At 54.8% G+C, this 57,671-nt stretch carries 53 protein-coding genes, 1 pseudogene and 1 other annotated feature (2 of these 55 running past the window's edge); of the genes and pseudogenes, 26 read left to right on the top strand and 28 right to left on the bottom strand.

Translation table 11 applies throughout. From position 1 onward, the window contains the following. Both M8Q36_RS24480 and acrA read right to left on the bottom strand, forming a co-directional pair. Positions 1-2,102 carry part of the coding region annotated (locus M8Q36_RS24480; protein WP_249882693.1) for an efflux RND transporter permease subunit on the bottom strand (this coding region is incomplete at its 3' end). The annotated region extends 526 nt beyond the left edge of the window, so 2,102 of the 2,628 annotated nt are shown. A 22-nt stretch (positions 2,103-2,124) separates the two neighbouring features. Continuing rightward, a complete protein-coding gene (gene acrA, locus M8Q36_RS24475; RefSeq protein ID WP_045509162.1) occupies positions 2,125-3,318 on the bottom strand; it encodes a multidrug efflux RND transporter periplasmic adaptor subunit AcrA in 1,194 nt (397 codons plus the stop codon). A 142-nt stretch (positions 3,319-3,460) separates the two neighbouring features. Between acrA and acrR the strand changes: the two genes are divergently transcribed. Both acrR and mscK read left to right on the top strand, forming a co-directional pair. Continuing rightward, a complete protein-coding gene (gene acrR, locus M8Q36_RS24470; RefSeq protein ID WP_200552945.1) occupies positions 3,461-4,114 on the top strand; it encodes a multidrug efflux transporter transcriptional repressor AcrR in 654 nt (217 codons plus the stop codon). A gap of 127 nt (positions 4,115-4,241) precedes the next feature. After that, positions 4,242-7,598: a mechanosensitive channel MscK gene (gene mscK, locus M8Q36_RS24465; protein ID WP_249879622.1), complete on the top strand. Its 3,357-nt coding sequence runs from the start codon at positions 4,242-4,244 to the stop codon at positions 7,596-7,598. Positions 7,599-7,615: 17 nt separating this feature from the next. Here mscK and rsmS read toward each other — a convergent pair whose 3' ends face one another. Together rsmS and priC are read right to left on the bottom strand one after the other, a co-directional pair. Then, entirely contained in the window at positions 7,616-7,771 is a 156-nt protein-coding gene (gene rsmS, locus M8Q36_RS24460) for a pleiotropic regulatory protein RsmS (RefSeq protein ID WP_249879621.1), read from the bottom strand. A gap of 13 nt (positions 7,772-7,784) precedes the next feature. Then, entirely contained in the window at positions 7,785-8,312 is a 528-nt protein-coding gene (priC, locus tag M8Q36_RS24455; protein WP_249879620.1) for a primosomal replication protein N'', read from the bottom strand. Positions 8,313-8,380: 68 nt separating this feature from the next. Between priC and M8Q36_RS24450 the strand changes: the two genes are divergently transcribed. The 9 genes from M8Q36_RS24450 (at position 8,381) to M8Q36_RS24410 (ending at position 17,852) form a co-directional block, all read left to right on the top strand. Next, on the top strand, positions 8,381-8,758 hold the full coding sequence (locus M8Q36_RS24450) for a DUF454 family protein (protein ID WP_249879619.1): 378 nt from the start codon (positions 8,381-8,383) through the stop codon (positions 8,756-8,758). Positions 8,759-8,911: 153 nt separating this feature from the next. After that, positions 8,912-9,463, top strand: a complete 552-nt coding sequence (apt, locus tag M8Q36_RS24445) for an adenine phosphoribosyltransferase (protein WP_249879618.1) — start codon at positions 8,912-8,914, stop codon at positions 9,461-9,463. 121 nt (positions 9,464-9,584) lie between these two features. Beyond that, positions 9,585-11,522 (top strand): DNA polymerase III subunit gamma/tau, encoded by a 1,938-nt coding sequence (gene dnaX, locus M8Q36_RS24440; RefSeq protein WP_249879617.1) that lies wholly within the window; start codon positions 9,585-9,587, stop codon positions 11,520-11,522. After that, positions 10,855-10,919: a sequence feature (DnaX frameshifting element), on the top strand. (Overlaps the previous gene by 65 nt.) Positions 11,523-11,603: 81 nt before the next feature. Beyond that, the gene (locus M8Q36_RS24435; RefSeq protein ID WP_007373594.1) at positions 11,604-11,933 is read left to right on the top strand and encodes a YbaB/EbfC family nucleoid-associated protein; all 330 of its coding nucleotides are present in this window, start codon (positions 11,604-11,606) and stop codon (positions 11,931-11,933) included. Beyond that, positions 11,933-12,538, top strand: coding sequence for a recombination mediator RecR (recR, locus tag M8Q36_RS24430; protein WP_017460002.1), 606 nt, complete (start codon positions 11,933-11,935; stop codon positions 12,536-12,538). The genes M8Q36_RS24435 and recR overlap by 1 nt, the downstream gene beginning before the upstream one ends. A 108-nt stretch (positions 12,539-12,646) precedes the next feature. Then, positions 12,647-14,521 carry a molecular chaperone HtpG gene (htpG, locus tag M8Q36_RS24425; protein WP_249879616.1) on the top strand — a complete coding sequence of 625 codons (1,875 nt, stop codon included), beginning with the start codon at positions 12,647-12,649 and terminating at the stop codon, positions 14,519-14,521. Positions 14,522-14,752: 231 nt separating this feature from the next. Further along, complete coding sequence (gene adk / locus M8Q36_RS24420) at positions 14,753-15,397, top strand: adenylate kinase (protein WP_200552939.1); 645 nt, start codon at positions 14,753-14,755, stop codon at positions 15,395-15,397. A 124-nt stretch (positions 15,398-15,521) separates the two neighbouring features. Further along, positions 15,522-16,484, top strand: coding sequence for a ferrochelatase (gene hemH / locus M8Q36_RS24415; RefSeq protein ID WP_249882692.1), 963 nt, complete (start codon positions 15,522-15,524; stop codon positions 16,482-16,484). A gap of 63 nt (positions 16,485-16,547) precedes the next feature. Beyond that, a complete protein-coding gene (locus M8Q36_RS24410) occupies positions 16,548-17,852 on the top strand; it encodes an inosine/guanosine kinase (protein ID WP_249882691.1) in 1,305 nt (434 codons plus the stop codon). 77 nt (positions 17,853-17,929) lie between these two features. Here the strand turns inward: M8Q36_RS24410 and ybaL are convergent, their stop codons facing one another. Next, positions 17,930-19,606 (bottom strand): YbaL family putative K(+) efflux transporter, encoded by a 1,677-nt coding sequence (gene ybaL / locus M8Q36_RS24405; RefSeq protein ID WP_200552936.1) that lies wholly within the window; start codon positions 19,604-19,606, stop codon positions 17,930-17,932. Positions 19,607-19,835: 229 nt separating this feature from the next. Then, positions 19,836-21,035 (bottom strand): MFS transporter, encoded by a 1,200-nt coding sequence (locus M8Q36_RS24400; protein ID WP_249882690.1) that lies wholly within the window; start codon positions 21,033-21,035, stop codon positions 19,836-19,838. A 170-nt stretch (positions 21,036-21,205) separates the two neighbouring features. Between M8Q36_RS24400 and ushA the strand changes: the two genes are divergently transcribed. Next, positions 21,206-22,858 carry a bifunctional UDP-sugar hydrolase/5'-nucleotidase UshA gene (ushA, locus tag M8Q36_RS24395; RefSeq protein ID WP_249882689.1) on the top strand — a complete coding sequence of 551 codons (1,653 nt, stop codon included), beginning with the start codon at positions 21,206-21,208 and terminating at the stop codon, positions 22,856-22,858. Positions 22,859-22,873: 15 nt separating this feature from the next. Here ushA and ybaK read toward each other — a convergent pair whose 3' ends face one another. From ybaK to M8Q36_RS24375, 4 genes are all read right to left on the bottom strand, one after another. Further along, complete coding sequence (gene ybaK, locus M8Q36_RS24390) at positions 22,874-23,353, bottom strand: Cys-tRNA(Pro)/Cys-tRNA(Cys) deacylase YbaK (RefSeq protein ID WP_017455688.1); 480 nt, start codon at positions 23,351-23,353, stop codon at positions 22,874-22,876. A 79-nt stretch (positions 23,354-23,432) separates the two neighbouring features. Then, the gene (locus M8Q36_RS24385; RefSeq protein WP_249882688.1) at positions 23,433-24,242 is read right to left on the bottom strand and encodes a TraB/GumN family protein; all 810 of its coding nucleotides are present in this window, start codon (positions 24,240-24,242) and stop codon (positions 23,433-23,435) included. 86 nt (positions 24,243-24,328) lie between these two features. Beyond that, positions 24,329-26,827, bottom strand: coding sequence for a copper-exporting P-type ATPase CopA (gene copA, locus M8Q36_RS24380; protein WP_249882687.1), 2,499 nt, complete (start codon positions 26,825-26,827; stop codon positions 24,329-24,331). Between the two features lie 164 nt (positions 26,828-26,991). After that, entirely contained in the window at positions 26,992-27,288 is a 297-nt protein-coding gene (locus M8Q36_RS24375) for a TM2 domain-containing protein (RefSeq protein WP_017455691.1), read from the bottom strand. Between the two features lie 173 nt (positions 27,289-27,461). Between M8Q36_RS24375 and cueR the strand changes: the two genes are divergently transcribed. Continuing rightward, entirely contained in the window at positions 27,462-27,869 is a 408-nt protein-coding gene (cueR, locus tag M8Q36_RS24370) for a Cu(I)-responsive transcriptional regulator (RefSeq protein WP_017455692.1), read from the top strand. On the opposite strand, the pseudogene M8Q36_RS24365 reads toward cueR, so the two are convergent. The 6 genes and pseudogenes from M8Q36_RS24365 to tesA all read right to left on the bottom strand — a co-directional run. After that, positions 27,826-28,128 (bottom strand): annotated as a pseudogene (locus tag M8Q36_RS24365) (DUF3142 domain-containing protein); the annotation flags it as partial. The gene cueR and the pseudogene M8Q36_RS24365 sit on opposite strands and share 44 nt — an antisense overlap. 36 nt (positions 28,129-28,164) lie before the next feature. Continuing rightward, on the bottom strand, positions 28,165-28,626 hold the full coding sequence (locus tag M8Q36_RS24360; protein WP_065369131.1) for an NfeD family protein: 462 nt from the start codon (positions 28,624-28,626) through the stop codon (positions 28,165-28,167). Next, a complete protein-coding gene (locus M8Q36_RS24355) occupies positions 28,623-29,537 on the bottom strand; it encodes an SPFH domain-containing protein (RefSeq protein WP_017455696.1) in 915 nt (304 codons plus the stop codon). The genes M8Q36_RS24360 and M8Q36_RS24355 overlap by 4 nt, the downstream gene beginning before the upstream one ends. Positions 29,538-29,621: 84 nt before the next feature. Continuing rightward, positions 29,622-30,476, bottom strand: coding sequence for a co-chaperone YbbN (locus M8Q36_RS24350; RefSeq protein WP_200552928.1), 855 nt, complete (start codon positions 30,474-30,476; stop codon positions 29,622-29,624). Positions 30,477-30,537: 61 nt separating this feature from the next. Further along, positions 30,538-31,308: an SDR family oxidoreductase gene (locus tag M8Q36_RS24345; RefSeq protein ID WP_249882686.1), complete on the bottom strand. Its 771-nt coding sequence runs from the start codon at positions 31,306-31,308 to the stop codon at positions 30,538-30,540. Between the two features lie 28 nt (positions 31,309-31,336). Further along, positions 31,337-31,960 (bottom strand): multifunctional acyl-CoA thioesterase I/protease I/lysophospholipase L1, encoded by a 624-nt coding sequence (tesA, locus tag M8Q36_RS24340; RefSeq protein ID WP_249882850.1) that lies wholly within the window; start codon positions 31,958-31,960, stop codon positions 31,337-31,339. On the opposite strand from tesA, the gene ybbA reads away from it, so the two are divergent. From ybbA to M8Q36_RS24310, 6 genes are all read left to right on the top strand, one after another. Then, positions 31,931-32,617 (top strand): putative ABC transporter ATP-binding protein YbbA, encoded by a 687-nt coding sequence (ybbA, locus tag M8Q36_RS24335; RefSeq protein ID WP_249882685.1) that lies wholly within the window; start codon positions 31,931-31,933, stop codon positions 32,615-32,617. The genes tesA and ybbA overlap by 30 nt on opposite strands. After that, a complete protein-coding gene (ybbP, locus tag M8Q36_RS24330; protein ID WP_249882684.1) occupies positions 32,614-35,028 on the top strand; it encodes a putative ABC transporter permease subunit YbbP in 2,415 nt (804 codons plus the stop codon). Before ybbA ends, ybbP begins: the two co-directional genes overlap by 4 nt. A 198-nt stretch (positions 35,029-35,226) precedes the next feature. Further along, a complete protein-coding gene (locus tag M8Q36_RS24325; RefSeq protein ID WP_249882683.1) occupies positions 35,227-36,372 on the top strand; it encodes a porin in 1,146 nt (381 codons plus the stop codon). A gap of 301 nt (positions 36,373-36,673) precedes the next feature. Further along, the gene (locus tag M8Q36_RS24320) at positions 36,674-37,510 is read left to right on the top strand and encodes a MetQ/NlpA family ABC transporter substrate-binding protein (RefSeq protein WP_249882682.1); all 837 of its coding nucleotides are present in this window, start codon (positions 36,674-36,676) and stop codon (positions 37,508-37,510) included. Positions 37,511-37,567: 57 nt separating this feature from the next. Continuing rightward, positions 37,568-38,590, top strand: a complete 1,023-nt coding sequence (sfbB, locus tag M8Q36_RS24315; RefSeq protein WP_249882681.1) for a virulence-associated ABC transporter ATP-binding protein SfbB — start codon at positions 37,568-37,570, stop codon at positions 38,588-38,590. Continuing rightward, positions 38,583-39,242, top strand: a complete 660-nt coding sequence (locus M8Q36_RS24310) for a methionine ABC transporter permease (protein WP_249882680.1) — start codon at positions 38,583-38,585, stop codon at positions 39,240-39,242. The genes sfbB and M8Q36_RS24310 overlap by 8 nt, the downstream gene beginning before the upstream one ends. Here M8Q36_RS24310 and mnmH read toward each other — a convergent pair. The 5 genes from mnmH to ppiB all read right to left on the bottom strand — a co-directional run bounded on the left by mnmH (position 39,239) and on the right by ppiB (position 43,331). Beyond that, positions 39,239-40,318 (bottom strand): tRNA 2-selenouridine(34) synthase MnmH, encoded by a 1,080-nt coding sequence (gene mnmH / locus M8Q36_RS24305; protein WP_249882679.1) that lies wholly within the window; start codon positions 40,316-40,318, stop codon positions 39,239-39,241. The two genes, M8Q36_RS24310 and mnmH, sit on opposite strands and share 4 nt — an antisense overlap. A gap of 90 nt (positions 40,319-40,408) precedes the next feature. Further along, a complete protein-coding gene (gene purK / locus M8Q36_RS24300; protein WP_249882678.1) occupies positions 40,409-41,476 on the bottom strand; it encodes a 5-(carboxyamino)imidazole ribonucleotide synthase in 1,068 nt (355 codons plus the stop codon). After that, positions 41,473-41,982, bottom strand: a complete 510-nt coding sequence (purE, locus tag M8Q36_RS24295; protein ID WP_249882677.1) for a 5-(carboxyamino)imidazole ribonucleotide mutase — start codon at positions 41,980-41,982, stop codon at positions 41,473-41,475. The genes purK and purE overlap by 4 nt, the downstream gene beginning before the upstream one ends. Positions 41,983-42,110: 128 nt before the next feature. Continuing rightward, on the bottom strand, positions 42,111-42,833 hold the full coding sequence (lpxH, locus tag M8Q36_RS24290; RefSeq protein ID WP_249882676.1) for a UDP-2,3-diacylglucosamine diphosphatase: 723 nt from the start codon (positions 42,831-42,833) through the stop codon (positions 42,111-42,113). Positions 42,834-42,836: 3 nt separating this feature from the next. Further along, positions 42,837-43,331: a peptidylprolyl isomerase B gene (gene ppiB / locus M8Q36_RS24285; RefSeq protein WP_020456843.1), complete on the bottom strand. Its 495-nt coding sequence runs from the start codon at positions 43,329-43,331 to the stop codon at positions 42,837-42,839. A gap of 173 nt (positions 43,332-43,504) precedes the next feature. Between ppiB and cysS the strand changes: the two genes are divergently transcribed. Further along, positions 43,505-44,905 carry a cysteine--tRNA ligase gene (gene cysS / locus M8Q36_RS24280; RefSeq protein WP_249882675.1) on the top strand — a complete coding sequence of 467 codons (1,401 nt, stop codon included), beginning with the start codon at positions 43,505-43,507 and terminating at the stop codon, positions 44,903-44,905. Positions 44,906-44,965: 60 nt separating this feature from the next. Here the strand turns inward: cysS and M8Q36_RS24275 are convergent, their stop codons facing one another. The 5 genes from M8Q36_RS24275 to folD form a co-directional block, all read right to left on the bottom strand. Next, positions 44,966-45,490, bottom strand: coding sequence for a metal-dependent hydrolase (locus tag M8Q36_RS24275; protein WP_249882674.1), 525 nt, complete (start codon positions 45,488-45,490; stop codon positions 44,966-44,968). A gap of 162 nt (positions 45,491-45,652) precedes the next feature. After that, complete coding sequence (gene malI / locus M8Q36_RS24270) at positions 45,653-46,669, bottom strand: Mal regulon transcriptional regulator MalI (protein ID WP_249882673.1); 1,017 nt, start codon at positions 46,667-46,669, stop codon at positions 45,653-45,655. A gap of 70 nt (positions 46,670-46,739) precedes the next feature. Beyond that, positions 46,740-48,239 carry a PTS transporter subunit EIIC gene (locus tag M8Q36_RS24265; protein WP_044489584.1) on the bottom strand — a complete coding sequence of 500 codons (1,500 nt, stop codon included), beginning with the start codon at positions 48,237-48,239 and terminating at the stop codon, positions 46,740-46,742. A 237-nt stretch (positions 48,240-48,476) separates the two neighbouring features. Next, positions 48,477-48,689, bottom strand: coding sequence for a ribosome-associated protein YbcJ (gene ybcJ, locus M8Q36_RS24260; RefSeq protein ID WP_249882672.1), 213 nt, complete (start codon positions 48,687-48,689; stop codon positions 48,477-48,479). Position 48,690: 1 nt separating this feature from the next. Then, the gene (gene folD / locus M8Q36_RS24255) at positions 48,691-49,557 is read right to left on the bottom strand and encodes a bifunctional methylenetetrahydrofolate dehydrogenase/methenyltetrahydrofolate cyclohydrolase FolD (protein WP_020456848.1); all 867 of its coding nucleotides are present in this window, start codon (positions 49,555-49,557) and stop codon (positions 48,691-48,693) included. A gap of 535 nt (positions 49,558-50,092) precedes the next feature. Between folD and fimA the strand changes: the two genes are divergently transcribed. The 6 genes from fimA (at position 50,093) to sfmF (ending at position 56,129) form a co-directional block, all read left to right on the top strand. Next, positions 50,093-50,638: a type 1 fimbrial major subunit FimA gene (gene fimA, locus M8Q36_RS24250; RefSeq protein WP_249882671.1), complete on the top strand. Its 546-nt coding sequence runs from the start codon at positions 50,093-50,095 to the stop codon at positions 50,636-50,638. A gap of 68 nt (positions 50,639-50,706) precedes the next feature. After that, the gene (gene fimI / locus M8Q36_RS24245) at positions 50,707-51,243 is read left to right on the top strand and encodes a type 1 fimbrial protein subunit FimI (RefSeq protein ID WP_249882670.1); all 537 of its coding nucleotides are present in this window, start codon (positions 50,707-50,709) and stop codon (positions 51,241-51,243) included. Positions 51,244-51,289: 46 nt separating this feature from the next. After that, positions 51,290-51,982: a type 1 fimbria chaperone FimC gene (gene fimC / locus M8Q36_RS24240; RefSeq protein WP_249882669.1), complete on the top strand. Its 693-nt coding sequence runs from the start codon at positions 51,290-51,292 to the stop codon at positions 51,980-51,982. A 24-nt stretch (positions 51,983-52,006) separates the two neighbouring features. Further along, positions 52,007-54,592, top strand: a complete 2,586-nt coding sequence (locus tag M8Q36_RS24235) for a fimbrial biogenesis usher protein (RefSeq protein WP_249882668.1) — start codon at positions 52,007-52,009, stop codon at positions 54,590-54,592. A gap of 4 nt (positions 54,593-54,596) precedes the next feature. Then, positions 54,597-55,601, top strand: coding sequence for a type 1 fimbria D-mannose specific adhesin FimH (fimH, locus tag M8Q36_RS24230; RefSeq protein WP_249882849.1), 1,005 nt, complete (start codon positions 54,597-54,599; stop codon positions 55,599-55,601). Positions 55,602-55,610: 9 nt separating this feature from the next. Next, positions 55,611-56,129 (top strand): fimbria assembly protein, encoded by a 519-nt coding sequence (gene sfmF, locus M8Q36_RS24225; RefSeq protein WP_249882848.1) that lies wholly within the window; start codon positions 55,611-55,613, stop codon positions 56,127-56,129. A gap of 46 nt (positions 56,130-56,175) precedes the next feature. Here the strand turns inward: sfmF and fimZ are convergent, their stop codons facing one another. Continuing rightward, positions 56,176-56,808, bottom strand: coding sequence for a fimbria biosynthesis transcriptional regulator FimZ (fimZ, locus tag M8Q36_RS24220; protein ID WP_249882667.1), 633 nt, complete (start codon positions 56,806-56,808; stop codon positions 56,176-56,178). Between the two features lie 601 nt (positions 56,809-57,409). Then, a protein-coding gene (fimY, locus tag M8Q36_RS24215; protein WP_249882666.1) for a fimbria biosynthesis regulator FimY crosses the window boundary here: on the bottom strand, positions 57,410-57,671 show its final stretch. Its footprint extends 464 nt past the window's final position; only the last 262 of its 726 coding nucleotides appear in the window; its start codon lies off the right edge, out of view — the gene reads right to left on this strand; its stop codon occupies positions 57,410-57,412.

The following is a 57,671-nucleotide window of genomic DNA, read 5'->3' as shown; positions in this document are numbered from 1 at the left end:
TGGTTACGCGCTTGCGTTAACTTCTCATGGCCGAGGTTAGCCTGGTCGATTAACTGGAAGTCGAAGCCGGTAGCCGTACCCAGCTCGACAATCGCTGGCAGGTTAAAGGCGAAGACCATCGCATCTTTAATTGACGCAAAGTGCGCACTGGCACGGCCCGCAATGGCCGGAACCTTGTTCGCTTCACCGGGGCGTTCATCCCAGTTTTTCAGCGAAACGAATGCCAGACCGGTGTTCTGACCGCGACCGGAGAAGCCGAAACCGTTAACGGTAAAGACGGAGTTAACGTTGTCTTTCTCGTTTTCCAGATAATATTTCGTCACTTCATCCAGCACTTTCTGCGTGCGTTCTTGAGTCGCACCCGCAGGCAACTGAGCCATGGTCAAAAATACACCCTGGTCTTCATCCGGCAGGAACGAACTTGGCAGACGCACAAACAGCACCGCCATGCCCGCAACGATAATGATATAGAGCAGCAAATAACGACCGGTGCTGCGCAGGATGTTGCCCACACTGTCGGTGTAGTGGTGCGTGCTCTTCTCGAACATGCGGTTGAACCAGCCGAAGAAGCCTTTTTTGCCTTCGCCGTGATCGCCTTTTGCGACCGGTTTCAGCATCGTGGCGCACAGCGCTGGCGTCAGGATCAACGCCACCAGTACAGAGAGCACCATCGCAGAAACGATGGTGATCGAGAACTGGCGATAAATCGCGCCGGTAGAACCACCAAAGAAGGCCATCGGGATAAATACGGCTGACAGAACCAGCGCAATACCGACCAGCGCGCCCTGAATCTGCTCCATCGAGCGGCGTGTCGCCTCTTTCGGCGGCAAGCCCTCTTCCATCATCACACGCTCGACGTTTTCCACCACCACGATAGCGTCGTCTACGAGTAGGCCTATCGCCAGCACCATACCAAACATGGTGAGGGTGTTTATCGAGTAGCCAAACGCGGCGAGGATGGCGAAAGTACCGAGCAGCACCACCGGCACCGCGATGGTTGGGATAAGCGTTGCGCGGAAGTTCTGCAGGAACAAATACATTACCAGGAACACCAGCACGATCGCTTCAACCAGCGTTTTCACCACTTCGTTAATCGAGATCTTAACGAACGGGGTGGTGTCGTACGGGTAAACCACTTTCAGACCGTGCGGGAAGAACGGTTCCAGTTTGGCAATAGTCGCGCGTACTGCCTCGGCGGTATCCAGTGCGTTCGCGCCGGTTGCCAGTTTAATCCCCAGACCGGCTGCCGGTTGACCGTTGTAGCGGGCGATAACGTCGTAGCTTTCGCCGCCCAGTTCGATCTTCGCGACATCACGCAGACGAACCTGCGAGCCATCGCTGTTCACTTTCAGCAGGATTTTGCCAAACTCTTCGGTCGAGGTCAGACGGGTCTGCGCGATGATGGAGGCGTTCAACTGCTGCCCTTTCACCGGCGGTGTACCGCCTAACTGACCTGCCGCTACCTGGGCGTTCTGCGCTTTAATAGCCGTAATCACGTCAACCGGCGTCAGCTGGAAGTTATTGAGTTTGTTCGGATCCATCCAGATACGCATTGCATACTGCGCACCAAACAGCTGAACATCACCCACGCCCGCAGTACGGCTGACCGGATCTTTAATGGTCGCGCCCACATAGTCGGCGATATCTTCCTGCGTCATTGAGCCATCAGTACTGATCATACCGAGAACCATCAGGAAGCTACTGGATGATTTCTCAACGCTAACACCTTGCTGCTGTACTTCTTGCGGTAACAACGGCATCGCCAGTTGCAGTTTGTTCTGCACCTGAACCTGCGCGATATCCGCATCAGTACCGGAGTCGAAGGTGATAGTGATCTGCACCGTACCAGAGGAATCACTGGCAGAGGACATATACAGCAGGTTATCGATACCGTTCATGTTCTGTTCGATAACCTGCGTTACGGTATCCTGCACCGTTTTCGCATCAGCACCTGGGTAGGAAGCCGTGATCTGAATTGCCGGTGGCGCGATCGTTGGATACTGCGCTACCGGCAATTTGAGGATCGAAAGCGCCCCCGCCAGCATGATGATAATCGCGATAACCCACGCAAATATGGGGCGATCGATAAAAAACTTAGCCATGTCTTAACGGCTCCTGTTTAAGTTAAGACTTCGGTTTTTCTGACTGGCCGCCGGCCTGGGCTTGCTCTTTATTGTCAGAAGTCACTTCCTGCGCTTTCACCTGTGCGCCCGGTTTGACTTTTTGTAAGCCCGTGATGATCACGCGATCGCCGGTTTTCAGGCCATCCGTTACGAGCCATTTGTCGCCAATGGCTTGGGTCGCAGTGATATTACGGATTTCAACTTTGTCACCTTCGCCCACAACCATCACCGTTGCATCGCCGCGCGGTGTACGGGCAACGCCTTGTTGCGGAACCAGCATCGCGTTCGGATTTACACCCTCTTCAAGCCTGGCGCGCACAAACATGCCCGGCAGCAGAGTGTGGTCAGGGTTCGGGAACACCGCACGCAGCGTGATAGAACCGGTGGTTTGGTCAACGGTCACACCGGAGAACTCCAGCGTACCAGTCTGCGAATACTGAATGCCGTCATTGGTGACCAGTTGCACTTTCGCTTTGCCGTTTTCCTGTTTCAGAGAACCATTGGCCATCTCTTGTTTCAGGCGCAGGAAGTCGTTGCTCGACTGGGTTACATCAACGTAGATCGGGTCAAGCTGCTGCACGGTAGTCAGCGCAGTCGTTTGCCCACTCTGCACTAACGCGCCTTCCGTTACGGTCGAGGTACCGGTGCGGCCGCTAATTGGCGAGGTCACTTTGGTGTAAGCCAGATTGATACGCGCGCTTTCAACCGCTGCTTTTGCGGCGACAACCGACGCATTAGCCTGCTGTGCATCCGCCTGCGCGGTGTCGTAATCCTGTTGGCTGATGTACTTGGTGCCGAGCAGCTTTTTATAACGATTCACGGTCATCTGCGCGATATTCGCAGCAGCTTGCGCTTTAGCAAGATCGCCTTTCGCGCTGTCGTAAGCCGCTTGATAAGTTGCCGGATCAATCTGATAGAGCGAGACACCTGCTTCAACGTCACTGCCTTCGGTGAAGTTGCGTTTTAAAATAATGCCGCTAACCTGCGGGCGGACTTCCGCAATGCGGTACGCACTGGTTCTGCCCGGCAGTTCTGTGGTGATTTGCAGAGGTTCAGTTTTGACCGTTACGACGCCAACTTCTGGCATCTGGCCTGCTCCCTGCTGCGCAGGTTTTTCGTCACATCCTGTAAGCGCTAAGCTGCCCGAAAGCATCAGAACGACCGCCAGAGGCGTTAACCCTCTGTTTTTGTTCATAAGTAAACCTCGAGTGTCCGATTTCAAATTGATCAATGGATCAATGGCCCAAAAACCCATTGCTGCGTTTATATTATGGTCGTGCTATGGTACAAACATTCACAAATGTATGTAAATCTGACTCCTGTAAATTCACCAACATATGGCACGAAAAACCAAACAACAGGCGCTGGAGACTCGTCAGCACATTCTTGATGTCGCCATGCGTCTGTTTTCGCAGAATGGCGTTTCTGCAACGTCGCTGGCTGAAATTGCGCAGGCGGCAGGCGTGACTCGCGGCGCGATTTACTGGCACTTCAAAAACAAGTCGGATTTGTTTAGTGAAATATGGGAGCTATCAGAGTCCAGTATTAGCGATCTTGAGACTGAGTATCGGGCAAAATTCCCCGGCGATCCACTCTCTGTATTAAGAGAAATATTGGTTTATATCCTTGAAGCAACAGTTGTTGAAGAACGGCGTCGCTTAATGATGGAGATCATTTTTCACAAATGTGAGTTTGTCGGCGAAATGGCAATTGTGCAAGAAGCGCAGCGGAATTTGTGTCTGGAAAGTTATGATCGAATCGAGCTTACACTTCGCGAATGTATGCAGGCAAAATTGCTGCCGGACAATTTACTGACCCGCCGCGTCGCAGTGCTTATACGCGCCTATGTTTCGGGAATTATGGAAAACTGGCTCTTTGCGCCGCAATCTTTTGATCTCAAAAAAGAAGCGCGTGATTACGTTTCTGTCTTGCTGGAGATGTGCCAGCTCTGCCCGACGCTACGCGCTGAGCAGCACGCGCTTAACGCATAACATTACGAGCCGCCAGGATTTCTCCTGGAGGCTTCTCACTTCGCTAGGTTGTTGCATAACAGCGTGATATTCTTGCGCACGTGGCTATTCCGGCCGCCTTCCCGAACAGAAAACGATCGCTCAAATTATGTTGCACAACTATCGCACGCGAAACACGTTCGCCGCTTTTGCCGCCGCATTGTTTCTTGTCATTATTTGCCTTGCGAGTAACGTCGCCCGGGCGCAGACAACCAACGATTTGCCTTCCCGCACCGATGTGCAAAGCCAGCTTGACGCGTTGAATAAGCAAAAAGAGCACTCCGCGCAGGACAAATTGGTTATCCAGGATTTAACGGAGACGCTGGACACGCTCGACAAAATTGACCGGGTCAAGCAAGAAACCGCGCTGCTCAAACAGAAAGTTGCCCAGGCGCCAGACAAACTGCGCCAGGCAACGGATGCGCTCAACGCGCTTAACGATAAAGACAACGACGACGAGACGCGTAAAACGCTGGCCTCGCTCTCCCTGCGCCAGCTGGAATCTCGCGTTTCACAACTGCTGGAAGATCTACAAACCGCGCAAAATGACTTATCCAATTACAACAGCCAACTGGTGTCATTACAGACTCAGCCGGAGCGTGTGCAGAATTCTATGTATTCCGCTTCGCAGCAGCTGCAACAAATTCGCAACCGTCTGAATGGCACTGCGGCGGGTGAAGGCGCACTGCGTCCTTCGCAGCAAAATCTGTTGCAGGCACAGCAGGCATTGCTCAATGCGCAGATCGAACAACTGCGCAAAAGCCTGGAAGGCAACACGGTATTGCAAGATACGCTGCAAAAGCAGCGTGATTACGTCACTGCGAACAGTAACCGCCTTGAACACCAGCTCCAGTTATTGCAGGAAGCGGTAAACAGCAAGCGCCTGACGCTAACCGAAAAAACCGCGCAAGAAGCGGTTACGCCAGACGAAACGGCGCGCATCCAGGCGAACCCGCTGGTAAAACAAGAGCTGGATATTAACCATCAACTGAGCCAGAAATTGATTGCCGCGACAGAGAGCGGTAACGCGCTGGTGCAGCAGAATATCAAGGTGAAAAACTGGCTCGATCGTGCGTTGCAGTCTGAGCGCAATATAAAAGAACAGATTTCCGTATTGAAAGGCAGCTTACTGTTGTCGCGTATTCTCTACCAGCAACAGCAGACCTTACCGTCGGCGGATGAACTGGAAGATATGACCAACCGCATTGCGGATCTGCGTCTTGAGCAGTTCGACATTAACCAGCAGCGCGATGCCCTGTTCCAGAGCGATAACTTTGTCGCCAAGCTGGAAGAGGGGCACCAGGCCGAGGTTAACGACGAAGTCCATGACGCGCTGTTGCAAGTGGTGGATATGCGCCGCGAACTGCTCGATCAACTGAACAAGCAGCTTGGCAACCAGCTTATGATGGCCATCAACTTGCAGGTGAATCAGCAGCAATTGATGAGTGTGTCGAAAAGCTTGCAAGAGATCCTGACCCAGCAAATCTTCTGGGTGAACAGTAATAAGCCGATGGACTGGGAGTGGTTCAAATCTTTCCCGAAAGCGCTACGCGACCAGGTTAAAAGCACCAAAATCACCGTTAACTGGGAAAAAGCCTGGCCAGCGGTGGCCATTGCCTTTCTGGCCGGTTTGCCATTATTACTGATTGCCGGGGTGATTCGCTGGCGTTTGCGCTGGCTGAAAAGCTACCAGGCGAAACTCGCCGCCCAGGTCGGACAACTGCGTAGCGACAGCCAGTTACATACCCCGAAAGCGATTTTTATCGATCTGATTCGTGCCTTGCCGGTCTGTTTGCTGATCCTGGCAGTCGGCCTGATCCTGCTAACCATGCAGTTAAACATTAGCGAGCTGCTGTGGGCATTCAGTAAAAAACTGGCGCTGTTCTGGCTGGTATTTGGCCTGTGCTGGAAAGTGCTGGAAAAAGACGGCGTTGCGGTCAGCCACTTTAATATGCCCGCCCAGCTTACCAGCCACTGGCGTCGGCAGATTGTGCGTATCAGCCTGGCATTATTGCCGCTGCACTTCTGGTCGGTGGTATCAGAACTTTCTCCGCTGCATCTGATGGATGATGTGATCGGGCAGTTTGTCATTCTGATCAACTTGTTGGTGATCACCGCGCTGGTGTGGCCGATGTTCCGCGAAAGCTGGCGTGATAAAGAGTCGCACAGCATGCGTCTGGTGACAGTTACCGTGCTGGCGATTGTACCCATTGCCTTAATGGTGCTGACGGCGACGGGTTATTTCTACACCACGCTGCGCCTCTCCGGGCGCTGGATTGAAACGGTTTACCTGGTCATTATCTGGAACCTGCTTTACCAGACGGTGCTGCGAGGCTTAAGCGTAGCGGCACGCCGTATTGCGTATCGTCGTGCGCTGGCGCGTCGGCAGAATATGGTGAAAGAGGGCGCGGAAGGGGCTGAGCCGCAAGAAGAACCGACCATTGCGCTGGAGCAGGTTAACCAGCAAACATTGCGTATCACGATGTTGGTGATGGTCGCGCTGTTTGGCGTGGTGTTCTGGGCGATTTGGTCTGATTTGATCACCGTTTTCGCCTATCTCGACAGTATCACCTTGTGGCATTACAACGGCACTGAAGCCGGTGCGGCGGTGACGAAAAGCGTGACGCTTGGCAGCTTGCTGTTTGCGGTGATTGTCTTTGTGGTGGCATGGGCGTTAATCCGCAACTTACCGGGCTTACTTGAAGTGCTAATCCTCTCGCGGCTGAATATGCGCCAGGGCTCGTCTTATGCCGTCACTACTATCCTTAATTACGTCATTATTGCCGTTGGCGCGTTAACCGTGTTCGGCTCGCTTGGCGTCTCATGGGATAAACTGCAATGGCTGGCAGCCGCGTTGTCGGTTGGTCTCGGGTTCGGCTTACAGGAAATTTTCGGTAACTTTGTTTCCGGCCTGATTATTCTGTTTGAACGCCCGGTTCGCATAGGCGATACGGTAACAATTGGTACATTCTCCGGTACGGTCAGCAAAATCCGTATCCGTGCCACCACCATTACCGATTTTGACCGCAAAGAGGTCATCATCCCGAACAAAGCGTTCGTCACTGAGCGTCTGATTAACTGGTCGTTGTCCGATACCATTACCCGCGTGGTGATCCGCATTGGCGTGGCGTATGGTTCAGACCTCGACAAGGTGAAAAAAGTGTTGCTGAAAGCGGCGATGGAGCATCCAAAAGTGATGCACGATCCGGAACCGTCCGTCTTCTTCACTACTTTTGGTGCCAGTACGCTGGATCACGAGCTGCGTCTGTATGTGCGTGAACTACGCGATCGCAGCTATACGGTGGATGAGCTCAACCGCACCATCGATAAACTGTGTCGCGAGAATAATATTGATATCGCCTTCAACCAGCTGGAAGTGCATCTGCGTAATGATAAAGGTGATGAGCTGACCGAAGTGAAGCGTGAGCTAAAAGGTGACGATCCGACACCGTCGGTCGCACAGTAAAAAACGTGGCCCCTCTCTTACGGGAGAGGGGCTGACAGTTGTTTGTTTTCAAAATCTTTTTTAACAATCTCCAGCGCCTTCAGCACCAGCTCAGGCGCAATATCATGCTGCTCCAGCAACATAATCAAATCCACCGCCAGCTTGACCTCATCCGGGGCATTTTCCAGTGACATTCTCTCTCCTGGGTTAACGGGTTAAGCGCGTCAGCACGCCTTCGATCTTCTCCAGCGCATGGCGGCAACGGGTGAGCCTGCCGGCAAACGCTTCAACTTCCTTCTGCAACTGTTGCTGTTCAACAAGCGTCGTGACCGAGCGCAAACGCTGTTCGCGTTCTTGTTTCATTGCCAGCAGCCGACGCTCATACTCCTGATGCTTCAGGCGTCTGCGTTGCCAGCGTGCGATGCCCGGCGATGCGTGATCCCACTCGCGCAACGACCAGACGGCACTTTCACGCGTTAACGCCGCGATTTGCGCGGTCAAATGCTCCGCCAGCCAGACCACTTGTTCTACCCGCCCATGCTCAACTGCGTGGCGTAACGCCACCATATTCGCTGTACTTTCATCAAGATAAGATTGCATCCGCGTACTGCGGGTTTGAAAAAGATGCCTGTCAAAACGGGCGCTAACCGTGGCGTGATGCGCCAGCGGTGCGACCTGCTGGCGTAGCGTCGCGAGTTGTTGTTCCAGCCTCTGTAAAAGCACGGCGCTTTTCACGCGTCTTCCCCCTGTAAATCATCCTGACTGTGCTACATTAGCCGCTCATCCTGATAACGATTCGCATTATGCAACGCACTATTTTAATCATCATAGGCTGGTTGGCGGTAGCCCTTGGTACGCTCGGCGTGGTGTTGCCGCTGCTCCCAACCACTCCTTTTATATTGCTGGCGGCATGGTGCTTCGCCCGCTCTTCGCCGCGTTTTCACCAGTGGTTGCTCTACCGTTCCTGGTTTGGCGGCTACCTGCGCCACTGGCAGCAGTACCGCGCGATGCCGCCGGGCGCGAAGCCGCGCGCGATTGCGCTCATCCTGGTTACGTTCGCCATTTCATTGTATTTCGTGAAGATGCTATGGGTTCGAATTCTGTTGCTGTTCATCCTGGCCTGTCTGCTTTTATTTATGTGGCGCATTCCGGTGATTGACGCAAAGCAACAAAAACCATAAAGCGCAGCGAAGGCAGTTGCAATTGTGGCGGACTGCCAGTAAATTCGAGCGTTTTCGAGCACGGGTGCGGCTGATTAAATGTTAATCAGTGGTTACATCAAGCCTTCAACGCGCGTACCGTGAGTAATACCGTTTCTATCAGGCAAAAAATCCATGACAGCGACTGCGCAGCAGCTTGAATTTCTTAAAAACAGCATCAAAAGCATTCAGGATTACCCGAAACCGGGCATCCTGTTCCGTGATGTCACCAGTTTGCTGGAAGACCCGAAAGCGTACGCTCTCAGCATTGAACTGCTGGTTGAGCGTTATAAAAACGCCGGGATCACCAAAGTTGTCGGTACCGAAGCGCGCGGCTTCCTGTTTGGCGCGCCGGTTGCACTCGGTCTGGGCGTCGGTTTTGTTCCGGTGCGTAAACCGCGTAAACTGCCGCGCGAAACCATCGCCGAAAGCTATGAGCTGGAGTATGGCACCGATCAGTTAGAGATCCACGTTGATGCGATCCAGCCTGGCGATAAAGTGCTGGTGGTGGACGATCTGCTGGCAACCGGCGGCACCATTGAGGCGACGGTAAAACTGATTCGCCGTCTGGGTGGAGAAGTGACCGATGCCGCATTCATCATTAATTTGTTCGACCTTGGCGGCGAACAGCGCCTGCAAAAACAGGGCATTAACAGCTACAGCCTGGTGCCGTTCCCGGGGCATTAATCGCGCTGTGTACGCCAATTACCTCCATTCCTCACGCCTGAGGGATGGAGTGTATTCACAGCATGGCTGTGTTAGCATTATCCCTTCGTAAATCCACCTTCCAGCGTTTCAGAGCCTGCCAATGAGTTATCAGGTCTTAGCCCGAAAATGGCGACCACAAACTTTTGCTGACGTCGTCGGCCAGGAGCATGTGCTGACCGCACTGGCGAACGGCTTATCCTCAGGACGCATCCATCATGCGTATCTGTTTTCTGGCACCCGTGGTGTCGGAAAAACCTCTATTGCCCGCTTGCTGGCGAAGGGGCTTAACTGCGAAACCGGCATCACCGCCACACCGTGCGGTGTCTGTGATAACTGCCGCGAAATCGAGCAGGGCCGCTTTGTTGATTTAATAGAAATTGACGCCGCCTCGCGCACCAAAGTGGAAGACACGCGCGATCTGCTGGACAACGTACAGTACGCACCGGCGCGTGGGCGTTTCAAAGTTTATCTTATTGATGAAGTGCATATGCTCTCGCGTCACAGCTTTAACGCGCTGTTAAAGACGCTGGAAGAGCCGCCCGAACATGTCAAATTCCTGCTGGCGACCACCGACCCGCAAAAACTGCCGGTGACCATTCTCTCTCGTTGCCTGCAGTTCCATCTTAAAGCGCTGGATGTCGACCAGATCCGTAACCAGCTCGAACATATTCTCGACGACGAGAAGATCGAACACGAACCCCGCGCGCTGCAACTGCTGGCGCGCGCCGCTGACGGCAGCCTGCGTGATGCGTTGAGTCTGACCGACCAGGCGATAGCCAGCGGCAATGGCCAGCTTTCCGCTGAAGTGGTTAGTTCAATGCTCGGCACGCTGAATGACGACCAGGCGCTTTCGCTGGTTGAAGCGGTCGTCGCCGCCAATGGCGAACGTGCAATGGCGCTGGTGAACGATGCGGCCTCGCGAGGCGTTGAGTGGGATGCGTTGCTGCTGGAAATGCAAACGTTATTGCACCGTATCGCGATGGTTCAGCTTACTCCTTCGGCGCTTGGCAGCGATATGGCGCCGGTTGAACACCGTCTGCGTGAGCTGGCCCGTACGGTACCGCCCGCCGATGTGCAGCTCTATTACCAGACGTTGCTGATTGGCCGCAAAGAGCTGCCGTTTGCGCCGGACAGGCGTATGGGCGTCGAGATGACGCTGCTGCGCGCGCTGGCTTTCCACCCGCGTATGCCGCTGGCCGCGCCGGAAGCTCCACAACACTCTTTTGCTCCCGTGGCACCCACGGCGGTAGTCTCGCCGCAGCAGGTTGCTGTCGCACCGCAAATGCCTTCGCAGATGCCGCCGCCGCAAGATGTACCGATGCCCGACGCGACCAGCCAGGTGCTGGCGGCGCGCAGACAACTGCAACGCGCGCAGGGAGCCGACAAAGCAAAAAAGAGTGAACCGGCAGCCGCAACCCGCGCGCGGCCGGTGAGTAACGCCGCGCTGGAACGACTGGCTTCGGTGACCGAGCGCGTGCAATCGCGTCCGGCTCCGTCGGCGCTCGAACAGGCTCCGGCCAAAAAAGAAGCCTACCGCTGGAAAGCGACAACGGTCGTGGAAACGGTAAAAGAAGTTGTCGCTACACCAAAAGCGTTGAAAAAAGCGCTCGAGCATGAAAAAACGCCAGAGCTGGCGAAAAAACTGGCGGAAGAAGCGATAGAACGCGACGCCTGGGCGAAAGAAGTCAGCCAGCTCAAATTGCCGAAACTGGTCGAGCAGGTTGCGCTGAACGCCTGGAAAGAGCAGGACGGCGAACGGATATGCCTGCATTTGCGTAGTTCTCAGCGCCATCTAAACTCGCAGGGCGCGTTGAAAACGCTGGGCGAGGCGCTGAGTGAATTACATGGCGCGGCGGTTGAACTGACTATCATTGAAGATGATAATCCGGCAGTGCGTACGCCGCTGGAGTGGCGCCAGGCAATCTATGAGGAAAAACTTGCGCAGGCGCGCGAGTCGATCATTGCGGATAGCAACATACAGACGCTGCAACGCTTTTTCGATGCGGATCTGGACGAGGAGAGTATCCGCCCCCTTTGACGGGCAGCTGCGGCTACCCGTTTTCAACCCTGAATGTGACTTATCACTCTGGTTAGTCACCACAGCTAAAGAGAGAAGCCTATGTTTGGAAAAGGCGGTCTGGGTAACCTGATGAAGCAGGCCCAGCAGATGCAAGAAAAAATGCAGAAAATGCAGGAAGAGATCGCGCAGCTGGAAGTGACCGGCGAATCGGGCGCGGGTCTGGTGAAAGTGACCATCAACGGCGCGCATAACTGCCGTCGCGTGGAGATCGATCCGAGCCTGCTGGAAGACGACAAAGAGATGCTGGAAGATCTGGTTGCCGCTGCTTTTAACGATGCCGCTCGCCGCATTGACGAAACGCAGAAAGAGAAAATGGCCTCCGTCTCTTCCGGTATGTCGCTGCCGCCAGGCTTTAAGATGCCGTTCTGATGCAGACCAGCCCGCTGTTAACGCAGCTTATGGAAGCACTGCGCTGCCTGCCGGGCGTTGGCCCGAAGTCGGCGCAGCGTATGGCGTTTACGCTGTTGCAGCGCGATCGCAGCGGCGGCATGCGGCTGGCACAGGCGCTCACTCGGGCAATGTCGGAAATCGGCCACTGCGCCGATTGCCGCACATTCACCGAGCAGGAAGTCTGCAACATATGCAGCAACCCGCGCCGCCAGGAAAACGGTCAAATCTGTGTGGTGGAAAGTCCGGCAGATATCTACGCCATTGAGCAGACCGGGCAGTTTTCCGGTCGTTACTTTGTGCTGATGGGGCATCTGTCACCGCTCGACGGTATCGGCCCGGACGACATTGGCCTTGACCGGCTGGAACAGCGTCTGGCGTCCGAGAAAATCCAGGAGCTGATCCTCGCCACCAACCCGACGGTGGAAGGCGAAGCGACCGCTAACTATATTGCTGAGCTTTGCGCGCAGTATGGTGTGGAAGCCAGCCGTATCGCCCACGGCGTGCCGGTGGGCGGCGAACTGGAAATGGTTGACGGGACGACGCTGTCGCACTCGCTGGCCGGCCGCCACAAGATTCGTTTTTAACCAAACGGAGGCAGAAATTTTTGCCTCCGCTTGAAAATTCCCGCCAATATCCCCACTTCTCCCTCAACGCATTTTTACCTTGTAAATGGCATTGTTGAGGTTTTCCCAATGAAAGGACAAGAAACTCGCGGTTTTCAGTCTGAAGTGAAACAGCTTCTGCACTTGATGATCCATTCTCTTTATTCGAACAAAGAAATCTTCCTGCGTGAGCTTATCTCCAACGCCTCGGATGCGGCGGACAAACTGCGTTTCCGCGCGCTGTCCAAACCGGAACTGTACGAAGGTGATGGCGATCTGCACGTGCGCGTCTCCTTTGATAAAGAGAACCGTACGCTAACCATTGCCGATAACGGCATTGGTATGACGCGTGATGAAGTGATCGACCACCTGGGGACGATTGCAAAATCGGGCACCAAGGCGTTTCTGGAATCAATGGGTTCCGATCAGGCGAAAGACAGCCAGCTGATTGGTCAGTTCGGCGTCGGTTTCTATTCGGCATTTATCGTTGCCGATAAAGTGACCGTGCGCACCCGCGCGGCGGGTGAAAGCGCTGAAAACGGCGTGTTCTGGGAATCCGAAGGTGCGGGTGAATACACCGTTGCCGATATCACCAAAGCCGATCGCGGCACCGAAATCACGCTGCATCTGCGTGAAGGGGAGGATGATTTCCTCAACGACTGGCGTGTTCGCTCGATCATCAGCAAGTATTCCGACCATATTGCGCTGCCGGTAGAGATCGAAAAACAGGAAGAGAAAGACGGCGAAACCGTGGTTTCCTGGGAGAAGATCAATAAAGCGCAGGCCCTGTGGACGCGTAACAAAGCGGAAATCAAAGACGACGAATACAACGAGTTCTACAAACATATCTCCCACGACTTTACCGATCCGCTGATCTGGAGCCACAACCGTGTGGAAGGTAAACAGGAGTACACCAGCCTGCTTTACATTCCGTCGCAGGCCCCGTGGGATATGTGGAACCGCGATCATAAACACGGCCTGAAACTCTACGTTCAACGCGTGTTTATCATGGATGAAGCCGAACAGTTCATGCCGAACTACCTGCGCTTTGTGCGTGGCCTGGTCGATTCCAACGACCTGCCGCTCAACGTTTCCCGTGAAATCTTACAAGACAGCAGCGTGACGCGCAGCCTGCGCACCGCGCTGACCAAACGCGTACTGCAAATGCTGGAAAAACTGGCGAAAGATGACGCGGAAAAATACCAGACCTTCTGGCAACAGTTTGGCCTGGTACTGAAAGAGGGCACGGGCGAAGATCACGCGAACCTGGAAACCATCGCCAAACTGCTGCGCTTTGCCTCCACGCACAACGACTCTTCCGCACAAACTGTGTCGCTGGAAGAGTATGTGTCGCGCATGAAAGAAGGGCAGGAAAAAATCTATTTCATCACCGCCGACAGCTACGCTGCGGCGAAGAGCAGCCCGCATCTGGAGCTGCTGCGTAAGAAAGGCATCGAAGTGCTGTTGCTTTCCGATCGCATCGACGAGTGGATGATGAGCTACCTGACCGAGTTCGACGGCAAGCCGTTCCAGTCAGTTGCCAAAGCCGACGCTTCGCTGGATAAACTGGCAGACGAAGTGGATGAAAGCACAAAAGAAGCTGAAAAAGCGCTGGAGCCGTTCGTTGAGCGCGTTAAAACACTGCTCGGTGAGCGCGTGAAAGAAGTGCGCCTGACTCACCGTCTGACCGATACGCCAGCCGTGGTGGTGACCGATGCTGACGAGATGAGCACCCAGATGGCGAAACTGTTCGCCGCGGCGGGTCAGAATGCACCGGAAGTGAAATATATTTTCGAGCTCAACCCGGATCACGCCCTGGTGAAACGCGCGGCTGATACACAAGACGAAACCCAGTTTAAAGAATGGGTCGAGTTACTGCTGGATCAGGCGCTGTTCGCCGAACGCGGTACGCTGGAAGATCCGAACCAGTTTATTCGCCGCATGAACCAGTTGCTGGTTTCATAAGCAGAAACTTGTCGATCAGGGAGGCCTCAGGCCTCCCTTTATTATCTTCACCCCCCGCCTCCTGGTTCCCTCCGATGTTACCGGGCACTTTCCTCTCTGACTCGCACACACCTTAAGAAAACGTATCATTAACCGTTTCAGCCGATCCCGCTTCCTTGAGCGCCGGTCGTTCTGGTGTTATCTTTTAGCGCTTTTTGAAAAATTGAACCAACATTTGAGGGGATTTTCGCAATGCGTATTATTCTGCTTGGCGCTCCGGGCGCGGGTAAAGGAACTCAGGCTCAGTTCATCATGGAGAAATACGGTATTCCGCAAATCTCTACCGGTGACATGCTGCGCGCCGCTGTTAAATCTGGCAGCGAACTGGGCAAACAGGCAAAAGACATCATGGACGCGGGCAAGCTGGTCACTGACGAGCTGGTAATCGCGCTGGTGAAAGAGCGTATTGCCCAGGAAGATTGCCGCAACGGTTTCCTGCTGGACGGTTTCCCGCGCACCATTCCGCAAGCGGACGCGATGAAAGAAGCCGGGATCAAAGTCGATTTCGTGCTTGAGTTCGACGTACCGGACGAGCTGATCGTCGATCGCATTATCGGCCGCCGCGTTCACGCTGCTTCCGGTCGCGTTTACCACATCAAATTCAACCCGCCGAAAGTGGAAGGCAAAGATGACGTGACCGGCGAAGAGCTGACCACGCGTAAAGACGATCAGGAAGAGACCGTGCGTAAACGCCTGGTGGAATACCATCAGATGACCGCGCCGCTGATCGGCTACTACCAGAAAGAAGCGCAGGCGGGTAACACCCAATACGCTAAAGTTGACGGTACCAAAGCCGTTGCTGATGTACGCGCAGAGCTGGAAAAAATCCTCGGCTAATTGCGCCCGCTCACCCGGAGTCTCCGGGTGAGAATTTTTCTCATCTTACCTATCGCAGCAATGGGTTCCGTTTAACCGCTTTTACGCTACAATTACCAACCATTCAAAAGGTTAAGAGGCGTGAATGAGTCAGGCGAAAACCGGCATCCTGCTTGCCAATCTGGGCACTCCCGATGCCCCGACCCCCGAAGCGGTGAAACGCTATTTGCGGCAATTTTTAAGTGATAAACGCGTTGTCGATACGCCGCGCTTGCTGTGGTGGCCGCTACTTCGCGGTGTGATCCTGCCCATTCGTTCTCCCCGCGTCGCTAAACTCTATCAATCTGTGTGGATGGAAGAGGGCTCACCGCTGATGGTTTACAGCCGCAGGCAGCAGCGGGCACTGGCAGCGCGCTTGCCGGACGTGCCGGTGGTGCTTGGCATGAGTTACGGTTCGCCGTCGCTGGAAAGCGCGGTCGATGAACTGCTGGCGCAGGATGTCGAGCATATTGTGGTGCTGTCGCTCTACCCGCAATACTCCTGTTCCACCGTTGCGGCAGTGTGGGACGAGCTGGCACGCATTCTGGCGAAAAAACGCCATATTCCGGGCGTCTCTTTTATTCGCGACTACGCCGACAACGCGGATTACATCGCTGCGCTCGCTAATAGCGTGCGAGCCTCGTTTGCGCAGCATGGCGAGCCGGATTTATTGCTGCTCTCTTACCACGGCATTCCGCAGCGTTATGCGGCAGAAGGGGATGATTACCCGCAGCGCTGTCGCGATACCACGCGCGAGCTGGTGTCCGCGCTCGACTTACCGCCGGAAAAAGTGATGATGACGTTCCAGTCACGCTTTGGCCGCGAGCCATGGTTGACGCCATACACCGATGAAACGCTGAAAATGCTCGGCGAGAAAGGTGTGAAGCATATTCAGGTGATGTCACCGGGCTTTGCAGCTGACTGCCTGGAAACGCTGGAAGAGATCGCCGTGCAAAACCGCGAATTCTTCCTTGAGGCCGGTGGCGAAAAATATGAGTACATTCCGGCGCTTAATGATTCTCCTGAACATATCGAGATGATGGTCAATCTGACCGCAAAATATCGCTGATCGCAGGGCGGGCTGAGAGTGTGTTAACATTCCCAGCCCGAATGTATAGCGCTTATTACAATCATGAAATTTCCCGGTAAACGTAAATCCAAACACTATTTCCCCGTTAATGCCCGCGACCCGTTGTTACAGCAGATTCAGCCCGAGAGCGAATCCGGTACGTGTTGGGTGGTCGGTATCGATCAGACGCTGGTGGATATCGAGGCGAAAGTGGATGATGCGTTTATTCGCCGTTACGGCCTCAGTGCGGGTCATTCTCTGGTTATCGCCGACGATGTCGCGGAAGCGCTCTATCAGGAACTGGTCAGTAACGATTTGATCACGCACCAGTTCGCGGGTGGCACCATTGGCAACACCATGCATAATTACTCGGTGCTGGCGGATGACCGCTCGGTGCTGCTTGGCGTCATGTGCGATAACGTGAAAATCGGTAGCTATGCCTACCGCTATCTGTGTAATACCTCCAGCCGTACCGATCTCAACTACCTGCAAGGCGTCGATGGCGCCATTGGTCGTTGTTTCACGCTGATTAGCGACAGCGGTGAGCGCACCTTTGCTATCAGCCCTGGCCATATGAACCAGTTGCGCCCGGAGAGCATCCCGGAAGCGGTGATCGCCGGGGCGTCCGCGCTGGTACTCTCCTCTTACCTGGTGCGCTGTAATCCCGGCGAGCCGATGCCGGAAGCCACTATGCAGGCGGTCGCGTACGCCAAAAAGCATAACGTGCCGGTGGTGCTGACGCTGGGCACCAAATATGTGATTGCCGATAACCCGCAGTGGTGGCGCGATTTCCTCAAAGAGAACGTCTCGATTCTGGCGATGAATGAAGAGGAAGGTCAGGCGCTGACTGGCGAAAGCGATCCGCTGCTGGCGGCCGATAAAGCGCTGGACTGGGTTGATCTCGTCCTGTGTACCGCAGGCCCAATTGGTCTGTATATGGCCGGTTTCACTGAAGACGAAGCGAAGCGCAAAACGCAGCATCCGTTGCTGCCGGGGGTTATTGCTGAATTCAACCAGTATGAGTTCAGCCGTGCGCTGCGCCACAAAGATTGTGAACATCCGCTGCGCATTTACTCGCACATTGCGCCGTACATGGGCGGGCCGGAAAAAATCATGAATACCAACGGCGCGGGCGATGGCGCGCTGGCGGCATTGCTGCATGACATTACCGCCAACAACTATCACCGCACCAACGTGCCGAACTCCAGCAAGCACAAATTCAACTGGTTGACGTACTCTTCGCTGGCGCAGGTGTGCAAATATGCCAACCGCGTCAGTTACCAGGTGTTGAACCAGCACTCGCCGCGTTTAACGCGCGGTCTGCCGGAACGCGAAGACAGCCTCGAAGAGGCGTACTGGGAACGTTAAGATGATTGCCCGACGACGCCGGGCAGACAAGAAGATGAGACAGGGCCGGAGCCGCGTAAGCACTCCGGCTTTTTTGATTAACCCGTTACCGCTTCTTCGACCGGCGGTTTTTCCAGTAATGTCAGCATGGTGTTGGCGATTTCACGCTCGCCCATGACCACCTGATTCGCGCCACGTTCGGTGATGTAATCCACTTCATCGTCGTAGTGCGCGCGGGCGATAATTTCAATATGCGGGCACTTCTCACGCGCGGTGGCGACAATCTCCCCGGCTTCATAACCGTTTGGAATGGTCAGCAGCAGCCAGCGGGCGCAATCAAGATGCGCCAGGTTCATTATCTCCTCGTTGGCCGCATTGCCCAGCACGGCGCGAATACCACGCTCACGCAGTTCATCCACGCGAGTACGTGACGTTTCAATCACCACCAGCGGAATGCCCTGCGCCATCAGTTTTTCACCCAGCAGGCTGCCGACGCGGCCAAAACCTACCAGCAACGCGTGGTTGCAGATATCCACCGGGATCTGTTTCTCTTCTTCGATGGCCTCTTCCAGCGTTTGCTCTTCCAGCGTCTCGGTTTTATCGAGGTATTTTTCCAGCAGGGTAAACAGCACCGGGTTGAGCATAATCGACAGAATCGCGCCCGCCAGCACCAGATTTTGCCCGGCCTGCGGCAGCAGGTTCAGCGACATGCCGAGGCCCGCCAGAATAAAGGCGAACTCACCGATCTGCGCAAGGCTTGCGGCAATGGTCAGCGCGGTGCGCGGCGAGTGCCCAAACATGCGCACCAGCAGGAATGCGGCGACGGATTTACCAAAGATGATGATTGCCAGCGTAGCGAGCACCGCCAGTGGCTGCTCAATGAGCACCAGCGGATCAAACAGCATACCGACGGAGACAAAGAACAGCACCGCAAACGCGTCGCGCAGCGGCAGCGTATCGTGCGCCGCACGGTGGCTCAGCTCGGATTCGTTCAGCACCATCCCGGCGAAGAACGCGCCCAGCGCAAACGAAACATCAAACAGCTCCACCGCGCCGAAGGCGATACCGAGCGCCAGTGCCAGCACGGAGAGCGTAAACAGCTCGCGTGACCCCGTTGCTGCGCTGCGTGCCATGATCCACGGCACCAGCCGACGGCCAACCAGCATCATGATGGCGATAAAGGCCACCACTTTACCGATGGTGATACCCATATCCACCGCCAGTGACGCCAGTCCGACATTGCCTTTTTCCACCATTCCGGCGACGGCAGGTAGCAACACCAGCGTTAACACCATCACCAGATCTTCCACAATCAGCCAGCCGATGGCGATTTGCCCACGCTGGCTGTCGATAAGCTGCCGCTCCTCAAGCGCACGTAGCAGCACCACGGTACTGGCGGTGGAGAGACAGAGCCCAAAGACGATGCCGGTCATCAGTGACCAATCCAGCATTGCGGAAAGCGCCATACCCAGTAGCGTCGCCACAGCAATCTGCGCGATCGCACCGGGAATGGCGATGGACTTTACCGCCATCAGATCCTTCAATGAGAAATGCAGCCCGACGCCGAACATCAGCAAAATCACACCCAGCTCCGCAAGCTCAGGCGCGAGTTGAGTATCGGCGACAAAACCTGGCGTAAACGGCCCGGACAATACACCCGCTAACAGGTAGCCCACCAGTGGCGAAATACGCAGTTTATTGGCAAGCATGCCGAGGATAAAAGCGAGCACAAGGCCGCCGACAATGGTGGTGATAAGCGGTGTGGCGTGATGCATTCCGTCTCCTTTCGTTGGTGCGTGGATCCCGCAGTTAAAAACCGACTACTGCGTTACAGTTTATGACAATTTTCGTCAGTATGTTTATGAATAATTGTTGAATTATGAAGAAAATGGCAATTTAACTGAAAAAAGATAGCCTGCGGGGTATCCGTAACAGAAATCACGCGCCAGGTGCAGACAGACAAGAGAAAGCAGCGGCCAAAGTACCACTTTGGCCGTGAGGAAATCAGTGTTGCGGGCGGTTATCGGGCAGGAATATGGTCAGGATCCCGAGTAATGGCAGGAAAGCACATATTTTATAGACCAACTCAATACTGGTATGATCGGCAACCAGCCCTAACACTGCTGCGCCAAGGCCGCCCATCCCGAAGGCAAAACCAAAAAACAGCCCGGAAACCATGCCGATACGGCCCGGCAACAGCTCCTGCGCATAGACCAGAATGGCTGAAAAGGCCGAGGCGAGCACAAAACCAATAATCACCGTCAAAATCCCGGTCCAGAAGAGGGTTGCGTAGGGTAAAAGCAGGGTAAACGGCGCGACGCCGAGGATTGAGCCCCAAATTACATATTTTCTGCCAATCTTATCACCCACAGGCCCGCCAATAACCGTGCCTGCCGCAACCGCAAACAGGAAGATGAAGAGATGCATCTGGGCGTTTTGCACCGACAAATCAAATTTTTGCATTAAATAAAAGGTGAAATAGCTGCTAATGCTCGCCATATAGAAGTATTTCGAGAAAATCAGGATTAGCAGCACACAAACCGCCAGCACCACTTTATTACGTGGCAGCGGATTGATCACGGAAACGGGCTTTTTACCTTTATTCACCCGGTGCTGCGCGGCGTACCAGCGGCTTACCTGCATCAGCACAATAATCGCCAGCAGGGCAGCCAGCACAAACCAGGCAACATTGCCTTTGCCGTAAGGCGCAATGATCACCGCCGCCAGCAATGGCCCAAGCGAGGCACCAAAGTTGCCGCCGACCTGAAAGATGGATTGCGCCAGTCCGTGACGTCCGCCAGACGCCATGCGCGCCACGCGCGACGATTCCGGGTGGAAAACCGATGACCCCGTTCCAACCAGCGCAGCGGCAATCAGCACAGTGGTAAAACTGCCCGCCAGTGCCAGCAGCACCAGACCGCTTAAGGTGAAACACATACCGATGGGCAGCGACCACGGCATCGGGTGTTTATCGGTCAAATAGCCCACCACCGGCTGGAGCAGCGAGGAGGCGACCTGAAAGGTCAGCGTGATAAAACCGATTTGTACAAACGACAATGCAAAGTCGGCCTGCAACAGCGGATAAATCGCCAGCAGCAGGGATTGGATCATATCGTTGAGCAGATGCGAGAGGCTGATAGCGCCAAGAATACCGAACGAGGTGCGCGCAGCAGGCGATGTCTGCGACGTTTCACTGATTGCCATAAATACCACGTATGTTGTCAGAAGAGGCTAAGGATAAAGCACGGTAATGATTCTTTGGTTACCATACCTTTGCTGAAAGTTTGAAGGAAGTTGCGATTCTGAATACATATTTGTCTATTATTTGCAGGCGCTGTAATTTCTCCGTTTATCAATGGGTCAGGGAGGGAAGCATGAGATTGTTAAAGAAGAGCATTACGCTGGGGCTGCTGGCGGCGATGGGCGTTGCCAGCTGGCAGGTACAGGCTTACGAGCAGGATAAGACCTATAACATCACCATCCTGCATACCAATGATCATCACGGTCATTTCTGGCGCAGTGATTACGGCGAATATGGTTTATCGGCGCAGAAAACGCTGGTTGATGGCATTCGCAAAGAGGTAGCGGCCGAAGGCGGCAGCGTGCTGCTACTGTCCGGCGGCGATATCAACACCGGGGTGCCGGAATCGGATTTACAGGATGCCGAACCCGATTTTCGCGGCATGAACCTGATTGGCTACGATGCGATGGCCGTAGGCAACCATGAGTTCGACAACCCGCTAAGCGTACTGCGCCAGCAGGAAAAATGGGCCAAGTTTCCGTTCCTTTCCGCCAACATTTACCAGAAAAGCACCGGCGAGCGCCTGTTTAAGCCATGGATGATGTTTAATCGTCAGGGGCTGAAAATTGCCGTTATTGGGTTAACCACCGACGACACGGCGAAAATCGGCAACCCGGAGTTTTTCACCGATATCGAATTCCGCAAACCGGCCGACGAAGCGAAGCTGGTGATTGCTGAGCTGAATCAAAATGAAAAACCGGATGTGATTCTGGCGACAACGCACATGGGCCATTACGACAACGGCGAGCACGGCTCGAATGCGCCGGGCGATGTCGAGATGGCGCGCAGCCTGCCAAAAGGCGCGCTGGCAATGATTGTGGGTGGTCACTCACAAGATCCGGTTTGCATGGCGTCTGAAAATAAAAAACAGGTCGATTACGTGCCCGGAACTCCGTGTGCGCCGGATCAGCAAAACGGCATCTGGATTGTGCAGGCGCATGAGTGGGGCAAATATGTCGGCCGCGCGGATTTCCAGTTCCGTAACGGCGAGATGAAACTGGTACGTTACCAGTTGATTCCGGTCAACCTGAAGAAGAAAGTCACCTACGACAACGGCAAAAGCGAGCGCGTACTTTACACGCCGGAAATTGCCGAAAACCCGCAGATGCTCTCCCTGTTAACGCCGTTCCAGAACAAAGGTAAAGCGCAGTTAGAGGTGAAAATCGGTAACGCGAATGGTCATCTGGAAGGCGATCGCAGCAAAGTGCGTTTTGTGCAAACCAACCTCGCACATGTGATCCTCGCCGCGCAAATGGCGCGTACCGGCGCGGATCTGGCGGTGATGAGCGGTGGCGGGGTGCGTGACTCTATCGAGGCGGGCGACATCACTTACAAAGACGTGCTGAAAGTGCAGCCGTTCGGCAACACGCTGGTGTATGTCAACCTGACCGGTAAGGAGCTGACGGATTACCTCACCGCGGTGGCGCAAATGAAGCCGGATTCAGGCGCGTATCCGCAGTTCGCCAACGTCAGTTTTGTGGCGAAAGGCGGCAAGCTCAATGATCTCAAAATCAAAGGCGAACCGGTCGATCCGGCGAAAAGCTACCGCCTGGCGACGCTCAGTTTCAACGCAACCGGCGGTGATGGCTATCCGCGTCTGGATGATAAAGCAGGCTATGTGAATACCGGTTTTATTGACGCTGAAGTGCTGAAAGAGTACATCCAGAAAAACTCACCGCTGGATGTGAATGCTTACGAACCTAAAGGGGAGGTGAGCTGGCAGTAACCAGCTCCTCATTCGTCAATCGCGGCGGGCGATATCGGCAAATTTCGCGTCCAGCATTTTTGCCAGATCGCTCGCCGCCAGTTCAATATCCAGACCGCGTTTACCGCCGGAAACATAAATGGAAGCGAAGCCTTGCGCGGGGGCATCAATTAGCGTCGGCAGACGTTTTTTCTGCCCCAACGGGCTGATGCCGCCTACCAGATAGCCGGTGGTGCGCTGGGCGACCAGCGGATCGGCCATATCAACTTTTTTTGCGCCAAGCGCTTTGGCGACTTTTTTCAGATCTAACTGCCCGGCAACCGGCGTGACCGCAACGGCAAGATGTTTCATATCGCCATTGATCGCCACCAGCAGCGTTTTATAAACCTGGTCGGCGTTCAGCCCTAGTTTGCGCACCACTTCATCACCAAAGTTGGTTTCATTGGGATCGTGATCGTACGTGTGTACCTGAAAGGGAACCTTGTTTTTTTCGAGTAACTTCACGGCGGGTGTCATAATAATCCTTCTTACCACGGTCATCTCACGGCGCTTAGCATACGCCTGCTCGCGTGCGCGAAAATAGTACCATCTTGCGCTATTGCGCCGCTCTTTCGCGCAGCAACGCCGGTAAATTCCCTTCGCCATATAGATGCAGGGCACCTGCTGCCACCACATAGCGCCCTGGCGGCAGCGCAAACAAACGCTCGCGCCACGCCTGGTTGCGCTGGTGCATCAAAACATCATGCAGCGGCTGGCTGAACGTTGATGGCAGCGTCAGTTCATCTTCCGCAGGCGGATTTTCCAGCCACCAGCTCATCATCACCTGCAATAAACGCGCATTTTCATGCCAGTGGGTCAGGGTATCCTGCAACAGTTCATTTCCTTCGTCCGGCAACTTGCGCAGGATATCCAACTGGCTGCTGGTGCCTTCCAGTTCCATCACTTTCACCTGATAGTGCTGCGCCGCCTGCAACAACTGGTAGTCGATGCCGTACTCCGGGCGTAGCCCCAGCCGCTGCGCCTGCGTGGCCTGCAATACCAGCGCGATATGCCAGGCGGGCCGCTGGTCGAATTCATCTCGGTGAAGCGACAGGGTTTGCAGCGTGTTGTCGAGCTGGGCAAGAAGTTCAGGGGGAAGGCGTTGCTCGAGTGGTTCGGCGGGTGGCAGATTGTCGAACGGTGAATCCGACCCGGCGATATCGGCTTCCACGATAAGCGCGTCGGCATCGCGCAGTTTTTGCAGCAGTTGTGCCGGGAGCGGCGACATACCGTAGGTGCCCATATGAATACTGCCCACCAGGTGCAGATGGCGGCCGCCGGGCAAATCCACATCCAGTGCAGGCCAGCGGTAATGAGGCACACGAAGCGCAAGAAAAAAGGTTTTCAATCGTTGAAACAGGCTCATACGCGCTTCCTGAGTGAAAAATCTCATGCTAGCGCGCGCGGCCAGAAGGTGCAAACCCCGCCGGATAAACGGCGGGGTTGTGGCATTTACTGATGAGGTTTAAAGCGCAATAACCGGTTGGCGTTACTGACCACGGTAATGGACGAGAGCGCCATTGCCGCGCCTGCGACCACCGGATTGAGCAATGTGCCGGTTAGCGGCCAGAGAATGCCTGCCGCAATCGGAATACCCAGCGAATTGTAGACAAACGCGCCGAGCAGGTTCTGTTTCATATTGCGCAGCGTCGCTTTGGAGATCGCCAGCGCATCGGCAACGCCCAGCAGGCTGTGGCGCATCAGCGTGATGGCGGCAGTTTCAATTGCCACATCGCTGCCACCGCCCATCGCGATCCCCACGTCGGCCTGCGCCAGCGCGGGCGCATCGTTAATGCCGTCGCCAACCATCGCCACCTGGCGGCCTTGCTGTTGCAGATTTTTGATCGCCTCGGCTTTGCCATCCGGCAGCACGCCGGCGATCACCTCATCAATACCCGCCTCTTTAGCGATAGCGTTGGCGGTGGTGGGGTTGTCACCGGTCAGCATTACCAGGCGGTAGCCTTCACGGTGCAGGCGTTGCAGCGCATCGATGCTGTCTTCGCGTAGCGGATCGCGGATCGCCAACAGCGCCACGGCTTTCCCGTCAATCGCCAGCAGTACCGGCGTGGCACCCAAGCTTGCCTGAGCGTTAAGCTCTTCGTCAAGCGCGCGGGTATCCACGTTTTGTTCAGCCAGCAGCGCCTGGTTGCCAAGCAGCACACTGTGCCCGTCGACCTCACCGCTCACGCCCAGCCCGCGCAGGGTGCGGAACTGACTGACCATAGGCAGCGTTTCCGCGCCTGCTTTTTCAATAATCGCTCGCGCCAGCGGATGGCTGGAACCTTGCTCCAGTGCCGCCGCCAGGCGCAGTGCCGTCGCCTCGTCGAAATCCCGCGTTTTTACACTCACCACTTCCGGTTTGCCGCGCGTCAGGGTGCCGGTTTTATCAAACACGATGGTATCCAGCGTGCTGGCGCGTTGCAGCGCATCGGCATCGCGAACCAGCACGCCAAACTCCGCCGCGCGACCGACGCCGGAGATAATCGACATCGGCGTTGCCAGCCCCAGCGCACAAGGGCAGGCGATGATCAGCACCGTGGTGGCGATGACCAGCGTATAGACAATTTGCGGCGCAGGGCCGAAGACGTACCAGATAGCGCCGCTGAACAAGGCGATAGCGACCACCACCGGCACAAACACGGCGGAAATACGATCGGCAAGCTGGCCAATCTCCGGCTTACTGCTTTGTGCCTGGCGCACCATGCGAATAATGCGCGACAGCGTGGTGTGGCTGCCGACGGCGCTAGCGGTAAACAGCACGCTGCCGTCCTGCACTACCGTCCCGGCATGAATGCTCTCACCGGTGCTTTTCTCCTGCGGCACCGGTTCGCCGGTAAGCATGGCTTCATCGAACCAGGCTTCGCCCTGGCTGATTTCACCATCCACCGGCACGCGATCGCCCGTTGTCAGGCGCAGCGTCATACCCGGCTGAACGTTCGCCAGCGGTACATTTTTCTCGCCGTCGGCGGTGATCACGCGTGCGGTGGGCGGGGTTAAATCTAATAACCGCTCAAGCGCTTTAGACGAGCGCTGTCGCGCGCGGGCTTCCAGCATGTGGCCGAGGTTAATCAAACCGATGATCATCGCGCTGGCTTCGTAATAAAGGTGACGGGCTTCCATCGGGAACCACTGCGGCCAGATATTGACGCTCATTGAATAGAGCCAGGCCGCGCCTGTCCCCAGCGCCACCAGCGTATCCATGGTCGCCGTGCCATTACGCAGGCTTTTCCAGGCGCTGGCGTAAAAATGGCCACCCGCTACGATCATGACCGCTAGCGTGACAACACCGAGCATGAGCCACAGCGTGCGGTTGGCGTCGGTGACCATCATGTTATCGCCGAGCATGCCCCACACCATGATCGGCACGCCAACCAGCAGCGCGACAATCGCCTGCCAGCGGAAGCGTTTCATGGTGGCGAGCGCGGTTTCCTGCTGGCGCTCGCGGCGTTTGATGTCATCTTCAATGGCTTCAGCGCCGTAGCCTGCGTTCTCTACGGCGCTGACTAATTCAGCGGCGGGGGCACTGCCCATAACCAGCGCGGTGCGCTCCGCCAGATTGACCCGTGCCTGCGTAACGCCCGGTACGGCCTGTAAGGCCTTTTGCACCCGGGAGACACAACTGGCGCAGCTCATGCCGTTGATCAACAGTTGTTGGCTGTCATCAAGCTCGCTGGCTGCCGGAAGCTCAGGTGTGGCCGCTGTCAGTGCTTCCGACGGGAGTGATGACTCTGCCAGCGGTTTAGCCTTTGGGTGGCTTAAGCTCGCACCATATCCGGCTTCTTTGATGGTTTCGATCAACGCGTCAGCACTGGCGCTGCCGGTGACTTCCGCACGTTCAATCGTGACGTCTGCCTGTTCTACATCCGGGCGTTTTTCCAGGCTCTCTTTGACGCGTTTTACGCAATGGCCGCAGGAGAGGCCATCCAGGTCTAGCGCTATGGTATGAGACATACTTAATCTCCTTGGTTGTGGTGCTTCAATAGTGACTGTGTAGAAGCTTAAACCTTCCATCAAGGGGAAGGTCAAGGTTTTATCATCACAAAGAGGCGACAGGTGTTCCATAAACGACAAACCCCGCACAAGGCGGGGTTTGTTGATTACTGACGGGGCAAAACTCAACCGTATTTACGGGCAAATTCCTGATCGGAGTTGCACAGATAAATAATAAATTCGATGAAAGAGATGATCGCCGGAATAAAGGTCCAGCAAAACAGAAGATAAAGGATCCCCTGCCATGGTTTCCCTAAATAAAATTTATGCGCGCCAAATCCACCTAAAAAGAAGGCAAACAGCGCAGCAGAAATTCGGCTTTTCTTCCCGGCGGTGTTTTGAGGCGCGCCGCACTGCGGGCAAGCCACCGCTTCTTTATGTATTTGCTTTCCGCAACCACGGCAAAACGCCATATCACTCATAACCACTCCTGTGTGTAAATCATTTATCATTCTTAGAAATATCCGACCACATGTTATAGCGAAGCGGCAAGGTGGGTAAATAAAAAACCATTAACAATATGGATATATTTGTTTTATTACATAGCAGCCATTTATAGTGATTAGCGCAGGTTCTGGCAGTGAGGGGGAAAAACGTGAATATCAGCGATGTGGCAAAAAGAACCGGTTTAACCAGCAAAGCGATTCGCTTCTATGAAGAGAAAGGGCTGGTGACACCGCCGCTGCGCAGCGAAAACGGCTACCGCAGCTACAACCAACAACACCTGAATGAGTTGACGCTGCTGCGCCAGGCGCGGCAGGTAGGATTTAATCTCGAAGAGTGCGGCGAGCTGGTGAATCTGTTTAATAACCCGGCCCGTCATAGCGCAGATGTCAAAGCGCGCACGTTACAGAAAGTGGCCGAGATCGAGCGGCATATTGGCGAACTGCAACAGATGCGGGTACAACTGCTGGCACTGGCGGATTCCTGCCCTGGTGACGACAGCGCCGATTGCCCGATTATTGATAACCTTTCTGGCTGCTGCCACCACGCGAAGGGTTGAGCATAAATGTTACCGTGCCGCGATACCACGGGGAGGCGGCGAGTTGCTGCTCTTCGCTGATATCACGCACGCCGTTCTGCACCAGACCCAATTTAAACGGGATGCGTAACGCTAAAAGTGTGGGCAGGTAGTCGGTGTAATTCGCAACGGTGCTGCGCCCCTGATAGCTCTGCACCACCAGTTCATCTACCGGCAATGCGTTAAGGGTTTGCACGCTGCCGGTTTTCGCCCAGTCCAGTAAACCGGTGACGCCCAACGCGTGGCGACGGCGTTTTTATCACTCCCTGAATTATTGTTATTCGTTTACGGCTTTGATGCGTAAGGTGATGCCTTCAACGGCCGTTACCTCAACGCGCGTTCCGGCAGCGAGATCGTCGTCGGCGCTGACCGGCCACGAACTGTCGCCCACGCGCATATGACCTCGACCGTTCACCAGTGCGTTATCAAGCTGGAAGCGGCGACCAATGAGCTGTTGCCCACGCAGGTTCAGCGACGCGTCGGCGGGTTTTTGCTGTTTTACCCGCCGCGAAAGCCATTGCCACCACAGCCAGGCGGCCAGCATGGTCAGCACGGCGAACAGTACACCCTGCCACTCCCAGCCGAAGGGAATAACCCACGCCAGCAGCCCGGTGACCACCGCCGCGACGCCGCTCCACAACAGATAGCCGTTACCGCCCAGCATTTCCGCAGCCAGCAATAGACCGCCAAGCACCAGCCAGGCGAGGTGTGTATGTTCGAGCAGCAGGGCGGCAATCATTTTTTACGCTCGCCGGCGCTGTCTTTCACCAGTTCGGCGATCCCGGCGATCGAGCCCATCAGGCTGCTGGCATCCAGCGGCATCATCACCACTTTGCTGTTGTTCGCCGAGCCAATTTGTTGCAGCGCGTCGGTATATTTCTGCGCTACAAAGTAGTTCACTGCCTGAATATCCCCGGCGGCAATCGCTTCAGAGACCATCTGCGTAGCACGGGCTTCGGCTTCTGCCGAACGTTCACGCGCTTCTGCCTGCAGGAACGCCGACTGGCGATCGCCTTCCGCTTTGAGGATCTGCGACTGTTTTTCCCCTTCGGCTTTGAGGATCTCCGCCTGACGGATCCCTTCAGCTTCAAGAATGTAAGCGCGTTTGGTACGTTCCGCTTTCATCTGCGCATTCATCGAGGCAATCAATTCCGCCGGTGGGCGCACATCGCGGATTTCAATACGCGTGACTTTTACACCCCACGGATTGGTGGCTTCATCCACAATATGCAACAGACGGGTGTTGATGCTGTCGCGCTGTGAGAGCATTTCGTCCAGCTCCATTGAGCCGAGCACGGTACGGATATTGGTCATGGTCAGGTTGATGATCGCCAGTTCCAGGTTGCTCACTTCATAAGCGGCGCGCGGGGCGTCGATCACCTGAATAAAGCACACCGCGTCTATGGTGACGTTGGCGTTGTCTTTGGAAATAACTTCCTGCGAGGGGATATCGAGAACCTGTTCCATCATATTGATCTTACGACCAATGCGATCCATAAACGGCACCACCAGGCTTAAACCCGGTTGCAGCGTGCGGGTGAAACGACCAAAGCGTTCCACGGTCCACTGGAAGCCTTGCGGGACGATTTTCACACCGGAGATAACCACCACCAGCGCGACGAAGATAAGAACCAGAATGACGATTGGCATCAAAAAAACCTCCTGTTTAATTTGATGCCATCTTAGCCCGAATTAGCGATTAAAACAGCGCGATCGCCAAATTTAGCAGGGGAATTAGTAGAGCAGGGAGTAGAGCTGGCGGCGGTATTTCGATGCCAGCGCGTCGCCGGTGCCGAGCGCGGCCAGGATCTCTTGCAGCATTTTGCGCGCTTCACCATTAGCCGCCGCCAGATCTTTGCGCAGATGGCTAAACAGCAGTTCGAGCGCTTCTTCATTGCGGCCCACCTGGTGCAGTTGCAGCGCCAGTTGTGTTGCCAGCAGCGCGTCCTGCGGGTTGTCTGCAACCTGCTGTTGCAGTTGCTGGATTTCCGGCGTATCCGCGGCTTTTTTCAGCAGTTCGATCTGCGCGATAAGCCCCTGGTAACGGGTGTCTTGATCCTGTAACGGAACCGCTTTGAGCGCCGCTTCGGCTTCATCCGCACGGTTCAACACAATCAACGTTTCTGCCAGCAGCAGGGTGATTTCGCTGTTTTGCGGTGCTAACTGGCTGGCCTCTTTCAGCAGCGGCAGGGCGTCGATGTGCTTGCCTTCCTGCATCAGTTGCATGGCTTGTTGCGCTTTCAGCTCCTCTTCGCGCGGCAGCACTTTATCCAGCAGCGCGCGAATCGCTTCTTCCGGCTGTGGTCCCTGGAAACCGTCAACCGGCTGGCCATTCTGGAACAGGTAAACAGTAGGAATGGCGCGTAAGCCAAACTGCGATGCCACCATCTGCTCTGCGTCGCAATCGACTTTCGCCAGGATAAACTGCCCGTTGTACTGGGCGGCGAGGTTTTCCAGCACCGGCGTCAGTTGCTGGCAGTGCTGGCTGCGTTCGGACCAGAAATAGAACAGCACCGGTGTGGCAACGGATTGCTCAAGCACCTGTTGCAGGTTCATTTCGGTAATATTGACAATATTCTGTGCAGACATACTAAGTTCTCTTTATTTCACTGTTTCGTCATACATGGGGGACGGGCTTCGCGCCTTCAACTCACCCGTGCAAAATTTTATCCATCATGCGCGTTGGCAGCAGGCGTTTTAAAAAGGTCACCGCCCATGTCACCAGCGTTACCGGATAGCGCACTTTCGGGTTGCTGCTCTCAAAAGCATGGCGCACTTTGGCGACCACTGCCTCCGGCCCCAGCGTAAAACGTGCGGCGATGCCGGGGTTTTCCACCGGTTTATCGCGTTGTGTCTGATTCACGTTGTCGGTAAAGCGCGTGCGAATCGGGCCGGGTTCAATCAGACTCACTTTGACACCCGTATGGCGTAGCTCCATTCGTAAAGCGTCCGACCAGGCTTCCAGCGCATACTTGCTGGCGGCATAAGCGCCGCGGCCTGGCGTTGAGATCAGCCCCATCACCGAGGAGGTCATCACGATGCGCCCCTCGTCGTGCGGCAGCATCGCAGGCAGCAGCAGCATGGTGAGCTGGTGAGTGCCAAAAAAGTTACTGGAAAATTGCTGTTCCAGCTGTTCGCGGCTGATGGTATCGAGCGGGCCATAAACACCGTATCCGGCGTTATTGAAGATCCCGTACAGGCGATTGTCGGTCAGCGCTATCACTTCGGCGGCGGCGCGTATCACGCTTTGCGCGTCGTCAAGATCGAGCAAAATGCCGGTAAAGCCTTCGCTTACCATCCGGGCGACATCGTCCGGTTTACGGCAGGCCGCCAGCACGCGAAAACCCTGACGCTTCAGTTCGCGTGCGCTTTCCAGCCCGATACCGCTGGAACATCCTGTTATTAAGACTGCTTTTTGCATAACTTTACCTGGGGGCGTGCCTGAACAATCAGGAGTCGTGGTTAACTAAAGGCGCCAGTCGCGTTGCCATCCAGTCTGCAATAAACGGCTGCGCATCGCGGTTGGGATGGATGCCATCATCCTGCATCCATTGCGGTTTCAGATAGACCTCTTCCATAAAAAATGGCAGCAGAGGAACATCCAACTCCTTGGCAAGCTTAGGATAAATGGCGCTAAAGGCTTCATTATAGCGGCGACCGTAGTTGGCAGGGAGCCGAATTTGCATTAACAGCGGTTGCGCGTTGGCGGCTTTCACCGCCTGCATCACCTGGCGCAGCGTTTGCTCTGTTTGCTGCGGCGCGAAACCGCGCAGACCATCGTTACCGCCCAGCTCCACCAGCACCCAGCGCGGTTGATGCTCTTTTAGCAGTGCAGGCAGGCGCTTCAGCCCTTGCTGCGAGGTGTCGCCACTAATGCTGGCATTGATGACCGTCGGTTTTTGCTGCCATTTGTCATTGAGCAGCGCAGGCCACGCGGCATTCGCCGCCATGCGATACCCGGCGCTCAGACTGTCGCCAAGAATCAGTAACGTGTCCGCCGCCGCGGCGCGAAAGGTTAACAAAAGCAAAAACAGGAAGGGCAAATGCCAGCGGAAAACATTGTTGAAGTTCATCATCTTAAGAAGTCCGTCGGTCAGGGGGAGCATGAGCTTTCCATCCTTACCGGAGTTGAGCTGGTTGTCAAACCAGCCGAGACCATCGCCCTGATTGGCGAATCCGGCTCCGGCAAGTCTACTTTATTAGCGATCCTCGCCGGGCTGGATGACGGTAGCAGCGGCGAGGTTAACCTGCTCGGCAAACCTCTGCATACGATGGATGAAGAGGCGCGCGCGCAACTGCGTGCGCAAAATGTCGGCTTTGTTTTTCAATCTTTTATGCTCATTCCCACGCTAAATGCGCTGGAAAATGTCGAACTCCCGGCCTTACTGCGCTGCGAAAACAGCAGTGAAAGCCGCAGTAGCGCGAAAGCGTTACTGGAAGAGTTAGGGCTGGGTAAACGGCTGGATCATCTGCCAGCACAACTCTCCGGTGGTGAACAACAGCGGGTGGCGCTGGCTCGCGCGTTTAATGGTCGACCGGCGGTGCTGTTCGCCGATGAACCTACCGGCAATCTCGACCGGCAAACCGGCGATAAGATCGCTGATTTGCTCTTTTCCATGAATCAACAATATGGCACCACGCTGCTGTTGGTAACGCACGATCCGCAGCTTGCCGCGCGTTGCGATCGGCGGCTGCGGCTGGTCAATGGTGAACTGCGGGAGGAAGCATGATAGCCCGTTGGTTCTGGCGTGAATGGCGCTCGCCGTCGCTGCTGATTGTCTGGATGGCGCTAAGTCTGGCGGTGGCTTGCGTGCTGGCGCTCGGCAACATCAGCGATCGCATGGAAAAAGGGCTCAGCCAGCAGAGCCGGGATTTTATGGCGGGCGACAGAGCGCTGCGCAGCTCTCGTGAGATACCCCAGGCGTGGCTGGATGAAGCGCGAAAAACAGGGCTGCGAGTCAGCGAACAAATCAGTTTTGCCACCATGACCTTTGCTGGCGACACACCGCAATTAGCCGATGTGAAAGCCGTTGATGACATTTATCCCCTTTATGGTGAGCTGCAAACCCGCCCGGCGGGGTTAAAACCGCAAGCGGGAACGGTGTTACTGGCGCCACGGTTAATGGCGCTGCTCAATTTGAAAACCGGTGATGCTATTGATGTGGGCGATGCCACATTGCGTATCGCCGGGGAAGTGGTGCAGGAGCCGGATTCAGGCTTTAACCCTTTTCAGATGGCACCACGTCTGTTGATGAATATCGCCGATGTGGCGAAAACCGGCGCGGTGCAGCCGGGTAGCCGCGTCAGCTGGCGGGTGAAATTTGGCGGCACGCCTGCGCAGTTAGATGCCTACGAAAAATGGTTGCTGCCACAGTTGAAACCGGAGCACCGCTGGTACGGGCTGGAGCAGGATGAAGGCGCGCTGGGCAAATCCTTGCAGCGTTCGCAGCAGTTCCTGTTGTTATCCGCGCTTTTAACGCTGCTGCTGGCGATAGCTGCCGTCGCGGTGGCGATGGGGCACTATTGCCGTAGTCGCTACGATCTGGTGGCGGTACTGAAAACCCTGGGCGCGGGCCGTGCGCAATTACGCAAATTGATTGTCGGGCAGTGGTTAATGGTACTGGCGTTGTCCGTGGTGACCGGTGGCGTCATCGGACTGGTGTTCGAAAGCGTATTAATGGTGCTGCTCAAGCCAGTGCTGCCTGCCGCGCTGCCACCCGCCAGTTTGTGGCCGTGGCTGTGGGCGGTCGGGGCGATGGTGGTGATTTCGCTGCTGGTGGGGTTGCGACCCTATCGCTTGCTGCTGGCGACGCAGCCGCTGCGTGTGCTGCGACGTGATGCGGTGGCCAATGTCTGGCCGCTGAAGTTCTACGTGCCGGTGATCTGCGCGGTAGCCGTGCTGCTACTCGGCTGGCTGATGGGCGGCAGTATGCTGTTATGGGCCGTGCTGGCGGGCGCGGTGGTGCTGGCATTGCTGTGCGGCGTGGTGGGCTGGCTGCTGCTTAATGTGCTCAAACGCCTGACATTTAAAGCGCTGCCGTTGCGTCTTGCGGTGAACCGGCTGCTGCGTCAGCCGTGGTCAACGCTGAGCCAGCTTGCGGCATTTTCGCTCTCCTTTATGTTGCTGGCGATGCTGCTGGTGCTGCGCGGCGATCTGCTGGACAGGTGGCAACAGCAGTTACCGCCGGAAAGCCCGAACTACTTTTTAATCAATATCGCGCCGGAACAGGTGACACCGCTGAAAGCGTTTCTTTCTGAGCACCATGTTGACGCCCAGGCATTCTTCCCGATTGTGCGCGCGAGGATGACGCAAATTAACGGTCAGTCGACGGAGGGCAACCAGGATGAGGCGCTGAACCGCGAACTCAATCTCACATGGCTTCAGCAGCGCCCGGATCATAACCCGGTCACCGCCGGACACTGGCCGCCGAAAAACGGGGAGGTCTCGGTTGAGGAGGGGCTGGCGCAGCGGTTAGGCCTGAAGCTGGGCGATTCCGTGACGTTTATGGGCGATACGCAGGAATTCAGCGCCACCATCAGCAGCCTGCGCAAAGTTGACTGGGAAAGCCTGCGGCCAAACTTCTTCTTTATCTTCCCCTCGGGTGCGCTGGACGGCCAGCCGCAGAGTTGGCTCACCAGTTTCCGCTGGCAGAACGGCAACGGCATGTTAACTCAACTGAACCGGGAGTTCCCGACCATCAGCCTGCTGGATATTGGCGCGATTTTAAAACAGGTCGGTCAGGTGCTTGAGCAGGTAAGCCGGGCGCTGGAAGTGATGGTGGTGCTGGTCACGGCCTGTGGTGTGTTGCTGCTGCTCGCGCAGGTACAAGTCGGTATGCGTCAGCGTCACCAGGAGCTGGTGGTTTACCGCACGCTCGGCGCGGGCAAGCGGCTGCTGCGAACCACGTTGTGGTGTGAATTCGCGCTGCTGGGGCTGGTCTCCGGGCTGGTTGCGGCGATGGGCGCGGAAACTGCGCTGGCGGTGCTGCAAACCCGCGTGTTTGACTTTCCGTGGGAGCCGGACTGGCGTTTGTGGGCAACGTTACCGTTGTGCGGCGCGCTGTTGCTTTCGCTGTGCGGCAGCTGGCTTGGCGCGCGTTTGCTTAAAGGAAAAGCACTGTTTCGTCAATTCAGTAATTAATCCCTTCATCAATATTTGCTCAACGAAACGCATGCCGATAATTCTATCGGTGTGCGTCTGTTTCAAAGTGTAAAAGTTCCCCTGGCAATTGTTTACCAGCACAAAACAACAAAAAAACCCCACCAAATAGAAGCTCTTAGACGTTAATATTTCGCCGCTAGTAACTTACTAGTGGTGTCTATCCATCAAGGAAAAACCATGAAAATAAAAACAACCGCTCTGGCGACAGCCATCGGCGCAGCAGTGGCTTTGACGTCTTTCGCAACTCAGGCGGAAATTACTGTACTTAAGCAAGATCCGCAGGCCGGTAATCCGTTAAGCCGCCTGAACTTCACCGTTGGTGGTTCTATTCGTCCGCAATTCGATAACATGATGGGCGACGGTGATAAAGGCTCTTTCAAACGCAATGGTTACGATGGCGGTACTCGTTTCCGTTTCGCGACTGATTACTACCTGTTCGATGATATTAGCTGGGTTAACTACTACGAACTGGGCGTGAACATTCCGGCACTGTTCGACTGGGATAACCACTATGCAGACGGCGCGCATAACACCACTCGCCGTATGCTCTACACCGGTCTGAAAAGTAAGACCTGGGGTACCATGACCTTCGGTCAGCAGAACAGCGTGTACTACGATGTGGTCGGTGCGAAAACCGATATCTGGGATTACGACATGAAAGCCCAGGCTTCCGGTAACGGTATCAACGGCGATTACGACGGTTCCTACCGTTCACGTAAAATGCTGAAATACAAAAACACCTTCGGTGATGCTGACATTTATGCATCTTACCTGTTCTCTGATAACGATCTGCTGCGTGGCAATGGCCTGCGTTACAAACGTAAAGGCGGTGGTTCTCTGGGCGTGGATTACCACATCGCCAAAGACCTGACATGGGGTACGGCGTGGAACTACACCCAGGCCGATATGCGCAACGTCAACACCGGCGGCAGCGATACCTACAGCCAGAATATCTATGGCACAGCGCTGAGCTGGACGCCGGATAACTGGACCTTCTCCTTCGGCGGTGGCTGGTACGAAAACTATCTGACCACCGGTAAAAAAGATATTCATAACTACTTCGCGGGCGACGCGTGGGGTATTGAATATTTTGCCGGTTACAAAATCCCGGTCGGTCAGTATGCGCTTAAATACGTACAGCCGTACGTCATGGGCGACCGTCTGCAATACACCACGGGTCGTGATTACCAACGTATTGATAACGGCGTGGGTGTAACCTTCCAACTGGATTACGGTTTCCGTGTCGATTACGAACACGTATTCACCTCCAGCACCGACGACCTGGGCGACATGAACATTGTTCGTCTGCGTTACGACTTCTAAGAAGTCTGCATCCGCCGGGTTTAACGCTTCGTTTAAATCCGGCATTGCTTAGCAATAAAAAGCATAACGAGAGGCCAGAAATCCCATTAAGGGCAGGGCTTTTCGTTATGCTTCATCGCCTTACCCCGCAAAGATCTCTCCGCCATTCAGTGACATAGTTCACAGCATGTTGAATTTATTTCAATTACCGCTGCGCTGTGTTTATGCCATCTTATTCAGCAGCCTTATCAATCAGGTGAAAATGGAACGCGCCGCACTGTACGTCGCGTCACACAACAGCTCAACTCGTTAGGGAGAATTTATGGGACGTCGTCTCAGCTTGCGCGCGACCTTTGGCGCATTACTTCTGGCCTGCGGCTTACCGTTTGCTCATGCCAGCAGCGATCCGCATACCATTGTTTTCGGTGTCGCACCTGGACCATACGGCGATATGGTGAAACAGGCGATTGCGCCGTCGCTAAAAGAGAAAGGTTATAAGGTAGTGGTGCGTGAATTTAGCGATTACGTACAGCCAAATATGGCGCTGGCGAACGGCAGTATTGATGCCAACCTGTTCCAGCACAGCCTCTATTTTGACAAATTCACGGCTGATAAGGGCCTGAAATTAACTAAGCTGATTACGGTGCCGACGGCGGGCATGGGCTTTTATTCACGCAAAATCAAAAGCCTGGATGAGTTGAAAAAGGGCGACATTGTGACGCTCTCCAATGACCCGACCAACCTGGCGCGCGGGCTGCGTTTCCTGCAATCGCTCGGCCTTATCACTATCAAAGATAACATCGACCCGACTAAAGCCTCCGAGCGCGATATTGCCAGCAACCCGAAAGGGCTGGTGTTTAAACCGCTGGAAGCGGCGCAACTGCCGCGCACGCTGGACGGCGTGACCGCGTCGCTGGTGAATGGCAACTTTGCTATTGCCGCCGGGCTGAAACTCTCCTCTGCGCTCAAACAAGAGCACCTCGATGAGAACCTGAAGAACATCATTGCGGTGCGCACGGAAGACGCCGACAAACCGTTCGCGAAGGATATTGTCGAGGTGGTGAAATCGCCGGCTTATCGCGCGGTGATTGACGATCCGAACAATGTTTACGGTGCGTTCCAGAAACCAGACTGGATGCAGAGCGCGGATAAAAAGTAACACTCCGGCTGATTTGACGGGCAGGCTGCGGCCTGCCTTTTGTCGTTTGAGGTTTGCATGATTGAAATCGAAAAAGTATGCGTGGATTTCCCCGCAGCGCGCGGCAGTACGAGCGCGACCCGGGCGGTAGAGGATGTCACGCTGCGTATTGCGCCGGGAGAGATCTTCGGCATTGTCGGTACCAGCGGCGCGGGCAAAAGTACGCTGCTGCGCACGCTGAATGCGCTACAGCGCCCAAGCCAGGGGCACGTCAAAATCAATGGTGTGGCTATTTCGGCGCTGGAAGGCATCACATTACGCAAAGCGCGTCAGCGCATTGGCATGATATTCCAGCACTTCAACCTGATGCATACCCGCACCGTGGCGCAAAATGTGGCTTTCAGCCTGAAAGCGGCGGGGTGGGAACGCAGCAAAATCGCCCCGCGCGTGGCGGAGATCCTGCAACTGGTAGGCTTAAGCGATAAAGCCACTCGCTACCCGGTGCAACTCAGTGGCGGGCAGAAGCAGCGGGTCGGTATTGCGCGCGCCATCGCTAATCACCCGGATGTATTGCTGTGTGATGAACCAACCTCGGCGCTGGATCTGGAAACCTCCGCGACCATTCTGGCCCTGCTCAAGCAGATCAATGAACAATTGGGGATCACCATTGTGCTGATCACCCATGAGATGAACGTGATCAAATCGATCTGCGATCGTGTGGCGGTGATGTCCGGCGGCAAAGTGGTGGAAGAGGGCGACGTGTTTGATATTTTTGCCCATCCGCAGCATCCCTTCACTCGCCAACTGGTGGCGCACACGCTGAATTTGACCTTGCCGGAGCGTTTGCAACAGCATCTGCCGGGGCAATTACTGAAGATCCTGTTTATTGGTGATTCCGCAGAGCAGCCGGTGCTTTCTGACGCGGCGGTGAAATTTGGCGTCGCGGTTAATATCCTGCACGGCAAAATTGAGTATATCGGCGAGCGGGCGCTGGGCATCTTGGTGGTGCAACTGACGTCGGCGGAAAACCCGGCAGCAGTGAGTGACGCCGTGGACTATATTCGCAACCGTACCGCGCAGGTGGAGGTGATCCGTGGATGATTTACTGGCCGATCTGAGCCTCGCCTTTGGCGAAACCTTCCAGATGTTAAGCATCTCAACGGTGCTGGCGATTGTCGGCGGTTTGCCGCTCGGTTTCCTGATTTTTGTTACCGACAGGCACCTGTTCTGGCAAAACCGCGCGGTCTATCTGGTGAGCACGGTGCTGGTGAATATTATCCGCTCAGTGCCGTTCGTGATCCTGCTGGTGCTGCTGTTGCCGGTGACGCAGTTTTTGCTCGGCAACACCATTGGGCCGATTGCCGCGTCAGTACCGCTGTCTGTGGCGGCGATTGCCTTTTATGCGCGGCTGGTCGATAGCGCCCTGCGTGAGGTGGATAAAGGCATTATTGAAGCGGCGGAAGCCTTTGGTGCCAGCCCGCTGCGCATTATCTGTACCGTGCTGTTGCCGGAAGCCAGCGCGGGTCTGCTGCGCGGCCTGACCATTACCCTCGTCAGCCTGATTGGGTATTCCGCGATGGCCGGGATTGTCGGCGGTGGTGGGGTGGGCGATCTGGCGATCCGCTACGGCTATTACCGTTATGAAACCCAGGTGATGATCGTCACGGTGATCGCCCTGATCATCCTGGTGCAGATAGTCCAGGTACTGGGCGACTGGCTGGCGAAACGCGCCGATAAACGCGATCGCCATTAAGGATTGTGTGCTGCCAGCCAGGCCGTTACTTCTGCAAAAGTGCCGCGAAAGCGAATGGCTTTCGCGCGCTTTTCAAGCTGGTAGCGGTACATCGGATCGTAGTACTCCTCCAGCAGCGGCACCAGCCACGCGAAGTGTTCCTCGGTACTGCCGCTGCGCTGCTGCTGGCTCAGCGCGTTCTCCAGATGTTGCGTCAATTCCGCGTAGCGCTGTAATCCCAGACGGCGGCGAATGGCAAAAAGCCCGTGACGCAGATAGTCGGCATACTGACGCCAGCCCTCTTCCTCACCGTCGCGGGTGATAAACGCCGCGTGCATCTCTACGAAATAGTCGACGCGCAAACGCTCCAGGCGTTGTGCAAAGGGATCGTCCACTACCACCAGCGGCGATTGCGCCATTCTCTCGCGCACTACCTCTGGCAGGTGATTCGCCCCAATCGCGGCGCTTTCGTCTTCCAGCAGCCAGAACGCGGGCGTCACTTTCAGTAGCGCCGCTGCCAGCTGGTTTTCGAAACTGGCCTGCGAGCGCTGCGGTTGCAGCGTCCGGCCAAACGAGGAACCGCGATGCCGGGCGAGTCCTTCAAGATCGATACCGTTACGCTGTGAACGCACCAGCAACGTTTTGCCACTCCCTGTGCAGCCACCCACCAGCATCGCCGGGCGTTGCATGCACTGTTGCGTTGCTTCGATGGCGGCCTGGCGCAGCGCTTTATAACCACCGACCACCAGCGGATAGTGAATCTGGCATTCTCGCAGCCATTGCTGAACGATATGCGAACGCTGACCGCCGCGGGCGCAACAAAGATAACCCTTGGGATATTGCGCACAGGCTTGCCGCCATGCTTCGATGCGTTGTTCGCGGGTTTCGCCATTGACCAGTTGATGCCCCAGGCGAAGCGCGGCTTCTGCGCCTTCGCGTTTATAGCAGGTGCCTACCGCTGCGCGTTCATGGTCGTTCATTAAGGGCAGATTGATGGCGGCGGGCATGGCACCTTTGGCGAACTCAACCGGTGCGCGAACATCAATAAGAGGTGTTTCATCCCGCAGGAGGGCGAGATAATCCGTGGCGTTGTTCATTGGGCTTCCTTCTACAAAACGCTGGTGGTAATCCCACCAGCGTGCAGATTTTACGCCCCGAACAAGGGAGATCAATTCCCCGGACGGAGATTACTGCAGTTTTGACTGTGCCCAGGCAATGCCGCTCGCGTACTCGGGCGGCAGCAGCGGCACCAGTGCTTCCAGCGTGGCGCTCAGACGCGCGGTGTCATCATCGTTCAGGTTCAGATGGCCTACTTTGCGCCCCGCACGCACCTCTTTGTCGTACCAGTGCAGATGTACGAGCGGCAGCTTCAACCAGTCGTAGTTCAGATCGCTGCCAATCAGATTGATCATCACCGACGGGCTGTTCACCACCGGCGGCGGCAACGGCAGATCCACCACCGCGCGCAGATGCAGTTCAAACTGGCTGATAGATGCACCGTTCTGCGTCCAGTGACCGCTGTTGTGCACGCGCGGCGCCAGTTCGTTAATCAGCAACCCACCGGGTGTGACGAAGCACTCCATCGCCATCACGCCAACATAGTTCAGCTCATGCATGATGGCGGAAAGCATGTCTTCCGCCTGCTGTTGCTGGACGGCGTTAGTCTGCGGGAAAACCACGCTGGTACGCAAAATGCCATCCTGATGCAGGTTATGCGTCAACGGGTAGAAAACGGTACTGCCATCACGCGTGCGCGCGCCGACCAGCGATACTTCACCAGAGAAATTGATGCCCTGTTCAACAATGCACTCGCCGTAGCAGTCGTCCGGCAACTGATCCGTTTCGCCTGTGCGTAAACGCCACTGCCCGCGACCGTCATAGCCCCCCACGCGGCGCTTAACAATCGCCAGCTCGCCCAGGCGGGAAAACACGGCGGGCCATTCGCTTTTATCCGCCAGCAACTGCCACGGTGCGGTAGCCAGTTCGAGTTTGTCGAATAACTGTTTTTGCGTCAGGCGATCGGCAATGATCGGGAACACATCACGGTTAACAAACGCCGGATGACGCGCCAGCTCGCGCGTTAACGCTGTTTCCGGCCAGCGCTCAATTTCAGCGGTGATAACACTCTGCTGAAACGGCACCGCTTCCGGCGCGTCATCCAGCCCAACCGGCCAGACCGCGATGCTGAGTGGTTCACCGGCCTGGCGCAACATCCGGCCAAGCTGGCCGTTGCCTAATACGCAAACCTGTTTCATGCAGCGCCTCTCGGATCCGGATTATCCAGCACCTCATCGGTCTGGGATTTGCGCCAGTCTGTCAGACGCTGATGCAGTTGCGCATCATGCTGCGCCAGGATCTGTGCGGCCAGCAGCGCGGCGTTGGCCGCACCGGCTTTGCCAATTGCCAGCGTTCCCACCGGAATGCCGCGCGGCATCTGCACGATAGAGTAAAGGCTGTCCACACCGCTTAACGCAGCGCTTTGTACCGGCACACCCAGTACCGGCACCAGTGTTTTCGCCGCGATCATGCCCGGCAGATGCGCCGCGCCGCCGGCACCGGCAATAATCACCTGGTAACCGTTTTGTTCCGCACTTTCGGCGAAGCTAAACAGTTTATCCGGGGTGCGGTGCGCGGAGACGATTTCAACATGGTGCGGAACGTTCAGGGTATCGAGGATTTCTGCGGCGAACTGCATGGTGGCCCAGTCGCTTTTCGAGCCCATAACAATGGCGATGCGCGCCGGTTGGTTGCTTGAAGACATACGTCTCAAAACTCCTGTGGGTGTGCTTCAGACTACATAAGAGGGCACAGAGAATAGCATGTAAAACGGGCAAGGAAAACGGTTGCGTAGCGATGTTTCGCGCGTTTGACGCGTAATCACAAGCGTATTCAGAAAGGGAAATGAATCAGTTCGACATCGCTTTCACTGACGCGCACCATCGAGCCTTCGCTGTGCCATGCGCCTAAAACGGCACGGAATGCGGGCGCGTTATTCGCGGTAAGTTCATGCACTGCCGGGCGATGGGTATGACCGTGGATCAACCACTGCACCTGGTGTTTTTCCATGGCTTCCACCACGGCGTGCTGGTTTACATCCATAATCGAAAGCGACTTGCTGCTGTTAGCGGCTTTACTACCGGCGCGCATTTTCGCGGCGATACGTCGGCGAATAAACAGCGGCAGGGTAAGGAACAGCTTTTGCAGCCAGGGTTGGTGCACTTTGGCGCGAAAGGCCTGATAACCGGCATCATCGGTACAGAGCGTGTCGCCATGCATAATCAGCACGTTACGGCCATACAAATCGAGCACCTGTTCCTGAGGTAACAACTGCATACCGCAGGCTTGCGCGAAACGTTGGCCGAGCAGGAAATCGCGGTTGCCGTGAATGAAGTAGCAAGGAACGCCGCTGTCGACAACGGCTTTGATCGCCTGAGCAATTTGCTGATGCAGCGGGTTTGGATCGTCGTCGCCAATCCACGCTTCAAACAGATCGCCCAAAATGTAGAGCGCATCGGCTTCACGCGCTGTACCGGCCAGAAAACGCAGAAAACCGGCGGTGATCGCCGGTTCTTCTGTTTGCAGATGCAAATCTGCGATAAAGAGTGTCGCCACCAATTACTCGCTGACGTCCACGCTTTCAATCACCACGTCTTCTTTCGGCACGTCCTGGTGCATGCCGCTGCGGCCGGTGGAAACGCCTTTGATCTTATCAACAACGTCCATACCTTCAACCACTTCGGCAAACACGCAGTAGCCCCAGCCCTGCATGCTTTCGCCGCTGAAGTTCAGGAAGTCGTTATCAGCCACGTTGATGAAGAACTGCGCGGTAGCGGAGTGCGGAGCCTGAGTACGCGCCATTGCCAGCGTACCACGGGTGTTTTTCAGACCGTTGTTGGCTTCGTTTTTGATCGGGTCTTTAGTGACTTTCTGGTTCATGCCCGGTTCGAAACCGCCGCCCTGAATCATAAAGCCATTGATAACACGGTGGAAAATCGTGTTGTTGTAGAAACCTTCACGGCAGTAGTCCAGGAAGTTTTTAACTGTTTCAGGCGCTTTGTCATCAAAGGTTTTGATTACGATGTCGCCGTGATTAGTGTGGAAAGTAACCATTATTGCATCCTGTTCTGATAGTGTAGTGCGTAGACCCGCCAGTGGGTCAGAGATAGTCGCTTGTTATAGCATAACCGCGAGGCTGGATCACCTTGCAAAGTGTGCTGCTTCGGGTTTGAATTACGGGTAATATATGCGGTTTTCGTTCCACACACGTCCACATGGAATCTTCGATGTTAAAAATCTTTAATACACTGACGCGCCAAAAAGAGGAATTCAAACCTATTCATGCCGGGGAAGTCGGCATGTACGTGTGTGGTATTACCGTTTACGATCTCTGTCATATCGGTCACGGCCGTACGTTTGTCGCCTTTGACGTGGTATCCCGCTATTTGCGCTTTCTCGGCTATAAGCTGAAATATGTCCGCAATATTACCGATATTGACGACAAAATCATTAAGCGCGCTAATGAGAATGGCGAAAGTTTTGTCGCGCTGGTCGACCGGATGATCGTTGAGATGCATAAGGATTTTGACGCGCTCAATATCCTGCGCCCGGACAGCGAACCGCGTGCGACGCATCATATTCATGAAATTATTGAAATCACTCAGCGCCTGCTGGAACGCGAACATGCTTACGTTGCTGAAAACGGTGATGTGATGTTCTCGGTGCCGACCGATCCAACTTACGGTCAGCTTTCGCGCCAGGATCTGGATCAGTTGCAGGCGGGTGCTCGCGTCGAAGTCGCGGAAGTAAAACGCAACCCGATGGACTTCGTGCTGTGGAAAATGTCCAAGCCCGGAGAGCCGAGCTGGTCGTCGCCGTGGGGCGAAGGGCGTCCGGGGTGGCACATTGAGTGTTCGGCGATGAACTGCAAACAGCTGGGTTCGCATTTCGATATCCACGGTGGCGGTTCCGATCTGATGTTCCCGCACCACGAAAACGAAATCGCCCAGTCAACCTGTGCGCATGACGGCGAGTACGTAAATTACTGGATGCACTCCGGCATGGTGATGGTTGATCGCGAGAAGATGTCAAAATCGCTCGGCAATTTCTTTACCGTGCGCGACGTGCTGAAGTATTACGACGCGGAAACTGTGCGCTACTTCCTGATGTCCGGTCACTATCGCAGCCAGTTGAACTACAGCGAAGAGAACCTGAAACAGGCGCGCTCTGCGCTGGAGCGTCTGTACAACGCGCTGCGCGGTACGGATAGCAATAACGCAGAGGATCGCTTTTTCTATGACGGTGAATTGTTCCAGAAACGCTTCTGCGAAGCGATGGATGACGACTTCAACACCCCGGAAGCCTATTCCGTGCTGTTTGACCTCGCGCGCGAAGTGAATACGCTGAAGCATGACGGGGATGCGCTGGGCGCAAATGCGGCGGCGAAAAAGCTGCGTGAACTGGCGGGCGTTTTGGGTCTGCTGGAGCAGGATCCGGATCTCTTCCTGCAAAGCGGTGCGCAGGCGGATGATAGCGAAGTGGCTGAGATCGAAAAGCTTATCCAGCAGCGCCTCGATGCGCGTAAAGCGAAAGACTGGGCGGCAGCCGATGCCGCGCGTGACCGTCTGAACGAGATGGGTATCGTGCTGGAAGATGGCCCGCAGGGCACGACCTGGCGTCGTAAGTAAGAAAAAAAGCGGCTTCGGCCGCTTTTTTGTTGTCCCTGCAAAACTACTTGCGGGGGCGATTTATCCTCGCCGCATTTTCCACAACAGCAGCATCAGAATCACACCCGGCAGCCACACCCACAGCAGCTCCGAAATAATCACCTGATGACCATACGGCGTGTTGTAGCGCGACAGCGCAAACGGCGCGACTTTGATCACCTGCCACGGCGCAAAGAAGCGTTCATCCGACCATGGCCACAGCCAGCCGACGCCTTTTCCACCGGTAGTGATGGAATCCAGCAGGCTGTGCGACAGCAACGACACGGTGAGAAACGCCCAGCAGCGCGCCAGACTCGCTTTGAAGTATTTTCGCCCAAGGCAGGTCACCAATAGCGGTACCACAAAAGCAAACAGCAACGAGTGGGTAAACCCGCGATGACCGAAAACATTGCCATAAGCGACACCGAATTTAAATGCCAGCACGTCGGCATCGGGCAACATAGCAAGCCCTATCCCCGCCAGTAGTAAGCCGCGAGGGATCACTTTACTGCCGAGCCCTAATCCCAGACAAAGCGGGACAGCAGCATGTGTAACAATCGTTGGCATAACGCAGGTCTCTGAAGAAAAACGAAATTATAGCCGAAGCGCCAGGCGGGTAAACGGCGGGGTTTTCTGAATCTTTTGTCGTCAGAAGAGGGACTGGCGGGTTTTAAGCCGATGCCAGTTTACAGCCCGTGAGTACGTTGTTGTTTCTGCGTCGTGTGCAGATTACGCAGACTCGCGAGCAATCAATTGGCCGGAAAGCGTGATGCGCTGCGTTTGCAACTCAGGCTCTTTCAGCTTGCGAATGATCAACCCCGCCGCCTGGCGCCCGGTCTCTTCGCTGGCGGACGAAACATAGGTAAAGGAAGGCGAGGTGAGATTGACGTGCAACATATCTTCAAAGCCGACGAGCGCCACTTGTTGAGAGAGGAACACATCTTTGCCCACCGTATGCCCGGTTTGGTGGATCCCGGCGATGGAGCCAATCATGGCATCCGGCGAGTGGCAGAGCAGGGCGGTAATAGTGCTGTTTTTTTCCAGTAACTGGCGCACTGCGTAACTCGCCGCGCGGGTATCGTCGCTGCAGGCCGGAGTGGCTTCTTCGCGTACTACCAGCCCGTTCTGCGTCATTGTGGTGCGAAACCCCAGCAGACGCTGCTGGCGGATTAAATCGCCTTCAATACCGCCAATATAAGCAATGTTGCGGTGCCCGCGCTCGATGAGATACCGCGTCGCCAGGCTGGCGGCCTGACGGTTATCGCGCATGACCAGATTGCACTCTTCATTGAGCAACGACTGCGACACCACCACCAGCGGCTGCGGGCAGTCGCGAATTTGGGCGGGAAGCGTTGAGCTGCGCGTATCGGAGGCGAGATAAATCACCCCGGCAACCCCTTGTTGTTTGAATGACAGCAGGCAGCGTTCCAGGTGATCGCCATCGTTGAGCGGCTGACCCAAAAAAACCATGTAACCCTGTTTTTCCAGCTCCTGCACGATGCTGGCCATCACTTTTATTGAGAAGCTGTCGCTGAAATCGCGCAGGATGAGCCCAATCAGGTTGGAGGTATTGGCACGCAGATTCGCGGCAGCAACGTTGTGAACATAGCCGAGCGCATCAATAGCGGCATGGACTTTAGCGATCGTCGCCTGTGAAATTTTCCCTTTCTGGCGCAGCACCAGCGAGACGGTGGAGACAGAAACGCCCGCCTGTTTAGCGACATCAATGATGCTGACTTTCTTCAAACTCGCTCCCTGATTTTCCCGGTTTTCCACCTGATATGGCGCGTGCTGGACGCGCCAACCCGGTATCTTATTATTTGCCGATCATTGTGGACATGGTCTGGGCGATAAATTGCGCCCTCGCACCGAAAATAACCTGAATACCGCTATCGCCAACAAATACCACGCCGCGCGCACCCAGGCCGTTAAGGCCATCTTTATCCACCATTTCGCTTTTCGCCACTTCCAGGCGCAAGCGAGTGATACAGGAACCGACGGAGTCGATGTTCTGCGCGCCGCCCAGCATGGCGATGATCTCGGTTGCCAGTTCGCTGTCGGTTTTATCATCTGCCACGGCGGTAACTTCTGTGCGTCCCGGTGTTTTCACGTCGAAGCGGCGGATCACAAAACGGAAGGTGAAGTAATAAATCAGCGCCATCGGGATGCCAACGATCACCGCGTTAAGGAAGTTGGTCTGATAACCGTTAAACGACGGCAGGATGCCGAACGATAAGTAGTCGATAAACCCGGCAGAGAAGGATTTCGCAATGTGCGCGTGCAGCAGGTACATCGTCATATACGCCAGACCGGCCATGATGGCGTTAAAGACGTAGAGAATTGGCGCAACGAAGATAAAGGTGAATTCAACCGGCTCGGTAATGCCGGTCAGGAAGCAGGTCAGTGCGGCAGAGAAGAGAATACCAAACGCGATCTTCTTATTGCGGGTGTGCGCTTCGTGGTACATCGCAAGGCAGGCTGCAGGCAGCGCAAACAGCATCAGCGGGAACTCACCCTGCATAAACTTGCCGGCGTTCTGGTAGGTATCGCTGCTAAAGGATTTCACCCCTTCTTCCAGCATTTTGAACCAGATAGTCTGATCGCCATGGATCACCTGGCCGGCCTGCGTGGTGTAATCGCCAAACGAATACCAGAACGACGGATACCAGATATGGTGCAGACCAAGCGGGATCAGCGCGCGTTCCACTAAACCGAAAATAAACGTCGACGCGGCCTGATTATCACCGTTGACGATCACGGAAAGTGCATCGATGCCCGCCTGAATATGTTGCCAGACATAGGGCAACAGCAGGCCGAGCACAAAGGATAAGAACGCGGTAGCGATAGCAACAAAACGCTTACCAGAGAAGAAGCCGAGGAACTCCGGTAACTGCATGGTGTGGAAGCGGTTATAACACCAGGCGGCAAGAATACCGCAAATCAGCCCGCCAAAAACGCCCATTTGCAGGGTTGGAATGCCGACCACCATGGCATATTTTCCGCCCTGCGAGGCCATTTCCGGCGTGATACCTAACATGGTGCCGATAGTGATATTGGTAATAAACACCGATACCGCGGCTGAAAGCGCCGCAATGCCCGATTCTGAAGCGAGACCAACCGCCGAACCGATGGCGAACAACATCGGCAGGTTATCGAAGATAACGCCACCTGCGTTCATCATCAGCGGCAAGTGAAATTTATCGCCGAAAGCGAGTAACAAGCCTGCGGCTGGCAGCAACGAGATTGGCAACATTAACGCGCGACCAATCATCGACAACTTAGACAATGATTTAACAAACCCTGATATCAGACTCATGCTGATTTCCCCCGAAGTAGCGCTCTTTTGGCGCTGTTATTGTTAGTAGAACGTTTTAGTAGAACGTTCTACTCATCGTGAGATAAGTCGTAACGGGCTGCAACTAAATTTTCACATTTAGCCAGATGAATTAATGATTCTTTGAGGTTGATCGGTAATTAACCGTGATGACGACAGGGGGAAGGAGAAAGAAGGTGCCGGGCTGCGGTGATGCGACACCCGGCTTGCTACGCGTGATTACGCGGTGACGGTAACGCTCTGGCCTTCAAAACTCACCGTTTGACCGGCGACGATTTTGCAGCGTTTGCGGGTCTCAACCGTGCCATCCACTTTGACAAAGCCATCGGCAATGGCGATTTTCGCCTGTGCGCCGCTTTCGCTCCAGCCTTCGAGTTTCAGCAGATCGCACAGCTCAACGTGCGGATGTTTACCGAGAGAAAATGTTGCCATCTTATACGCCTTTTACATCATGGTATTCTTCACACGCCTGCAGCGTGTTCTGGATCAGGGTGGCGACCGTCATTGGGCCAACGCCACCCGGTACCGGCGTAATATACGCTGCTCGCGCGGCGGCTTCTTCATAAATCACATCGCCGACGACTTTGCCGTTTTCCAGACGGTTAATACCGACATCAATCACAATCGCGCCTTCTTTGATCCACTCGCCGGGAATAAAGCCCGGTTTACCCACGGCGACAATCAGCAGGTCGGCGTTTTCAACGTGCTGGCGCAGGTTTTTAGTGAAGCGGTGCGTCACGGTGGTGGTGCAACCGGCCAGCAGCAGTTCCATGCTCATCGGGCGACCAACGATATTGGACGCGCCAATCACCACGGCGTTGAGGCCGAAGGTGTCAATGTTGTAACGCTCCAGCAGCGTGACGATGCCGCGCGGCGTACAGGGGCGCAGACGCGGCGCGCGCTGGCACAGGCGGCCTACGTTATACGGGTGGAAACCATCTACGTCTTTGTCCGGCGCGATGCGTTCCAGCACTTTCACATTGTCGATGCCCGCAGGCAGCGGCAACTGCACCAGAATACCGTCAATGGCGGTATCGGCGTTCAGCTTGTCGATAAGCGCCAGCAGTTCCGCTTCGCTGGTAGTTTCCGGGAGATCGTAAGAGCGGGAGATGAAACCCACTTCCTCACAGGCTTTGCGCTTGCTGCCGACATAAATTTGTGATGCCGGGTTGCTGCCAACCAGTACGACCGCCAGGCCCGGAGCGCGAAATCCTGCCGCGACGCGCGCCCGAACTTTTTCAGCAACCTCAGAGCGCACCTGCTGCGCAATCGTTTTACCATCAATAATCTTTGCTGCCATCAGAGAGAGGATTCCATCTGTCATATCAACTAAGGGGATGGCGGCTATTTTGTCAGAAGCGCGGCGCGCTGTCAGTTACCGTTTGCGGATTTCGCCACCGCTGCGCCTGAAATCGCGGCAGATCAAGGGCTTCGCCGTCGCGGGTTGTTAACCAAATTTCAACAACTCATCACCCTTAAGAAAAGCGAGTATTAAGCCACCGTTACAGGCATTTACGGCTATTTCTTATCCGTTTTATAAATAAAAGCCAGGCCTTTTCCTAAGCGCTAATAAGAACAGACCTGGCGTAATGACAGTATTGGCGAATATTTTAATTTTTACGCAATCCCTATTGTTATGTTGTGGCTAGTTGTTCTGTCCACAGAGAAAATATCGGGTGTTTTCCCAGGGGAGAAATGGGAAGCGAATAAGTTGTTCCCGATGCGTTATATCTTCACAGGAAAAGGTTTTTTCATCTGGTATTTAGCGTAAGCAAGTCTCAAACGGTTTTCGGCAGGATGTCGGAATCGCAACTCTTTATTTCAAGGAAAATAGTATGAATATGAAATTAATGGCTAGTTCTGTTGCTGCTGGATTGATGCTGATGGCGGGAGCCGTACAAGCAGACACCGTAAGCGGCGGTAATGTGCATTTTGAAGGGGAACTGGTGAATGCAGCTTGCGCTGTCAGCACCGCTTCCGCCGATCAGACCGTGACGCTGGGGCAATATCGCACCGCCTCCTTCACGGGCGTAGGGGCTACCAGCGGATCGGTGCCGTTCAACATTGTGCTTAATGATTGCGATCCAAATATCTTCCCGACGGCTTCCGTCGCGTTTTCGGGTCAGGCCGATGCCACCGATACTACTCTGCTGGCGCTAACCTCCGGTGACAACAGCACAACGGCAAGCGGTGTGGGTATTGAAATCCTTGATAACGCCTCTAAAACGCTGAGCCCGGACGGCGCGAGCTTCTCCACCGCACAGGATCTGCTTGTAGGCACCAACACCTTGCATTTCTCCGCACGTTACAAAGCCACCAGCGCGACCGCGACACCAGGGCAGGCAAATGCGGACGCGACGTTCATCATGAAATACGAATAACCCATTACTTCAGGGATGACACGGCCTCAGGGATGAGGCGCTTAATAGCGTAATGCGAGAAATTACCCATGATGAGGACAGGGCTCACACAGGCATTCATGTTGTGCATGATGCCTTTGCTGGCAAGGGCGACAGTCGTTGATGGTGGACGCGTTCACCTGCGCGGATCGCTGGTCAATGGCGCATGTGCGGTTGCGCCAGAGAGTGAAGATTTACATGTGCAGATGGGGCAACACCGTACGGATGCATTTTCCGGCATCGGCAGTTTCTCCCCCATAAGCACCGGGTTTGCGTTGCGTTTGACGGCGTGTGATGCGGATGTCTCCCGCTATGTCGGCGTGGTGTTTTCCGGGCAAACGCCACCGGAAGATCCGCAAGTTTTTGTCGCACACGGCACGGGAGGAGAGGGGGCTGAGGGCATAGGGTTGGCGCTGTTTGATCAACAGCAGCGGCAAATTATACCCAACAGCATGCCGCATGCTTATTCCCCGCTGGTAGCCGATGAAATCACACTGCATTTTTCCGCACGCTACCGGGCGATTAGTGAACGTATTTCACCCGGATACTTGCGTTCCGATGTCTGGTTTACCCTGGTCTACCCCTGATGTATTTCTTGCGACCATCATAATATTCTGAAGAGTTATTTTCGCTATGAACATTTTTTTTAAACCAGGTTGGCTTGCCAGCTTTTTATTATCCATCGCGCTGCCGGTAAACGCCGCAGGTGGAATAGCACTTGGCGCAACCCGGGTTATTTATTCTTCCGAGGATAAACAGACCTCGCTTTCTATTTCTAATAGCGATAAGAAAGCACGTTTTCTGGTGAATTCATGGGTGGAAAATAGCCGAGGAGAAAAAGAAAAAACGTTTGTCGTGACCCCACCGCTTTTTGTTAGCGAGCCGGAAAGTGAAAACACGCTGCGTATTATTTACGCCGGGCAACCGTTACCCGACGACCGCGAATCTCTGTTCTGGTTGAGTGTAAAAGCGATTCCATCGGTGAACAAAGAGAGTGCCACGGACAAAAACGTGCTGCAGTTGGCTGTTCTCTCTCGCATTAAGCTATTTGTTCGGCCGAAAAGTCTATCCGGGTTAACAGACGATGCGCCTGCGAAACTGCAGTTTTCGCGTCTCGATAAACACCTGAACATCACTAACCCCTCCGCGTATTACATCACTTTGGTGAATGTTCATATCGGCAAACAGAGGCTCGACAATGTCATGGTCGCGCCCAAAGGCCGTGCGCAGTTGCTTATTCCACCCAATGTTCAGGGCGGAGTGACTTTCCAGACGGTGAATGATTACGGCGCGCTGACGCCAGTGAAAACCGTTGGTCTGCCATAACACGGACAAATGACAGGGATGCTTATGAATAAGCGCACGTCTCCTTCAGCTTACTCGCGGCTGGCGTTGTCGCTGCTGGCAGTGTTGCACCCGGCAATGAGCCGTGCAGAGAACTACTTCAACCCGGCGTTTTTATCAGAGGACGCCGCTGCCGTTGCCGATTTGTCGCGCTTTGAAAAAGGTAACCAGCCTCCGGGCGTTTATCGGGTGGATATCTGGCGCGACGGTGAGTTTATCGCCACCCAGGATCTGCGTTTCGCTATTGCCCCGCAGGGGGCGGCACCCGCTTCCGGCGGTCTGATGCCATGCTTCACTCCCGATTTGCTCAAGCGGTTGGGCGTTAATATCCGCGCTTTTCCGGCGCTGCTCATCGACAAGGGCGAAACCTGTATCGATATCACCACCGCCATACCGGGTGCTGAAGCTGATTTTGATTTCTCAGCAATGCGGCTGAATATTGGCTTACCCCAGGCTTCGATGCTGAACAGCGCACGCGGTTATATTCCAGCAGAGGAGTGGGACGATGGCATTACCGCTGCGTTGCTTAACTATAGCTTTACGGGTAGCCACAGCCCCGGCAGCAATAACGGTTTCCTGAGCTTACAAAGCGGGCTGAATTATGGCGCATGGCGGTTGCGTAATAACGGCGCCTGGCGTTACAGCAGTGGCGGGAAGGAGCATACCCGCAGCTGGAGGACCATTGGAAGCTGGTTGCAACGTTCCCTTATCCCGCTGAAAAGCGAGCTGGTGATGGGCGACAGTAATACCGGCAGCGACGTGTTTGATAGCCTCGGTTTTCGCGGGGTGCGCCTTTACTCTGCCGACAATATGTTTCCCGATAGCCTGCAAGGTTACGCGCCAACCGTACGCGGCATTGCGCGTACGCCTGCCAAATTAACCATCCGCCAGAACGGGTATGTCATTTATCAGAGTTATGTTTCGGCGGGCGCTTTTGTTATTTCCGATCTGAACCCAACCTCATCCAGCGGCGATCTGGACGTTACCGTGGATGAAAAAGATGGCAGTCAACAACGTTATACGGTGCCGTATTCGACGGTGCCGATCCTGCAACGTGAAGGGCGCTTTAAATATGACCTCGTGGCCGGGAATTTTCGCAGCGGCAACGATCAACAATCTTCCCCATCTTTTATTCAGGGCAGCGTGATCGGCGGCCTGGCGGGTGGTTACACCGCCTATGGCGGAACTCAACTGGCGAAACGCTATAACGCCTTTGTGATGGGCGCAGGCAAAAACCTTGGTGGCTGGGGGGCGATATCGTTCGATTTTACCCAGGCACGCAGTGAACTGGCGGATGGCAGCACACATCAGGGGCAATCGTTGCGCTTTTTGTATGCCAAATCTCTCAACCAGTACGGCACCAACTTTCAGTTGCTCGGCTATCGCTACTCGACGCGTGGTTTTTACACACTGAATGATGTCGCTTATCGCCGCATGGAGGGTTATGAGTATGAAGACCAGGACGAGAGTGAGGGGGGAAAACAGCCAAAGCCGGTGCTCGTTAGCTACCACAACCTCAACAACAACCGAAAAGGGCGCTTTCAGGTCAATATCTCGCAAAACCTGGGGGATTACGGCTCGTTGTATATTTCCGGCAGCCAGCAAACTTACTGGAACAACGTTAAGCCCAGCAGTTGGTATCAAATCGGTTACGCCAGCGGCTGGCGGGGGATGAGCTACTCGCTCACCTGGTCGTGGAGCCGCTCACCCGGCATCAATAATACGGATCGTATTATTGCGTTGAATCTTTCCGTGCCGTTTAGCGCTCTAAGCGGGCAGCGCTACAGCCGGGGAAGCGCGCTGGATCGCACTTATGCCAACCTTAACGCTAGCCGTAACAGCAACGGGCAAAACAGCTGGCAGAGCGGGGTAGGCGGCACATTACTTGAAGGACGCAACCTCAGTTACATCGTAAGCCAGGGGCACAGCAGCACAAACGGTTACAGCGGCAGCGCCAATGCCAACTGGCAGGCCGGCTGGGGCACGCTCGGCCTTGGTTACAACTACGATCCCTACCAGCACGAATATAACTGGCAACTTGGCGGTGGCGTGGTTGCGCACGCCGACGGGGTGACCTTTAGCCAGCCGCTTGGCGATACCAACGTACTTATCAAAGCACCGGGCGCGCAGGGCGTGCGGGTGGAAAATCAGACCGGGGTGCAAACCGACTGGCGAGGCTACGCGATTGTCCCTTATGCCTCCGTTTATCGTTACAACCGCATTGCGCTTGATACCAACACGATGGATAACCACACCGATGTGCAAAACAGCGTCAGTAGTGTCGTGCCGACGCAGGGCGCACTGGTCCGCGCCAGCTTTGACACCCGGATTGGCGTCCGCGCACTGGTTACGCTGATGCGCGGCGATCGCCCGGTGCCGTTTGGTTCGGTGGTGCGTGAAACCGGAAGCGGCGTGACCGGCATGGTGGGCGAGGACGGACAGGCGTACTTAAGCGGTTTGCCATTACTGGGGGAACTGCTAGTGCAGTGGGGAGACGGCACACACTCACGCTGCCTGGCACGCTACGCCTTACCGCAAGCCAGCCTGCAACAGGCCGTGGTGATGACTAGCGCCCGTTGTGAACAAGGATGATTTTATGAACAGATTTCATGCACTGCTTTGCGGCTTGTTGTTACTTGCAGCGATGTCGGCGCAGGCCACGATTTGTGTGAACGCGAAAGGCATACCGACAGATATCTATTATGACCTGTCGAACCTGTTTACCAGCGGGAACAACCATGTTGGAGAAGTTGTGACGTTGCCGGAAAAATCCGGCTGGGTTGGTGTCCAGGCTATCTGCCCTGCCGGCACCAAAGTGAATTATACCTACCGAAGTTATGTCTCTGACTTGCCGATACATATCATCGATGGCGGTTACAAATACATGAGGTTAAATGATTATCTGGAAGGGGCGATGAGCATCACAGATGATTACGCCGGCATCTTTTTCCCGCCGAGGAATTTTATCCGCATGGGGACTCACCCTAACGTCCCCAATCAGAAGCCATTTGGCGTAATGGATTCGAAGCTCATCTTTAAACTTAAAGTGGTGCGGCCGTTTATCAATATGGTGCCGATCCCGCGCCAAACCATGTTTAGGGTGTATGTCACCAGTACGGACACCGATGCGCTCGCGGTACCGGTCTATACCATTAGCTACAGCGGCAAAGTGGAAGTGCCGCAAAGCTGCAAACTCAATGCAGGCCAGGTCGTTGAATTTGAGTTTGATAAAATTGGTGCCGCGCTCTTTAGTCAGGCTGGGCCAGGAAATCGCCCGAACGGCGTTGATCCGCAAATAAAAACCGTAGCAATAGAGTGCACGAATGTTGACGCTCAGGCCTATCTTTCGATGCGTCTGGAAGCGGAAAAAGTCAGTGGGCAGGTGATGGTTTCTGATAATCCTGACGTGGGGTTTGTCGTCGCTGACCGTGAGGGGAACCCACTTACCCCCAACATGTTGGGTAGCAAAATTCCTTTCCAGCTTGATGACAACGCTTCTGCGCGTGTTGATATCAGTGCGTGGCCGGTGAGTGCCACAGGCTTCAAACCCGCCGAGGGTGATTTTGTGGCGCGGGGCTATTTGCGCGTTGATTATGATTAAGGGGTCATGATGTTTATCAAACCGCACCATCTCATGCTCGTTGGGTGCTGGCTGAGCCCGTTTGCGACCGCCGATACGCCGCTTGGGGAAATTAACATTCAGCTACGCGCGACGGTGGTGGACTTCACCTGTTATGTCGAGACGGCTGACAGCGACAAAACGGTGCAATTAGGCCGTTGGCCCACTAAGCAGTTGCAAAATGCCGGTAACACCACGCCCCCGGTGCGTTTTAGCTTACGATTAGCCGGGTGCCCACCGGGTAGCGCGTCGATAACATTTTCGGGCAGAGCCGCCAGCAACCCGGCACTGCTGGCGTTAAAAGATAGCGTGATGGCGCAGAAAGTGGCTGTCGAGCTGCGCGACAGAGATCGTACGCCGCTAGCGCTGGAGACAGCCAGCCAGGAGATAGCCGTGGACAGCAATGGCAATGCAACGCTGCAGTTCTACGCAAATTACATTGCGCTGGCAGATAATCCTGCACCCGGCACAGCAAATGCCGACGCGACTTTCGCGATTAATTACTATTAACTTCTTTTCAAAAAATATGCCCGGGAATTTTTTCGGGCATATATCGCTAGAGCAGTTCGTGTGATTTGGCATAATCAATTAACTCGACGATAGTATGCACGCCGAGTTTCGAAAAAATATTCGATTTATGAGCGCTGATCGTCTTGTTGCTTAATAAAAGTTGTTCCGCAATCTCTTTGTTTGATAATCCATTGGCCAGATAGCGCAATACAGTGACTTCTCTATTAGAAAGCGGCATATCTCGCTGCTCCCCTTTCTTCTTACCCGGTTGGTTTATATAACTCAGCGTCTCTGATGGGAAGAAGGAGTATCCGGCAAGAATCATCTTTACTGCGTTATAAATATCGTTGAGTTCTTTCCGCTTACTGACAAAACCATTCGCACCAGCGCGAATGGCGCGTGCTGCATAGAATGATTCAGATTTTGATGATAAAAAAAGCACGTTGACATCTTCCCGTATTGCTTTGATTCTTCTCAGTAAAGTAAATCCATCTGTTTTAGGGAGTTCAATATCCAGAATAACCAGATCAACGGGCAGTGTACGGATATAATCAAGCGCCGCGCGGCTATCATCCGTTTTTAGTACCACTTTTACATTCTGGTTTTGCTCTAGAAGCACCTCTATCGACATTCTGACAATAGGATATTCGTCCATAATGATAACGGAAGCCGGTTTCATTTTTTTGCCTCAGTTTGTTTTTTATGCCACGCCTATGCGTAAGTGCGAAAGACGTCGAAAGGACTAATGTAACTTCAAATATTCTATGAGGAAGAATAATTCCCTGGGAAACCGATAGCATCCTTACTCGCTAAGTTATTTCCACTCGTCACCTACGCATGTGGAGAATATCAATTACGTGCTAATACAGAGAGGTATCGTAATTATTAATAAGTCACTGTAATTATACCTGGGAAGCTCTGACAGAAAAGCGTTAAGAGTTCATAAAGGCTATTTCTAAATATGAAGTTCTGAGAGCAATAATGGTCGGTTGAATATTTGGTATGATAGTTTAATGATTTTGGTAAATGTGGTTTTTTACCCTTTTTTTAATGGTTAAAACAATGCAATTATTTGATTGTTTGCTTATTGTTAATAGCTGTGGTCGCTATTTCATTGCTATAACCCCGAATAACCATGTGCGAGTTGGGTGAAATCTGAGGGGATTTAAAAAAGGGGGCAACGCCAGGAATAGTTGCAATTGTTGGTTTTATGTAAAAAATTTCCCCGGCAAGAAAACTTGACTAAGTAATTTCTTAGCCGAGAAGGATGGCAACGGCTGTTATCCCCAATAGTGATTCGCATCAATCGTTAAGCGATGCAGTAAATGAAGCAAACTTTGACGATCGGGCAACCCAAGTTGCCTTAGTTGCGTGTTGAGGCGATAAACAATGCGATGGTAAGGCAGATTGAGTAGGTGAGCGATATGTTTCAGCGTCTTTCCTTGCGCCAGTGCGGTGAATATCTGCCACTCTACCGGCGGGAATTTGCGCGAAACATCAACAGGCGAGGCTGGAGTCAGTAGCGCCTGCCTGAATGGCGTG

Origin of the sequence: Kosakonia sp. R1.Fl, assembly GCF_023516815.1 — a bacterium.
Lineage (GTDB): Bacteria > Pseudomonadota > Gammaproteobacteria > Enterobacterales > Enterobacteriaceae > Kosakonia.
Note: the sequence above shows the minus strand (reverse complement) of the source record. Positions and strands in the feature narration are given on the sequence as shown.

What these genes read in the sequence shown, in the direction of transcription:
- fimH (WP_249882849.1), top strand. Translation starts at nt 54,597, where the DNA reads ATGAACAGATTTCATGCACTGCTTTGCGGCTTGTTGTTACTTGCAGCG.
- cysS (WP_249882675.1), top strand. Translation starts at nt 43,505, where the DNA reads ATGTTAAAAATCTTTAATACACTGACGCGCCAAAAAGAGGAATTCAAA.
- ybaL (WP_200552936.1), bottom strand. Translation starts at nt 19,606, where the DNA reads ATGCATCACGCCACACCGCTTATCACCACCATTGTCGGCGGCCTTGTG.
- M8Q36_RS24400 (WP_249882690.1), bottom strand. Translation starts at nt 21,035, where the DNA reads ATGGCAATCAGTGAAACGTCGCAGACATCGCCTGCTGCGCGCACCTCG.
- M8Q36_RS24355 (WP_017455696.1), bottom strand. Translation starts at nt 29,537, where the DNA reads ATGCCAATCGTCATTCTGGTTCTTATCTTCGTCGCGCTGGTGGTGGTT.
- M8Q36_RS24350 (WP_200552928.1), bottom strand. Translation starts at nt 30,476, where the DNA reads ATGTCTGCACAGAATATTGTCAATATTACCGAAATGAACCTGCAACAG.
- M8Q36_RS24375 (WP_017455691.1), bottom strand. Translation starts at nt 27,288, where the DNA reads ATGAGTGATATGGCGTTTTGCCGTGGTTGCGGAAAGCAAATACATAAA.
- recR (WP_017460002.1), top strand. Translation starts at nt 11,933, where the DNA reads ATGCAGACCAGCCCGCTGTTAACGCAGCTTATGGAAGCACTGCGCTGC.
- adk (WP_200552939.1), top strand. Translation starts at nt 14,753, where the DNA reads ATGCGTATTATTCTGCTTGGCGCTCCGGGCGCGGGTAAAGGAACTCAG.
- ybbP (WP_249882684.1), top strand. Translation starts at nt 32,614, where the DNA reads ATGATAGCCCGTTGGTTCTGGCGTGAATGGCGCTCGCCGTCGCTGCTG.
- htpG (WP_249879616.1), top strand. Translation starts at nt 12,647, where the DNA reads ATGAAAGGACAAGAAACTCGCGGTTTTCAGTCTGAAGTGAAACAGCTT.
- apt (WP_249879618.1), top strand. Translation starts at nt 8,912, where the DNA reads ATGACAGCGACTGCGCAGCAGCTTGAATTTCTTAAAAACAGCATCAAA.
- fimA (WP_249882671.1), top strand. Translation starts at nt 50,093, where the DNA reads ATGAATATGAAATTAATGGCTAGTTCTGTTGCTGCTGGATTGATGCTG.
- acrA (WP_045509162.1), bottom strand. Translation starts at nt 3,318, where the DNA reads ATGAACAAAAACAGAGGGTTAACGCCTCTGGCGGTCGTTCTGATGCTT.
- mnmH (WP_249882679.1), bottom strand. Translation starts at nt 40,318, where the DNA reads ATGAACAACGCCACGGATTATCTCGCCCTCCTGCGGGATGAAACACCT.
- ushA (WP_249882689.1), top strand. Translation starts at nt 21,206, where the DNA reads ATGAGATTGTTAAAGAAGAGCATTACGCTGGGGCTGCTGGCGGCGATG.
- M8Q36_RS24325 (WP_249882683.1), top strand. Translation starts at nt 35,227, where the DNA reads ATGAAAATAAAAACAACCGCTCTGGCGACAGCCATCGGCGCAGCAGTG.
- M8Q36_RS24435 (WP_007373594.1), top strand. Translation starts at nt 11,604, where the DNA reads ATGTTTGGAAAAGGCGGTCTGGGTAACCTGATGAAGCAGGCCCAGCAG.
- M8Q36_RS24450 (WP_249879619.1), top strand. Translation starts at nt 8,381, where the DNA reads ATGCAACGCACTATTTTAATCATCATAGGCTGGTTGGCGGTAGCCCTT.
- folD (WP_020456848.1), bottom strand. Translation starts at nt 49,557, where the DNA reads ATGGCAGCAAAGATTATTGATGGTAAAACGATTGCGCAGCAGGTGCGC.
- sfmF (WP_249882848.1), top strand. Translation starts at nt 55,611, where the DNA reads ATGTTTATCAAACCGCACCATCTCATGCTCGTTGGGTGCTGGCTGAGC.
- M8Q36_RS24345 (WP_249882686.1), bottom strand. Translation starts at nt 31,308, where the DNA reads ATGCAAAAAGCAGTCTTAATAACAGGATGTTCCAGCGGTATCGGGCTG.
- ybaK (WP_017455688.1), bottom strand. Translation starts at nt 23,353, where the DNA reads ATGACACCCGCCGTGAAGTTACTCGAAAAAAACAAGGTTCCCTTTCAG.
- dnaX (WP_249879617.1), top strand. Translation starts at nt 9,585, where the DNA reads ATGAGTTATCAGGTCTTAGCCCGAAAATGGCGACCACAAACTTTTGCT.
- fimI (WP_249882670.1), top strand. Translation starts at nt 50,707, where the DNA reads ATGATGAGGACAGGGCTCACACAGGCATTCATGTTGTGCATGATGCCT.
- tesA (WP_249882850.1), bottom strand. Translation starts at nt 31,960, where the DNA reads ATGAACTTCAACAATGTTTTCCGCTGGCATTTGCCCTTCCTGTTTTTG.
- ybbA (WP_249882685.1), top strand. Translation starts at nt 31,931, where the DNA reads ATGCCAGCGGAAAACATTGTTGAAGTTCATCATCTTAAGAAGTCCGTC.
- M8Q36_RS24265 (WP_044489584.1), bottom strand. Translation starts at nt 48,239, where the DNA reads ATGAGTCTGATATCAGGGTTTGTTAAATCATTGTCTAAGTTGTCGATG.
- acrR (WP_200552945.1), top strand. Translation starts at nt 3,461, where the DNA reads ATGGCACGAAAAACCAAACAACAGGCGCTGGAGACTCGTCAGCACATT.
- M8Q36_RS24410 (WP_249882691.1), top strand. Translation starts at nt 16,548, where the DNA reads ATGAAATTTCCCGGTAAACGTAAATCCAAACACTATTTCCCCGTTAAT.
- M8Q36_RS24385 (WP_249882688.1), bottom strand. Translation starts at nt 24,242, where the DNA reads ATGAGCCTGTTTCAACGATTGAAAACCTTTTTTCTTGCGCTTCGTGTG.
- M8Q36_RS24360 (WP_065369131.1), bottom strand. Translation starts at nt 28,626, where the DNA reads ATGATTGCCGCCCTGCTGCTCGAACATACACACCTCGCCTGGCTGGTG.
- M8Q36_RS24235 (WP_249882668.1), top strand. Translation starts at nt 52,007, where the DNA reads ATGAATAAGCGCACGTCTCCTTCAGCTTACTCGCGGCTGGCGTTGTCG.
- ybcJ (WP_249882672.1), bottom strand. Translation starts at nt 48,689, where the DNA reads ATGGCAACATTTTCTCTCGGTAAACATCCGCACGTTGAGCTGTGCGAT.
- fimZ (WP_249882667.1), bottom strand. Translation starts at nt 56,808, where the DNA reads ATGAAACCGGCTTCCGTTATCATTATGGACGAATATCCTATTGTCAGA.
- M8Q36_RS24275 (WP_249882674.1), bottom strand. Translation starts at nt 45,490, where the DNA reads ATGCCAACGATTGTTACACATGCTGCTGTCCCGCTTTGTCTGGGATTA.
- mscK (WP_249879622.1), top strand. Translation starts at nt 4,242, where the DNA reads ATGTTGCACAACTATCGCACGCGAAACACGTTCGCCGCTTTTGCCGCC.
- M8Q36_RS24320 (WP_249882682.1), top strand. Translation starts at nt 36,674, where the DNA reads ATGGGACGTCGTCTCAGCTTGCGCGCGACCTTTGGCGCATTACTTCTG.
- purE (WP_249882677.1), bottom strand. Translation starts at nt 41,982, where the DNA reads ATGTCTTCAAGCAACCAACCGGCGCGCATCGCCATTGTTATGGGCTCG.
- sfbB (WP_249882681.1), top strand. Translation starts at nt 37,568, where the DNA reads ATGATTGAAATCGAAAAAGTATGCGTGGATTTCCCCGCAGCGCGCGGC.
- fimC (WP_249882669.1), top strand. Translation starts at nt 51,290, where the DNA reads ATGAACATTTTTTTTAAACCAGGTTGGCTTGCCAGCTTTTTATTATCC.
- ppiB (WP_020456843.1), bottom strand. Translation starts at nt 43,331, where the DNA reads ATGGTTACTTTCCACACTAATCACGGCGACATCGTAATCAAAACCTTT.
- purK (WP_249882678.1), bottom strand. Translation starts at nt 41,476, where the DNA reads ATGAAACAGGTTTGCGTATTAGGCAACGGCCAGCTTGGCCGGATGTTG.
- copA (WP_249882687.1), bottom strand. Translation starts at nt 26,827, where the DNA reads ATGTCTCATACCATAGCGCTAGACCTGGATGGCCTCTCCTGCGGCCAT.
- rsmS (WP_249879621.1), bottom strand. Translation starts at nt 7,771, where the DNA reads ATGTCACTGGAAAATGCCCCGGATGAGGTCAAGCTGGCGGTGGATTTG.
- hemH (WP_249882692.1), top strand. Translation starts at nt 15,522, where the DNA reads ATGAGTCAGGCGAAAACCGGCATCCTGCTTGCCAATCTGGGCACTCCC.